The sequence below is a fragment of the Winogradskyella sp. SYSU M77433 genome (assembly GCF_029911945.1).
Lineage (GTDB): Bacteria > Bacteroidota > Bacteroidia > Flavobacteriales > Flavobacteriaceae > Winogradskyella.
The window spans coordinates 1-57,671 of the sequence record NZ_JARYTG010000004.1 but is presented as its reverse complement, the minus strand read 5'-3'; the positions used below and the strand labels follow the sequence as shown (position 1 = coordinate 57,671).

General features: G+C 32.1%; 57 protein-coding genes (1 of these 57 running past the window's edge). 19 read left to right on the top strand and 38 right to left on the bottom strand.

What is annotated here, in order from left to right; genetic code table 11:
* The 3 genes from QGM60_RS08990 to QGM60_RS08980 form a co-directional block, all read right to left on the bottom strand.
* A protein-coding gene (locus QGM60_RS08990; RefSeq protein ID WP_281139916.1) for a glycoside hydrolase family 3 protein crosses the window boundary here: on the bottom strand, window positions 1-877 show its beginning. Its footprint begins 1,754 nt before the window's first position; the window shows 877 of its 2,631 coding nt (coding positions 1-877); it begins with the start codon at window positions 875-877; its stop codon lies off the left edge, out of view.
* A 142-nt stretch (window positions 878-1,019) separates the two neighbouring features.
* A complete protein-coding gene (locus QGM60_RS08985; protein WP_281139915.1) occupies window positions 1,020-1,172 on the bottom strand; it encodes a hypothetical protein in 153 nt (50 codons plus the stop codon).
* 11 nt (window positions 1,173-1,183) lie between these two features.
* On the bottom strand, window positions 1,184-2,551 hold the full coding sequence (locus QGM60_RS08980; protein WP_281139914.1) for an NAD-dependent succinate-semialdehyde dehydrogenase: 1,368 nt from the start codon (window positions 2,549-2,551) through the stop codon (window positions 1,184-1,186).
* A 188-nt stretch (window positions 2,552-2,739) separates the two neighbouring features.
* Between QGM60_RS08980 and QGM60_RS08975 the strand changes: the two genes are divergently transcribed.
* Genes QGM60_RS08975 through QGM60_RS08965 form a run of 3 tightly spaced genes read left to right on the top strand, consistent with a single transcriptional unit; the run spans window position 2,740 to window position 3,629 of the window.
* Window positions 2,740-3,072: a YtxH domain-containing protein gene (locus QGM60_RS08975; RefSeq protein ID WP_281139913.1), complete on the top strand. Its 333-nt coding sequence runs from the start codon at window positions 2,740-2,742 to the stop codon at window positions 3,070-3,072.
* 3 nt (window positions 3,073-3,075) lie between these two features.
* Window positions 3,076-3,423 (top strand): hypothetical protein, encoded by a 348-nt coding sequence (locus QGM60_RS08970; RefSeq protein ID WP_281139912.1) that lies wholly within the window; start codon window positions 3,076-3,078, stop codon window positions 3,421-3,423.
* Window positions 3,424-3,425: 2 nt separating this feature from the next.
* A complete protein-coding gene (locus QGM60_RS08965; RefSeq protein ID WP_281139911.1) occupies window positions 3,426-3,629 on the top strand; it encodes a DUF6327 family protein in 204 nt (67 codons plus the stop codon).
* A 53-nt stretch (window positions 3,630-3,682) separates the two neighbouring features.
* On the opposite strand, the gene QGM60_RS08960 is transcribed toward QGM60_RS08965, so the two are convergent.
* Window positions 3,683-4,714, bottom strand: a complete 1,032-nt coding sequence (locus QGM60_RS08960; RefSeq protein WP_281139910.1) for an AraC family transcriptional regulator — start codon at window positions 4,712-4,714, stop codon at window positions 3,683-3,685.
* Window positions 4,715-5,209: 495 nt separating this feature from the next.
* On the opposite strand from QGM60_RS08960, the gene QGM60_RS08955 reads away from it, so the two are divergent.
* Window positions 5,210-5,659 (top strand): PA2169 family four-helix-bundle protein, encoded by a 450-nt coding sequence (locus QGM60_RS08955; RefSeq protein WP_281139909.1) that lies wholly within the window; start codon window positions 5,210-5,212, stop codon window positions 5,657-5,659.
* 54 nt (window positions 5,660-5,713) lie between these two features.
* Here QGM60_RS08955 and QGM60_RS08950 read toward each other — a convergent pair whose 3' ends face one another.
* A complete protein-coding gene (locus QGM60_RS08950; RefSeq protein WP_281139908.1) occupies window positions 5,714-6,733 on the bottom strand; it encodes an AraC family transcriptional regulator in 1,020 nt (339 codons plus the stop codon).
* Between the two features lie 216 nt (window positions 6,734-6,949).
* Here QGM60_RS08950 and QGM60_RS08945 point away from each other — a divergent pair, with 216 nt between their 5' ends.
* Window positions 6,950-7,654 carry an SOS response-associated peptidase family protein gene (locus QGM60_RS08945; RefSeq protein ID WP_281139907.1) on the top strand — a complete coding sequence of 235 codons (705 nt, stop codon included), beginning with the start codon at window positions 6,950-6,952 and terminating at the stop codon, window positions 7,652-7,654.
* Here the strand turns inward: QGM60_RS08945 and QGM60_RS08940 are convergent.
* The 3 genes from QGM60_RS08940 to QGM60_RS08930 all read right to left on the bottom strand — a co-directional run bounded on the left by QGM60_RS08940 (window position 7,635) and on the right by QGM60_RS08930 (window position 10,625).
* Window positions 7,635-8,684 carry an AraC family transcriptional regulator gene (locus QGM60_RS08940; protein WP_281139906.1) on the bottom strand — a complete coding sequence of 350 codons (1,050 nt, stop codon included), beginning with the start codon at window positions 8,682-8,684 and terminating at the stop codon, window positions 7,635-7,637. The genes QGM60_RS08945 and QGM60_RS08940 overlap by 20 nt on opposite strands.
* Before the next feature lie 186 nt (window positions 8,685-8,870).
* Window positions 8,871-9,902, bottom strand: a complete 1,032-nt coding sequence (locus tag QGM60_RS08935) for an AraC family transcriptional regulator (protein WP_281139905.1) — start codon at window positions 9,900-9,902, stop codon at window positions 8,871-8,873.
* A 252-nt stretch (window positions 9,903-10,154) separates the two neighbouring features.
* Entirely contained in the window at window positions 10,155-10,625 is a 471-nt protein-coding gene (locus QGM60_RS08930) for a hypothetical protein (protein WP_281139904.1), read from the bottom strand.
* A 163-nt stretch (window positions 10,626-10,788) separates the two neighbouring features.
* Here QGM60_RS08930 and trxB point away from each other — a divergent pair, with 163 nt between their 5' ends.
* From trxB to QGM60_RS08910, 4 genes are all read left to right on the top strand, one after another.
* Window positions 10,789-11,772, top strand: coding sequence for a thioredoxin-disulfide reductase (gene trxB, locus QGM60_RS08925; RefSeq protein WP_281139903.1), 984 nt, complete (start codon window positions 10,789-10,791; stop codon window positions 11,770-11,772).
* Window positions 11,773-11,919: 147 nt separating this feature from the next.
* A complete protein-coding gene (locus QGM60_RS08920; protein WP_281139902.1) occupies window positions 11,920-12,510 on the top strand; it encodes a YceI family protein in 591 nt (196 codons plus the stop codon).
* Between the two features lie 26 nt (window positions 12,511-12,536).
* A complete protein-coding gene (locus tag QGM60_RS08915; RefSeq protein WP_281139901.1) occupies window positions 12,537-13,814 on the top strand; it encodes a hypothetical protein in 1,278 nt (425 codons plus the stop codon).
* A gap of 65 nt (window positions 13,815-13,879) precedes the next feature.
* On the top strand, window positions 13,880-14,473 hold the full coding sequence (locus QGM60_RS08910) for a YceI family protein (protein WP_281139900.1): 594 nt from the start codon (window positions 13,880-13,882) through the stop codon (window positions 14,471-14,473).
* A gap of 5 nt (window positions 14,474-14,478) precedes the next feature.
* Here the strand turns inward: QGM60_RS08910 and QGM60_RS08905 are convergent, their stop codons facing one another.
* From QGM60_RS08905 to QGM60_RS08885, 5 genes are all read right to left on the bottom strand, one after another.
* Entirely contained in the window at window positions 14,479-15,315 is an 837-nt protein-coding gene (locus QGM60_RS08905) for a DUF2807 domain-containing protein (RefSeq protein WP_281139899.1), read from the bottom strand.
* A gap of 251 nt (window positions 15,316-15,566) precedes the next feature.
* Window positions 15,567-16,295, bottom strand: coding sequence for a head GIN domain-containing protein (locus tag QGM60_RS08900; protein ID WP_281139898.1), 729 nt, complete (start codon window positions 16,293-16,295; stop codon window positions 15,567-15,569).
* Window positions 16,296-16,382: 87 nt separating this feature from the next.
* A complete protein-coding gene (locus QGM60_RS08895; RefSeq protein ID WP_281139897.1) occupies window positions 16,383-18,149 on the bottom strand; it encodes a PspC domain-containing protein in 1,767 nt (588 codons plus the stop codon).
* Complete coding sequence (locus tag QGM60_RS08890) at window positions 18,146-18,487, bottom strand: PadR family transcriptional regulator (RefSeq protein ID WP_281139896.1); 342 nt, start codon at window positions 18,485-18,487, stop codon at window positions 18,146-18,148. The genes QGM60_RS08895 and QGM60_RS08890 overlap by 4 nt, the downstream gene beginning before the upstream one ends.
* A 112-nt stretch (window positions 18,488-18,599) precedes the next feature.
* Window positions 18,600-19,046, bottom strand: a complete 447-nt coding sequence (locus QGM60_RS08885) for a DUF4870 domain-containing protein (RefSeq protein ID WP_281139895.1) — start codon at window positions 19,044-19,046, stop codon at window positions 18,600-18,602.
* Window positions 19,047-19,192: 146 nt separating this feature from the next.
* Between QGM60_RS08885 and QGM60_RS08880 the strand changes: the two genes are divergently transcribed.
* From QGM60_RS08880 to QGM60_RS08870, 3 genes are all read left to right on the top strand, one after another.
* The gene (locus QGM60_RS08880) at window positions 19,193-19,648 is read left to right on the top strand and encodes a DUF4442 domain-containing protein (RefSeq protein WP_281139894.1); all 456 of its coding nucleotides are present in this window, start codon (window positions 19,193-19,195) and stop codon (window positions 19,646-19,648) included.
* A gap of 181 nt (window positions 19,649-19,829) precedes the next feature.
* On the top strand, window positions 19,830-20,657 hold the full coding sequence (locus QGM60_RS08875; protein ID WP_281139893.1) for a TIGR00266 family protein: 828 nt from the start codon (window positions 19,830-19,832) through the stop codon (window positions 20,655-20,657).
* 156 nt (window positions 20,658-20,813) lie between these two features.
* Window positions 20,814-21,011 carry a hypothetical protein gene (locus QGM60_RS08870; RefSeq protein ID WP_229719255.1) on the top strand — a complete coding sequence of 66 codons (198 nt, stop codon included), beginning with the start codon at window positions 20,814-20,816 and terminating at the stop codon, window positions 21,009-21,011.
* 27 nt (window positions 21,012-21,038) lie between these two features.
* On the opposite strand, the gene QGM60_RS08865 is transcribed toward QGM60_RS08870, so the two are convergent.
* Window positions 21,039-21,977, bottom strand: coding sequence for a LysR substrate-binding domain-containing protein (locus QGM60_RS08865; RefSeq protein WP_281139892.1), 939 nt, complete (start codon window positions 21,975-21,977; stop codon window positions 21,039-21,041).
* A 103-nt stretch (window positions 21,978-22,080) separates the two neighbouring features.
* Here QGM60_RS08865 and QGM60_RS08860 point away from each other — a divergent pair, with 103 nt between their 5' ends.
* Entirely contained in the window at window positions 22,081-22,560 is a 480-nt protein-coding gene (locus QGM60_RS08860) for a Dps family protein (RefSeq protein ID WP_281139891.1), read from the top strand.
* A gap of 78 nt (window positions 22,561-22,638) precedes the next feature.
* On the opposite strand, the gene QGM60_RS08855 is transcribed toward QGM60_RS08860, so the two are convergent.
* Window positions 22,639-23,976, bottom strand: coding sequence for a hypothetical protein (locus QGM60_RS08855; RefSeq protein WP_281139890.1), 1,338 nt, complete (start codon window positions 23,974-23,976; stop codon window positions 22,639-22,641).
* 131 nt (window positions 23,977-24,107) lie between these two features.
* On the opposite strand from QGM60_RS08855, the gene QGM60_RS08850 reads away from it, so the two are divergent.
* The 3 genes from QGM60_RS08850 to QGM60_RS08840 are packed head-to-tail and all read left to right on the top strand — an operon-like array spanning window position 24,108 to window position 27,902.
* The gene (locus QGM60_RS08850; protein ID WP_281139889.1) at window positions 24,108-24,620 is read left to right on the top strand and encodes an RNA polymerase sigma-70 factor; all 513 of its coding nucleotides are present in this window, start codon (window positions 24,108-24,110) and stop codon (window positions 24,618-24,620) included.
* Between the two features lie 49 nt (window positions 24,621-24,669).
* Complete coding sequence (locus QGM60_RS08845) at window positions 24,670-25,596, top strand: FecR domain-containing protein (protein ID WP_281139888.1); 927 nt, start codon at window positions 24,670-24,672, stop codon at window positions 25,594-25,596.
* Window positions 25,597-25,598: 2 nt separating this feature from the next.
* On the top strand, window positions 25,599-27,902 hold the full coding sequence (locus QGM60_RS08840; protein ID WP_281139887.1) for a FecR domain-containing protein: 2,304 nt from the start codon (window positions 25,599-25,601) through the stop codon (window positions 27,900-27,902).
* Window positions 27,903-27,957: 55 nt separating this feature from the next.
* Here the strand turns inward: QGM60_RS08840 and QGM60_RS08835 are convergent, their stop codons facing one another.
* The 7 genes from QGM60_RS08835 to QGM60_RS08805 form a co-directional block, all read right to left on the bottom strand.
* The gene (locus QGM60_RS08835) at window positions 27,958-28,380 is read right to left on the bottom strand and encodes a DUF2141 domain-containing protein (RefSeq protein WP_281139886.1); all 423 of its coding nucleotides are present in this window, start codon (window positions 28,378-28,380) and stop codon (window positions 27,958-27,960) included.
* Window positions 28,381-28,535: 155 nt separating this feature from the next.
* Window positions 28,536-29,867, bottom strand: coding sequence for a DUF58 domain-containing protein (locus QGM60_RS08830; RefSeq protein WP_281139885.1), 1,332 nt, complete (start codon window positions 29,865-29,867; stop codon window positions 28,536-28,538).
* Window positions 29,868-29,889: 22 nt separating this feature from the next.
* Window positions 29,890-30,885, bottom strand: coding sequence for a MoxR family ATPase (locus QGM60_RS08825; RefSeq protein ID WP_281139884.1), 996 nt, complete (start codon window positions 30,883-30,885; stop codon window positions 29,890-29,892).
* On the bottom strand, window positions 30,867-32,021 hold the full coding sequence (locus tag QGM60_RS08820) for a DUF4350 domain-containing protein (RefSeq protein ID WP_281139883.1): 1,155 nt from the start codon (window positions 32,019-32,021) through the stop codon (window positions 30,867-30,869). Before QGM60_RS08820 ends, QGM60_RS08825 begins: the two co-directional genes overlap by 19 nt.
* A 65-nt stretch (window positions 32,022-32,086) precedes the next feature.
* On the bottom strand, window positions 32,087-32,821 hold the full coding sequence (locus QGM60_RS08815; protein WP_281139882.1) for a DUF4129 domain-containing protein: 735 nt from the start codon (window positions 32,819-32,821) through the stop codon (window positions 32,087-32,089).
* On the bottom strand, window positions 32,822-33,706 hold the full coding sequence (locus QGM60_RS08810; protein ID WP_281139881.1) for a hypothetical protein: 885 nt from the start codon (window positions 33,704-33,706) through the stop codon (window positions 32,822-32,824). It abuts the gene before it with no gap.
* Window positions 33,707-33,737: 31 nt separating this feature from the next.
* Window positions 33,738-34,712, bottom strand: a complete 975-nt coding sequence (locus QGM60_RS08805; protein WP_281139880.1) for a stage II sporulation protein M — start codon at window positions 34,710-34,712, stop codon at window positions 33,738-33,740.
* 37 nt (window positions 34,713-34,749) lie between these two features.
* On the opposite strand from QGM60_RS08805, the gene QGM60_RS08800 reads away from it, so the two are divergent.
* A complete protein-coding gene (locus tag QGM60_RS08800) occupies window positions 34,750-35,466 on the top strand; it encodes an RDD family protein (RefSeq protein WP_281139879.1) in 717 nt (238 codons plus the stop codon).
* A 76-nt stretch (window positions 35,467-35,542) separates the two neighbouring features.
* Window positions 35,543-36,154, top strand: coding sequence for a trimeric intracellular cation channel family protein (locus tag QGM60_RS08795; protein WP_281139878.1), 612 nt, complete (start codon window positions 35,543-35,545; stop codon window positions 36,152-36,154).
* Between the two features lie 16 nt (window positions 36,155-36,170).
* Here the strand turns inward: QGM60_RS08795 and QGM60_RS08790 are convergent, their stop codons facing one another.
* The 7 genes from QGM60_RS08790 to QGM60_RS08760 all read right to left on the bottom strand — a co-directional run bounded on the left by QGM60_RS08790 (window position 36,171) and on the right by QGM60_RS08760 (window position 41,090).
* Window positions 36,171-36,740, bottom strand: coding sequence for a hypothetical protein (locus QGM60_RS08790; RefSeq protein WP_281139877.1), 570 nt, complete (start codon window positions 36,738-36,740; stop codon window positions 36,171-36,173).
* A 59-nt stretch (window positions 36,741-36,799) separates the two neighbouring features.
* Window positions 36,800-37,372, bottom strand: coding sequence for a hypothetical protein (locus tag QGM60_RS08785; RefSeq protein WP_281139876.1), 573 nt, complete (start codon window positions 37,370-37,372; stop codon window positions 36,800-36,802).
* A gap of 158 nt (window positions 37,373-37,530) precedes the next feature.
* The gene (locus QGM60_RS08780; RefSeq protein ID WP_281140287.1) at window positions 37,531-38,040 is read right to left on the bottom strand and encodes a hypothetical protein; all 510 of its coding nucleotides are present in this window, start codon (window positions 38,038-38,040) and stop codon (window positions 37,531-37,533) included.
* Window positions 38,041-38,221: 181 nt separating this feature from the next.
* Window positions 38,222-39,118: a hypothetical protein gene (locus QGM60_RS08775; protein ID WP_281139875.1), complete on the bottom strand. Its 897-nt coding sequence runs from the start codon at window positions 39,116-39,118 to the stop codon at window positions 38,222-38,224.
* 126 nt (window positions 39,119-39,244) lie between these two features.
* Window positions 39,245-39,673, bottom strand: coding sequence for a DUF4268 domain-containing protein (locus tag QGM60_RS08770; protein ID WP_281139874.1), 429 nt, complete (start codon window positions 39,671-39,673; stop codon window positions 39,245-39,247).
* A gap of 1 nt (window position 39,674) precedes the next feature.
* Complete coding sequence (locus QGM60_RS08765; RefSeq protein ID WP_281139873.1) at window positions 39,675-40,349, bottom strand: ZIP family metal transporter; 675 nt, start codon at window positions 40,347-40,349, stop codon at window positions 39,675-39,677.
* A gap of 9 nt (window positions 40,350-40,358) precedes the next feature.
* Window positions 40,359-41,090, bottom strand: a complete 732-nt coding sequence (locus QGM60_RS08760) for a class I SAM-dependent methyltransferase (RefSeq protein WP_281139872.1) — start codon at window positions 41,088-41,090, stop codon at window positions 40,359-40,361.
* 55 nt (window positions 41,091-41,145) lie between these two features.
* On the opposite strand from QGM60_RS08760, the gene QGM60_RS08755 reads away from it, so the two are divergent.
* Window positions 41,146-42,303 (top strand): THUMP domain-containing protein, encoded by a 1,158-nt coding sequence (locus QGM60_RS08755; RefSeq protein ID WP_281139871.1) that lies wholly within the window; start codon window positions 41,146-41,148, stop codon window positions 42,301-42,303.
* Window positions 42,304-42,325: 22 nt separating this feature from the next.
* Here QGM60_RS08755 and QGM60_RS08750 read toward each other — a convergent pair whose 3' ends face one another.
* From QGM60_RS08750 to uvrA, 9 genes are all read right to left on the bottom strand, one after another.
* Entirely contained in the window at window positions 42,326-42,802 is a 477-nt protein-coding gene (locus QGM60_RS08750) for a hypothetical protein (RefSeq protein ID WP_281139870.1), read from the bottom strand.
* Window positions 42,803-42,878: 76 nt separating this feature from the next.
* Window positions 42,879-44,309: a hypothetical protein gene (locus QGM60_RS08745; protein ID WP_281139869.1), complete on the bottom strand. Its 1,431-nt coding sequence runs from the start codon at window positions 44,307-44,309 to the stop codon at window positions 42,879-42,881.
* A 60-nt stretch (window positions 44,310-44,369) separates the two neighbouring features.
* Window positions 44,370-45,980 (bottom strand): class I SAM-dependent methyltransferase, encoded by a 1,611-nt coding sequence (locus tag QGM60_RS08740; RefSeq protein WP_281139868.1) that lies wholly within the window; start codon window positions 45,978-45,980, stop codon window positions 44,370-44,372.
* 78 nt (window positions 45,981-46,058) lie between these two features.
* A complete protein-coding gene (locus tag QGM60_RS08735; RefSeq protein WP_281139867.1) occupies window positions 46,059-48,470 on the bottom strand; it encodes an alpha-ketoacid dehydrogenase subunit alpha/beta in 2,412 nt (803 codons plus the stop codon).
* 154 nt (window positions 48,471-48,624) lie between these two features.
* A complete protein-coding gene (locus QGM60_RS08730; protein ID WP_281139866.1) occupies window positions 48,625-51,396 on the bottom strand; it encodes a metalloprotease in 2,772 nt (923 codons plus the stop codon).
* A gap of 65 nt (window positions 51,397-51,461) precedes the next feature.
* Window positions 51,462-52,655, bottom strand: a complete 1,194-nt coding sequence (locus QGM60_RS08725; RefSeq protein WP_281139865.1) for a T9SS type A sorting domain-containing protein — start codon at window positions 52,653-52,655, stop codon at window positions 51,462-51,464.
* A 105-nt stretch (window positions 52,656-52,760) separates the two neighbouring features.
* Complete coding sequence (locus QGM60_RS08720) at window positions 52,761-53,450, bottom strand: TIGR00730 family Rossman fold protein (RefSeq protein ID WP_281139864.1); 690 nt, start codon at window positions 53,448-53,450, stop codon at window positions 52,761-52,763.
* A 167-nt stretch (window positions 53,451-53,617) separates the two neighbouring features.
* Window positions 53,618-53,785 carry a lmo0937 family membrane protein gene (locus QGM60_RS08715; protein WP_281139863.1) on the bottom strand — a complete coding sequence of 56 codons (168 nt, stop codon included), beginning with the start codon at window positions 53,783-53,785 and terminating at the stop codon, window positions 53,618-53,620.
* 124 nt (window positions 53,786-53,909) lie between these two features.
* Complete coding sequence (gene uvrA / locus QGM60_RS08710) at window positions 53,910-56,738, bottom strand: excinuclease ABC subunit UvrA (RefSeq protein ID WP_281139862.1); 2,829 nt, start codon at window positions 56,736-56,738, stop codon at window positions 53,910-53,912.
* Window positions 56,739-57,671: the final 933 nt, after the last annotated feature.

The window sequence follows — 57,671 nt, the reverse complement described above, 5'->3', positions numbered from 1 at the left end:
CTTCAGATTTTGTTTTTGCAATGTGATGTCCTGTATGAATATCACCAATAGCACCGCAATCGGATACCACATATCCTTCAAAACCCCAATCGTCTCTTAAAATTTTATTTAGTAAGAAGTCGCTACCACTGCAAGATTCACCTCTAAAACGGTTATAAGCACCCATAATAGAATATACTTTAGCGTCTACAACGGTTTTTCTGAATGCTGGTAAATAGGTTTCATACAAATCGATATCACTAACATCAATATCAAAAGAATGTCTTAAGGCTTCAGGGCCAGAATGAACTGCAAAGTGCTTTGAGGTTGCTATTGTCTTAAAATATTTAGGATCGTCTCCTTGAAGACCAATAATAAATTGAGAAGCCAATTCTCCAGTTAAGTAAGGATCTTCACCGTAAGTTTCATGTCCTCGTCCCCAACGTGGATCGCGAAAAATATTGATGTTTGGTGACCAAAAGTCTAAGCCTGTATAAATACCTCTTTTGTTTTTCCTAACAAAGTTATGATGTTTAGCTCTGGCTTCGTCTGAAATGACATCTCCTATATCTTTAAGAAGTGATTTATTAAAAGAAGCAGCAACAGAAATTGATTGTGGAAACACTGTAGCATAACCAGCTCTAGCAACACCATGTAGGCTTTCGTTCCACCAATTATATTCAGGTACTTTTAGTCTTGGAATAGCTTCAGCATCATTTACTAGTTGGCTAATTTTTTCCTCATTAGTCATTTGGCTAACTAGGATATCTACCCGTTCGTCAAAAGGTAAATCTGTATTTAAATAAGAAAAATCAATTGCTGTGTTTTGAGCAATTCCGAAATAGTTAATAAGTAAAAAAAGAGTAATGGTACCTAATTTGGATAGATTTGATGTCATGCTTGTTTTTATTTATTCAATAATAATGAAATCGATTACATTGAACAAAATTTGGACATGAAATAGTTAAATCTATATAAGGGTTATACAGGAATTTATAATTAAAAAAAGGTAACCAATATTAGAGTTACCTTTTCTATTTTTAAAACCATTCAAAATGTATTCCTGATGCAACTACTGCTGCTACTAAAATAGCAAGAGTGATAATGATAAACTTTGCTCCAAATTTGGTTTTTGTGTCTTTTTGAAAAATATAATCTCGTCTATCTTCTTCGTCTTCTTTTACAAATTTCATAATTCTCGATTTTATTTATTAATGTATATAGTTTTCGTATTTACAAACTCTAAAATCCCTTCTTTAGAAAGTTCTCTACCATAACCAGAGGCTTTGGTACCACCGAATGGTAATCTAGGGTCAGATTTCACCATTTCATTAATGAAAAAAGCCCCATCTTCTATGTCTAAAATTCTTTCAGTAGCTTTTTCATAATCTTCAGTAAATACCATTGAACCTAATCCAAATCTTGAATCTAATGCTATCTGATAAGCCTCTTCTTCGTTACTGACCTTAATTATTGCAGCAATAGGGCCGAAGGTTTCTTCTCTAAAAACAGGCATTTCTCTTGTAATATTTGTAAGAATGGTTGGCTCATAATAAGCATTACTTCTAGAGTTACCATAATGAACTTTAGCACCTAAATCAATAGATTTTTTAACTTGATCTTCTAACGTATCAGCCAAATCTGGTCTTGCTAAGCACGAAATTGTGGTTTCCGTATTCTCAGGGTTATTGTACTTTAGGTTTTCAACTTTTTCAGTGAACTTTTCTAAAAATTCATCATATATCTCTTCTACGACTACAAAACGTTTTGCTGCAATGCAACTTTGTCCAGAATTCTGCATTCTAGCTTTTACGATAGTGTCAATATGTTTATCCAAGTCAGCATCTTTAAGAATAATACAGGCATTATTACCACCTAGTTCTAATACACATTTTTTTAGATGTTTTCCAGCGGTTTCGGCTATGCTTTTTCCAGCTTTTTCACTTCCTGTAAGTGATACCGCTTTTATAATATCATTTCCGATTAGTTCTTCTATATCTTCATGTTTAGCTAACAGTGTTTGAAAACAACCTTTAGGAAATCCTGCTTTTATAAAAAGTTCTTCAATTGCTAAAGCGCATCCTGTTACGTTTGAAGCATGTTTTAAAAGACCAACGTTACCAGCAGTTAGTGTTGGTATAGCAAATCTAAATACTTGCCAAAAAGGATAATTCCAAGGCATAACCGCTAGGATACAACCTAAAGGGTCGTAACTTATAAAACTCTCATGAGCATCCGTTTTAATTATGGAGTCAGCTAAGAAATCTTCAGCATTTTGGGCATAAAAATCAATTAAGAAAATACACTTCTCAATTTCAGCAATACTTTCTGAAATAGGTTTCCCCATTTCTTTAGTCATGAGTAAACTGAGGCTGGTTTTATCATTTTCTAATTCATCAGCTAAATTGGATAGTAACTCAACACGATCTGAGATTTCAGTTGTTTTCCAGGATTTAAATTCCTCGTTGGCTAAGTTCAATTTTTCTTTTAGTTCTTCTTTAGAATGAAGTGTGTAAGATTCTAATGTTTCACCATTATAAGGGTTAGTAGTTGTTATTTTATTGTTATTCATGATTTTTTTTTTAAGCTTTTTACCAAATTTAAGTTTAACTCATGGATATTATTAGTTGTTATAATAAAAGTTTTAACGCTAACAATAGATTGTATTTACGTCAATATTAATGTCTTTCGAGTCAAGTAAAACCGCATATAGTTGCGATATTTGAATAAACAAAATTATTAACATAAAAACATTATAAGATGAGTAATAACGGAAATACAGTTTTAGGAATTTTAGCAGGTACAGCAGTAGGTGCAGTTCTAGGAATATTATTTGCACCAGATAAAGGAAGTGAAACCCGTAGAAAAATAGCTGAGGAAGCAGCGGCAAAACGTGATGTTATGGCTACAAAAGCTTCTGAGTTAAGAGATACGGTTGGAAATTCTATTGCTTCACACAAACAGACTTTAGATCACCAAGTGGAGTCTATCGTATCTAATGCGAGTTATAAAGCAGAAGATGTTATAACTACATTAGAAGATAAATTAAAGGAATTAAAGTTAAAGAACAAGAAACTTCAAAAAAACGCCTAATCAATGAGTGTTTTTGAATCTTTAAATAATACAACTGATAAAGCTACAGGTATTGGTGAACGCTATATTAAAGCGTCTCACCAATATCTACGATTAAAAATTTTCCAACAGCTAACGTCTTCTGTTAGTTTAATGGCTAAAGTTTTAATTATTGGTGGTTTTTTATTTGTTGGATTTATCTTTTGTTCCATAGCATTAGCTATTGAAATAGGGAGAAGTCTTAATTCTTTAGCTTTAGGTTGCCTAATTGTAGGCTTAATGTTTATGGTAATAGGTTTTATTCTTTTTAAAACTAGAAAGAAGATCAATTCAATAATTATAAAGAAAATCGGTTTAAACTTTTTTAAATAGAAATGGATAATTATACTTCTTTTGAACAGATAGAGAAAGATCTTAAGCGCTATAAACTAGAGCGAGATATTGCATGGGAAGAGTTAAAACTTATGAAAAATGAGTATAAGGAAGATTTAAAACCTATGAATTGGGTGAGTACAGCAATAAAAATTACAAGTAAATATAGTTTTATTGCTTTACTCAGAAAATGGATCTTTAAATAGAAAAAGGCTAACTTTTAAGTTAGCCTTTTTTTTTGCTCTATGCATGGTATTTATTAAGCAACCATTACTTTGGGTATGATCTGTTTCTTAAACTGGTTGGGTGTTACACCGTACTTTTCCTTAAATATTTTAGAGAAATAACTTCTGCTTGTAAATCCAATAGTATATACTACCTGGGAAATGTTTAAATCTGTAGTTCTTAATAAGTGTCTAGCAGATTCCAATCTTATATGTCTTATATATTCAGTAACTGTTTTGGTATAAAGAAATTTAAAACCGTCTTGTAGCTTTGCTTGTGAAAGACCAGATTCTGCGGATAAATCTTCAAGATTGTAATCTACAGAAGGACTTGCTTTAATTTTTTCACCTAATTTTCTAACTTTTTTAAGTTCACTTTTTACCAATGATGTTGGTAAAGGCACACCTTTAGTCTGTTTACTGTATTCTTGAATATGCATTGAGATTATTTCATAAACCTTAGCTTCCATTTTTAGAATACGTGTCATATTCTTTGTTTTTGTTTCATGCAGCTCCTCAACAAAATCTGCCATTTTTAGATTAAGCATTCCATGATGAACAAATCTATTTTCATGGTTTGTGTCAGTAAAGATTTCTTTAAGTTGCTTATTAAGGGAAGATAGTTTTGCAGTTTTTTTCTGTAAAAACTCTTTTCTTTCTATTTGTATGATATTTGTTTCAACTTCAACATCTTTTTTATAGTGAAGATAGTTTACACCTTCAGACTTATTAGAAAAAATCAATGATTGAAACTGTTCAACCAATTTTTCTTCTTTATGAATACCGAATTTGTGTAAAAATTCACCTTTTAGACAGTAAATAAATCTTAATGGATTATAATCTGAAGGATCAACTTTGAAAATAACGTCTTCAAAGTAAGTCATTTTTTGGATTAATAAATGGATTCCAAAATCAAAATGGATGATTCTGATTGAACCTCTAGCAATATTATTATTTACAGTTAAAACTGTTTCTCCCCAATCTTCGCTTATTTCACCTCCAATCTTGTACTTAAATTGATCAATAACATTTTCGGAGCTATTCGCACTGATAAGTATTTCTTTCATAATTGATTGTTTTGGTGTTATACTTAATATACGCTTTAGCTGTAAGACGAGATGTTAACGTTTTCTTATTGTTTTGTATCATCAAAGCCTCAAATGCGCATACCTTGAATATAAAGTTAGGCTAAAGAGAAGTATCAATCAACTAAATATCTAATACCGCTATTTATTTTTTTAAATGAGCAAATCTTAGTGAAATAAGGGCAAAAATTTTGGGATGATGTTAACATTTGGCGCATTTTATTTTATTCAGAATAGAGAAAGCCCTTTTATAAACTTCAAAAAGAAAGGTTTTTTAAAATGTTTTGAGCTTGCTTATTTATATTGAATTTATTGGTATTGCGTCAACCTTTACGGCATTTGCATCAAACTAAAATTAGCTATCGGACTAATTTAGTGGTGTCAAAAAAAGTAAGTGTTATTATTTATTAGCACAAGATGATAAGTGGTATACATCTAAAAAAAAGATATCTATAACGCACAAAAAAATCTTAAATTATGAGTACTTACACAGAAGAAGTAGGAAAAAAGTTAAATGATTTATTGGAAAAAACGTATGACGCAGAAAAAGGTTTTAAGAAAGCAGCTGAGAATGTTGAAAATCCTTCTCTCAAGTCTTATTTTAGTGATAAGGCGCAAGAGCGTTATAATTTTGGACATGAATTGAAAAGTGAGCTAGTAAGCTTTAATCAAGAAATTGATAAAGGTGGAAGCGCTACAGGTACACTTCACAGAGCTTGGATGGATGTAAAAAGTCTATTTTCAAGTGAGGATGAAGAGTCTATGCTTGAAGAAGCCATAAAAGGTGAAAGAGCAGCTATCAATGAATACAAAGAAGTTATTAACGACACAAGTCTGCCATTGAGTACTAAATCTATTTTAGAATCTCAAAAGACTAAAATTGAAAATGGTCTTTCTAAAATTAAAACTTTAGAAAATTTTAGCTAAAAATAGCCTAATATTTTGGTAAAAAAAGAGCGTTGCATAGCGTTCTTTTTTTATTTATTTTTTTCTTTTTCTAAAGGTGCTAGGACTGCATCCAAATCTTAATTTAAAGATTTTACAAAAGTAGCTTCTACTCATTATTCCTATTTTGTAAACCACTTCAGAGACATTGAGATCAGTTGTTAAAAACAGTTGTTCTGCATAGTCTAAGCGTTTACTTCTTATATAATCAGCCACTGTAGTACCATGCATGTATTTAAAACCCTCCTGAAGTTTTACTGGAGATAAACCCGCTTTTTTGCAAAGTGACTTAATATCATGTTGTAAATCTAGATTTTCTGTAATAAACTCTGAAATTTTCCTAACACTTTGCAATTCGCTTGTTTTAAGGTTAGAATCTTTTTTCATGATGTAGATTTCTTTATGAAACTCATTCATGAACTGTGCTAATGTCTTTTGATAGTTTCCTTTCATATCCATTATATCCAATAACCCATCACTGATACCAAAAGGTTTTGTTTCATACAAACTTTCAGCAAGTTTTAAATTTTTAGTGCAACTGTAAGGGTATAAATCGAGTTCCTCAAGAGCACTTAAGACCTCTTCTGTTCTAGAGCGTTTTTGGTCATTAGAAGAAAGTGCTTCAAACTCTTTGAATACTATATTTTTATCAATACAAATTATACTTAATCTGAGAGAATTAGAAGGTTTTAATGATAAGTAACTCTTAGTTTCTGATTGACTACCAACAATTGAAGGACAGAGTTCTTCAATACGAAATAGGGTGTTTTTGTTATTGAATTTATGATAAACTATACCTTCAGTACAGTAAATGAAATATAGATAATCTTTGTGATTATTGAAAAGTTCAAGGGTTAGAGCTTGCCTCAACAATACATCAAATTCTAAAACCTTAAATCCGTTATCTAATTTTAAGAATCTAATAATGCCTTTTCCTGTGGTACTTTTTAAATGGTGATCATAGATGTGCCTATTAACCTCTAGATCGTGTAGATAATCTAACGCTAAAATTTGATGCGTATCGATTGAAGAAAATCCTATTTGAGTCATTGACATAAATTCGGTTTTTAATAGGTTATGGTCTGATTATCTGTTATTTGTAAATTTAGCATTGAAAGTGTAGAGTCTTGACATAATAAAATATTTGTTTAACTCTATTGGGAATTTAAATGAGATAATTTGTGATTCCAAATGATTTAATTGAGCCCTTATTTTATGCATATAAGGCAATGTGTTTAATGTTAATATTGGAACTTGCACAAAAAAGTAGGGATGTTTTACAAGTTGTCTAATACAGCTGATTTGCAATGTGTTGAAGAAGTATTTAATACTAAATTTAAATATCCATCACTTTATAAAAAAAACATGGTTATTAATGGTTTGGCTGAAGAGTCGTTGCCAATTATTACTTCAGAACAAAATAACATTATTAATTATGGTATTTGGGGCTTAATGCCAGAGCAGTATAAAGATGAATGGGAAAACTTTCAGAATTTAGATAATACCTTAGATATTTCTTTGTGTGATGTTAATGAATCTGACTGGATTAAGAATATTTTTCTTAACAACCATTGTCTTATAATTATTACAGGTTTCTTTACTTCCTATTTATATGATGGCGAAGTATATCCGTATTATGTTCATCTAAAAGATAACAAACCTTTTGCTGTAGCAGGTATTTTCTCAAAATTAAAAGATGGTTTTATTTCTGTAAGTCTATTAACATCAGCAATTAGTAGTAAGCTGGCAACAGTTCATAATCTTGGAAAGGAGTTCCCGATAATTTTAGAATCTAAAGATTATTATAATTGGTTAAATGATGATTTAGATATCGAAAACTTAGATAATAGAAAATATATAGAAGAATCCTTAGAAGCCTACACAATTTCTAAAGATTTTTTCAAAAATAATATCGTTTATGATACTGTTTTAGAGCCCGTAAACTATAAAAATTTACCTATCCCTCTTCTGAAATAGAACTTTTTGATCTTACCAATTCTTTATAGTCTGCAGGCAATATATTATAATTGTCGTAGAAAATTTTGGAAAAATAACTTCTGCTTTTATAACCTATTTGATATACAATTTCAGAAATAGAAAATTCGGTACTTTCTATAAGTTCTCTTGCTAGTTCTAATTTTTTTGTTCGTATATACTCATTAACAGATTTTCCATATAACAATTTAAAACCGGTTTGCATCTTTTTTGGACTAAAGGCGTGCATATCAGCTAAGTCTTTAACGGTAAAAGAATCGTGAAGATTTTCACATATATATTTGGTAACGGCTTTGGTTTTATTTAAATCTGTTTTTGAAATTGAATTAGGTAAGGAAAGCTTTGTCTCGTAACTTTTGTGCTCAAGGATTTGTAGGGCAAGAATAAGGTTTAACTGTCCTTCAATATTCATGGAGCGCACAATACCATAGTTGGCTTCGGCATTTAATGTTTCTATAATATCGGCTAGCTTTAAATTAAAATTTCCCAAGTGCTTATAGGGCAAAAATTCACTTTTTCCACTTAAAATTGACTTAAGTGACTTTTGTAAAGTATCAATGTAGTTATTGGACTTATTAGAATATTGATCTCCAATAATTTTAATAACATTCAATTTGATATCCTCACCACTTGGGAATATAAATGTATTATTAGAATTCGGTAGATTTGAGAGTATTGTATTCTGGTACCTTTGAAGCTTAACTAAATTTTGGTTTTTTCCTGTATGCTCTGAGGTGTATAATAGATTACCTTCAGACACAAACAAGAATTCTATTGGATTAGATTGTGCTATTTCAAACACTAACTTTATTTTTTCATTAAAGTGAACATCATAATCCAATAGGGAAATTCCCCAATCAAAAATGATATTTCTAATGACACCTTTGCCAATTTCATTATCAAAAGTTAGAATATGTTCATTATATGTGGCGTTGCTTTCGCCATTAATCACTTTATTTATTTGTTCTATTATAGGTTGGTTAAGTGATAAATCTACATGTATTTCTTTCATTTTCAGCTCACCTAATAAACTCATTTATATGAGTGTATGTTTATTCAATTTGGTGATACAAAAAAATAGTTTAACAAAAAATAGGTTAACAATATTGAAACAAAGAGTAACAGTATTGGGTAGTTTTGTTAAAATTTTATGTAATTTTAATGAACATTCATAAAAAATACTCTACTTAAAAAGATATTAAGCTGTCTTGTCTTTTCTTACCTGATCAAGGTATTCTTTTGGAGTAAGCTTATATTTTTCTTTAAAAAGCTTAGAAAAGTAACTTCTGGAATTTATTCCTATTGAATATGTAATTTCGGTAATATTTAAATCGGTATTTTCAATGAGCTCTTTGGCTTTGATAATACGTTTAGATTTTACATAATCATTAACACTACTATTAAACAAGTGTTGAAAACCAGACTGTAGAGTATTTTGATTTAACCCTACCTTTTTAGCTAATTGATTAACGCTGTAATTTGCAGCTAAATCTTCATTTACAATTTTGGCTGCTTTTTCTACTTTATCTATAGTAGAACGTCTTAAAATTTGCCTTTTTTTAGGATCGTTTAAATCATCTGTGTATTGTTGAAAATGTAAGGTTAAAATCTCATAAGTCTTAGATTCTATAAACATTGATTTTACCAGACCTTCAGATTCACAATTCTTAATAGCATCAATAGCCTCAGAAATTTCCATTGAATATTGACCTTTATAGCTAAAGAGGTTAACTCCATTAACATCTTTAAATATGGTTTCAAGATCAGAACCCATATTATCTTCAAAATGGTCTAGTTTTTTTTCAAATTCTTTTCTGTTGATATAGATTTTTATAAAGCTTGTAGCTTTGTTTTTATGAATTAAAAGAGTGTTGTAATCTTTCATGTCGTTTGAAAACATTAGGCTTTCAAAACGTTCTATTTTGTTTTCATTTTCATTGGAAGAGTTGGAGTGCGTCACCTTAGATTCTACATTAAATAATAGAATCAGCGGATTCAGTTCATCTTTTTTAAAACGAATTCTAAACGATTTATTCAATAAAACGTCAACTTCTATAAGCGAAATACCATTTTCAAAACTAATAGCTTTGATATGACCATCGCCAAGTTCTTTGGGAATATCAATACAATATTCATTGTTCTCCTTTTCAATCTTAACTTCGAGATTTTCAGAAAGAAGTTTTACAATATCTACGCTGTTATCAGCTTTTAAAGTTGCAGATTTATACATGATAGTCCGTTGGTTCAGCCTTTATGCTGAACATTCAGAACATAAATCTAAATCAAAAACTTTAAAAATAATAAACTAAAATTCAATTGAGTCAAATTATTTAGTATTCGAGCATACCTTGAAAGTATTATGAAGGTATCTTCGCCTTAGTTTAGTTAGTATATTAGTAAAGTAACTTTTATTAATTTAGTGGTGGGTTGGTTACCCAGTAGATAAAGCGAATTTCTTATGAAATTCGCTTTTTTATATCTATTATTCTACACGTTTATAGTTTTCTGAGTAGATTCTATTACCATCCTCATCGAGTTCTATTTGTTTAAAACGATTAGAGTCTAGCTCTAAATCAAATCTGAATTGTTTCTTTTCGGCTATGACTTCATCCATAATTTCTGAACCAAAATCTAAAACCTCAGTCAGTTGATTGCCATCATAATCGTAAGTGCCATAACCAAACCATTCCGAAGAATCAGCGGCTCTGTGTTTGCACCACATAACCTTGGTGTCTGTATACATTTTTAATTGCCTAAACTCAGGATTAGTTTTAAAAGAGTCAACTACTTTGTTGTCCTTATAGTTGTAAAATCCTATAAGTTCCCAAGTACCTTTGAGATGATTGGTTTGATCGTTACTGATGTCTGCAGTGGGAGTGTCTTTTTTTGGATTGTTGTTGCATGATAAAGTTAGTACCAAAAACAGACATAAAATTAAGTGCTTAGATTTCATGACGTGTTTATTTTGTTATTAGACCATAATAATTTACAAAATATTAAGCAGATTTTTAAACGTATTTACATTAATTATAATACTATAATTACTGTTGATAACTTAAGTGTAAGGATTTATGCAAAAATCCTACTTTTGTTAAGTATAAAAAAACACACAAAATATGTCAGATACAATTGAAAAAGTGAAGTGTTTAATCATTGGTTCTGGACCTGCAGGCTATACTGCGGCAATTTATGCTTCTAGAGCAAATATGAATCCGGTTTTATATCAAGGTGAACAACCAGGCGGACAGTTAACCACTACAAATGATGTTGAAAACTTTCCAGGTTACCCAGAAGGAATAACAGGGCCAGAGATGATGATGCAATTACAAAACCAAGCAGAGCGTTTCGGGACAGATATACGCCATGGATGGGTTACAAAAGTTGATTTTTCAGGTGAATTTCACAAAGTTTGGATTAATGATGAGAAAGAAATTCATGCATCTACTATTATTATTTCAACGGGTGCTTCTGCAAAATATTTAGGTTTACCATCAGAACAAAAATATTTAAAATTAGGTGGAGGTGTTTCTGCTTGTGCTGTTTGTGATGGCTTCTTTTATAGAAACCAAGAAGTAGTGATTGTTGGGGCAGGGGATTCGGCCTGTGAAGAAGCACACTACTTATCTAAACTTTGTAAAAAAGTAACAATGTTGGTAAGACGTGATGAATTCAGAGCTTCTAAAATTATGGCTGAGCGCGTTAAAAAAACAGAAAATATTGAAATTCTTTACAACACAGAAACCGAAGAAGTTTTAGGTGACGGACAGTTAGTTACCGGTGTTAAGGTTTTTAACAACCAAACTAACGAGAAACATGAAATCCCAGCAACTGGTTTCTTTGTGGCTATTGGACACAAACCCAACACAGATATATTTAAAGGACAGATTGATTTAGACGAAACAGGTTATATTATCAATGCTGTGCCAGGCACAAGTAAAACCAATGTAGAGGGGGTGTTTGTAAGCGGAGATGCTGCAGACCATGTTTACAGGCAAGCAATTACCGCCGCAGGTACAGGATGTATGGCTGCTTTGGATGCAGAACGCTATTTAGCTGCTAAAGATGCTGATTTTGAGGTAGCAACTTCTACCTACAATTAAGGGTAAAAATCATTATATAATAGAAAAGCCGAAGTTTAGACTTCGGCTTTTTTTTGCTTTTAGTTTAAATTTTCTGTGGTATGACTTTTATCATAAAATTTCTTCAATATTATTAGAATCTTTGTCAAACATTAAAAAACCAAAACTATGAGCAATACAATTAAATCAACAGTATTTTACATTACTACACTATTTGTAAGTCTGCTATATTTTCAAGTAGCAACAGCACAAACTTATGTGCTAAACAATACTTCCTCAGAGTTAGAGGTGCATGGCACATCTTCTTTACATGATTGGGAGTTAATAACCGAAGAGCAGTCAGGAAAAGCGGTTGTTGAGAACTCAGGTGATTTTGCAATCACATCTCTTAGCTTTTCTGTAAAAGCAGAAAGTCTAAAAAGTGGAAAGTCCGGTATGGATAAAAACACCTACAAGGCACTTAACACAGGAAAGTATAAGACTATAGATTTTAACCTTACATCTGTAAGTAGCATTGAGAAAATCTCTGAAAATTCATTTAAAGCTACAGTTAAAGGAGACTTAACCATCTCAGGATCTAAAAAGTCTATTTCACTTACATTAAATATAAAATTAGAAGGAGCTAAGTTATTAGTAGAAGGAGAAAAACCTCTGAAAATGACAGATTTTGGAATTGAACCACCAAAAGCACTATTAGGCACAATAAAAACAGGTGATGCTATAAAAATAATTTTTAAATCCGTTTACAACAAAAAATAATAACAATTAACTAAAAAGAATATACAATGAAATCAGTTTTAAAATTTGCAAGTTTTATTCTTGTACTAACATTTACAAGTACTCTATTTGCACAACAAAAAAGTAAAAGAGATCTGGATAACTTTAGGCAACCAGATAAAAGAGGTATAAATGTTTTTGAAGCACCAAAAGATACAGTTTCAACTTTTGAAGATGTTAAGGTAAGAATAGGTGGGTCGTTTGCGCTTCAATATCAAGCTTTAGACAATGATAATTCAGGCGCTGTTCCATTAGCGGAAGTAGGTAGTAACTTTAACTTAGCTACAGCCAATTTAGACTTAGATGTTGCACTTTATGATGGTGTTAATATGCACTTAAGAACTTATTTATCTTCTAGACACCACAATGAACCTTATGTAAAAGGTGGATATTTCCAAATTAATAAATTAGAGTTTATTAGTGAAGGATTTTTAGAAGACCTTATGAAGCATGTGACTATTAAAATAGGACATATGGAAAATAACTATGGTGATGCACACTTTAGAAGAAGTGATAACGCTCAAGCTATTTACAACCCGTTTGTTGGAAATTTAATCATGGATTCTTTTACAACTGAAGTAGGAGCAGAGGTGTACTACAGAACAGATAATGGCTTTTTTGGAATGCTAGGGTTTACCAATGGTAAACTAAACCAAAGCACAAAAGTTTCTAATGGTACAAGTGGTGGTGCAGCTTTCTTAGCTAAATTAGGTTATGATAAGCAAATCACTGAAGACTTTAGATTTAGATTAACAGGGTCTTTGTATAATACTGGTTATGCACCAAATGTATATTTATATTCAGCAGATAGAGCAGGTGCTAGATACTATGATGTAATGCAAGACGCTACAGCAACAAGTGATGACTTTAGAGCGTCTCGTTACAATCCTAATTTTACTAATCAAATTACAGCCGTAATGATTAACCCATTTGTAAAGTATGGCGGATTAGAATTTTTTGGAACAGTTGAGATGACCTCTGGTAGAGCTTTAAGCGAAGCAGATAGGAGAAATGCAGACCAATACGCTGGTGAATTATTGTACAGATTCGGTAAATCTGAAAACTTATTTGTAGGTGGACGTTATAATACTGTAAGCGCAGAGATAATGGGAGGAGATGATATTAATATCAATAGATTCCAGTTAGGTGGTGGTTGGTTTATGACTAAAAATGTACTTATGAAAGTTGAATATGTAAATCAACAGTATAAAGATTTCCCAGTTGGAACACTTCTAGAAGAAGGAGAATTCAACGGATTCATGGCAGAAGCTGTTATTAGTTTCTAAAAACAATTAACTTTAGGCCTTTAGCGTTATATATGCTAAAGGCCTTATTTTTAATTCCAAAGATGATGAGAACAATTTCAATAGTCGTTTTATTTTTTTTAAGCTCAATATTTAGTTTGTTTATTGATGGTAAAGAGGAAGTTAATGAAGCAACTATATATTTTTCTTCTGATAGTTGTTTGAAAATCAATGGAAAAACTAATGTAAATACATTTGACTGTGGTTTTAATATGGAATCCTTTTCAGATGAAATAAAGGTTAGCTATAAAGCGTATAATAGTTCTATTAAGTTTAGTGACGCTACGTTAAAGCTTCCGAATGTAGAATTTAATTGCGGTGGTAAAGCCATCAACAAAGACTTTAATAAACTACTTAATACAGAAAAACATCCTGAAATTATTTTGAGATTAAAAGAGATTTCAGAAATTGATGATAATGATAATTCTGTAACAGCAACTGTAGAAATTGTAATTTGCAAAATTTCAAAAACCTACACCGTTCCTATTTCTGTAACTGGCAAAGATGGTTTGTTTGTAAGCGGAATACTTCCTATAAATATTAATGATTATAGCTTAGAAGCACCTACAAAAATGTTAGGAATGGTTAAAGTTTCCCCTCAAATAGAAATAGATTTTTCTCTTAAAATCTTAAAATCTTAAAACGCTTATTTTTCTTTCTTTTGAAGCTTTGAAGTGCCTTCAAATTGTTTTATTGTAATAACAGAATTACCATATAGATAAGTTTCGCTATCACCAGAAGAAGTTAATGTAATAGTCTTATTTGCAGCAATTGTTAAATCACTATTGTCTTCTAAACTAGCATCAACATTATTAACCTCATAATTACTACCATTGAAATTAGAAGAATTAATTAATCTAATAACGGTACTGTTTGCAGAGCCTTCAATTGATATATCGGCACGTTGATAAAGATCAAAATTTGACGTTTTAGTATTTACCAAAGCATCAAGTTTACTGTTGTCGCTAAGTTCCATTTTAGTTGAGTCTGCAGTAAGGTTCAATCTAGTTTTAGATTTACCTAAGCTTTTATAATCAAATGTTTTTGCTCTAATATTTAAATAAGCTCTAGAGTTATCTGCAGTTATTAAAGAGACATCAGTTAGTTCCATAGAAGTAAGAGATCTTATTTCTCCATCACCTTTAACCTCTATGTTTTTTAGAGCGTCACCATAATTAACTTTTATGTTAAGTCTCTTTTTAGACGTAATTCTAACTGATTCAGTGAATTTTAGTACTCCATCATTAACATCAAACTGTATAACTTCATGTAGGTTGTCATCAGCTTCTACTTCAACAGAAGGTTTACTGTTATAAACCACTTCTAAAGAAAAATCACCATCAACAACAATTGTATGAAAATCGTCAATGTAGGTTTGTTTAATAGTTACGTTTCTGTCGCCTTTTATTTTATCGTCAGTTTGCGCTTGTATTAATGGCATTCCAACACCAATAAAAGCCAGAATGAGTAATATTTTTTTCATATTCCAAAGTTTATTGTCTTTGTAAAAACAAATAATGTGCCTAATTAAATGTTTAGAGTTATTTAGACTCAAGTAAATGCTTTGTTTATCGCTATTTGAAAAACATAAATATTTTCCAAATTAAAGACATTAAACAAATATATACAAAAACCATCCCAAAGTCTATATAGAATTTGAAATGGCTTGATTTTGATTGGCTTTAAAAATGATAGCTATATTACAACTATCGTTTTTTGATTGATTGATTGATGCTATTGCTGTTTCACACTTCCTGAACTACTATCGGAAGCATTAACTTTTTCTGGGTTTCCAGAATACTTTATATCTCCGCCACTTGTAGCTTTAGCAGTTAGTTCTTTTTTAGTGTTTACAGAAATATCTGCTCCGCTAGTAGCTTTTACATTTGATGTGTTGGCAATGAGATCTGTAGCTCTGATGTCACTACCACTGGTCGCTTCAGCTTTTAAAATATCAGTAGTACCACTAACAATTAGATCGCTACCGCTTGTGGCGTCGCAAGTTAAATTTTTGGTTTTTACTTCAATTTTCATATCGGCACCACTTGTAGTATTAAGCTCTAAATTTTCTGCAACTATAGTGTTGGTAGAATATACATCGCTACCGCTTGTAGCTTTTATACTAGAAACATTGGCAATACTGAGGTTTATTCTTCTTGAAGAAGCACTTCTAATATTTTCTGCAGTATGAATTCTTAAAATACCGTTTTCAACTTCGGTTAAAATAATATCTTGAAGATTTTCATCTGCTTCAACATTCACAGAAACTTCATTAGCTTGTGTAATATATACATCTAGCCCTTCGCTAACTTTTATTTGGTCAAAATCCGAAGAAATAGATCTTTCGGTAGTAACTACGTTGCCATTGCCATCAACTCCAGGTCCGATCTTCATGGAAAAGTTACAAGAAAATAGTGTTAAAGCTAAAATGTTTGTGACGATAATTTTGATTAGAGTATTCATAATGATTGTTTTTTTGATTGATAAATTCTGTTACAAATATGATTTGATTGTAATTGGTTTAAAACTTATAAATGATGAATTGTAGAATTAGTTGTCTGAATTGTCATTAACTTCTATATCTACACCATTTTCATTAACCTGAACGGTTATGTCGTGTTTTTGTTCTTTTTCATTCTCATCATCATCATCATCTTCTTCTTCGTTGTCATCGTCTTTATCATCATCTTCGCAATCTAAACACAATATATCATCACTAAGTATTTTGTAATAATGACCCTTTTTGATTTTAGATAAAATTCTTCCGTAGTAACCATTTAGATTTTTATCCGTTATTAAAGTTGAGCCCTCAGGTAAATCAATCATGACCAAAACATTTTGTTCACTGAATTTATTTGTGATATCTGTAGTGAGATAACGGTTCAGTTTTAAAGTTTTATTCGAAAAAGAATAGCTGTAATTAATATCATTAGCACGTTTCTTAGCTACCTCATAACTGCTTCCTGAAGCTTCTTTTTCAATGATTATTGACGCAACGGAATCTTTAGTTGATCTTACAAGAAATCTTACACTTGTATAAATTAAACTTTTGCCACTTTCATCTTCAATGATTCTAAAATTGCCATCGCTGTAGTAATAACTATTAAGGTCATCCGTAAAAACTGTCGTAAGGTTTAATGTGTCTTTTGCAGTAATATTTAACTCGTTTTTCACATTGATTTTGGTGTCAATAGCATGTTCAGATGCTTGTTTTGCTACCACTATAATGATACCTATTAGAGCCATTAGCCACAATCCAAGTAAAGTGAATTTTGCCACATTACCAATGGATTTTAAATTGTTTACTAAAATTTTAAGACCAAGGTAAAACACAAAGAAAAACGGAATACCAAAAGCGAAAAATAAAAGTAAAGACATTAACCAAATTGGTATATTGGCCGCATTTGCAACATTGAGTAAATCCATACCTGGAAAATGAATAGCATCTGTAATACCTACCGTAAAGAAAGCTACGATTAAACTAATCAATGCACTGATACCTGTAATGATGAGTATAACTCCAATAAACTTGGCAATGACTTTTAGGAAAAACATTAGAATGTTACCTATAGTATCAAAAAAAGTTTGAGAACTAGACTTTAGTTTACTGCCTTGTTTTTGAAAATCAACACTTCTTACAGTTTCAGAAATATTGTCTGAAACACTATCGAAAGTTTCTTTAATATGATCACCATGCTTTTTTAAATCAACTTTTTTTACGGTTTCTGAAACCGAATCAATGCTGTCTTTAATTTTTTTTTCAATGTTACTGATGTTCACAGGATCACCAGTCATGGTCAGCTTTTCTGCTGTAGTCTTAGCTTCTGGTACTAAAGCCCAAAAGATAAGATAGATAACAATAAATGTTCCGCCAGAACCTATAGCAAATAGTAGCCAAATTAACCTGATCCATATAGAATCTATACCAAAATAATGTCCTAAACCTGCAGCCACACCACCTATATAAGAGTTGTCAGTATCTCTATAAAGCTTTTTGTTAGGTTTAGAACTTTGTCTGTGTTTTGGTTGAGGTTCGTCTTCAAAAATTTCGTCATCGACTAAATAGTCTTCTGGCTGTCCCATTATTTCAATAACTTCATCAACTAATTTGATGCCAACAACCTGTTTTTCGTTCTGTATACGTTCAGAGAAAAGCTCAGCAATACGAGCTTCTATATCTGAAATAATTTCTGAGCGACCTTGAGAGTCAGTAAATGAACGTTTTATAGCCTCAAGATAGCGTGATAACTTAAGATATGCATCTTCGTCTATATGGAAGAATATACCTGCTAAATTTATATTGACTGTTTTATTCATTTTTTAGTTGATTTTGTTTGGGTTACTAGGTTAACTGCATTTTGTAATTCACTCCAAGTGGTGTTTAATTCGTTTAGAAACAACTTTCCTGTTTCCGTAAGGCCGTAATATTTTCTTGGCGGTCCAGATGTGGATTCTTCCCAACGATAGTTGAGCAATCCTGCATTTTTTAATCTTGTTAATAGTGGATATATAGTTCCTTCTACAACAAGCATTTTTGCGTCTTTTAGTGTTGAGAGAATTTCTGCAACATAAGCATCCTCATCTTTAAGGATGGATAAGATGCAGTATTCTAAAACACCTTTTCGCATTTGTGCTTTTGTGTTTTCTATCTTCATAGGATGAGGTTCTTAAATTTGATTAAACTGTTCATTTTTTGATTGATTGATTGATTGATTGATTGATTGATTGATTTTTACACCTATTATTTTTAGGTGTATTGATGAAATTTTATTTTAAAAAGTTAATGGTCAAAGGATAATTATAAACACTACCATCTCTAGCGGCTAAACTGGCTCTAACTATTAATGCCAATTCAATTATAAAAGCAATAACAGCTAACACACCTAAACCACCACCAATGTATAATAGAGGTGAAGGTTCACCCATGTTAATATGAAATTCATGAAAACCGTGAAAATCTATAACATCTAGTTCTCTAAATAATTTAAAGATGAAATATGGTACACTAATCGTTCCGATAATTATAGCGTAAAGCAATACACTAATCTGAAAATTAATAGCTTGTTTACCGTGTTTATCTACAAATTCAGATTTATCCTTGTTGGCAGCCCACAACACTATAGGACCAATAAAGTTTCCAAATGGAATAATAAATCTCGAAAACGTTGAAAGATGTATAAACGTTGCTAGGTTTTTATGGTGATTATCTATCATTTTAAAAAGTATATAATAGTTTCTTATACAAATATATGTCTAAAAGAAGGTATTATGTTACGCATAGTACTTAAAATTAACATTTTTTTAACATTGGTTTAGGTTGTATTTTTGAGTTATTTTAGTGGAAAATCTAAATACAATCTATGGCTATTTCACCATCAAAGCTCAATACTTTCTTACTATTTAAATTACCCGCAGCATACTTTACAGGTGTAAGAACGAAGTCTTTAGACGATACCACCTGTGTAGTTTCTGTAAAGCATCGTTGGATTAATCAAAACCCGTTTAATTCTATGTTTTGGGCAGTACAGGGTATGGCAGCAGAACTAACCACGGGTGCTTTAGTAATGACTAAGATTAGACAAAGCGGAAAGAAAATATCGATGTTAGTTGCTAATAATAATGCGACGTTTACTAAAAAAGCAACAGGAAGAATTATATTTAAATGTAACGAAGGTTCTAAAATAGATGAGGCCATTACCCAAGCTATTGAAACAGGTGAAGGACAAACTGTTTGGCTTAGTGCCAATGGTGTAAATGCAGAAGGAGTAGAGGTGTCTTCTTTTAATTTTGAATGGACTTTGAAAGTGAAAAGTTAGAAGTTTAAAGTAAAAAGGAAATGTTATTTAGAGCTGTCAGACTTAGCTTACCTGTACTGAGCGTAGCCGAAGAGTTGAAGTCAAAGCATGTTAATCTCATTAATTAAAAGAATAACATGTTGTAACAAATGTCTCTTTTACTCAACATATAAACAAATCAACTTAAAACGAAAAACAGATTATGGAAAGATTACCAGATTTTAGTGAGAGAAATGCTCACGAAATAGATTACCGTATTTACGGTGAAGAAATGCAATATGTAGAAATAGAACTCGATCCTCAAGAAGCCGTAATTGCTGAATCAGGAAGTTTTATGATGATGGATGATGGTATTAAAATGGATACTATTTTTGGTGATGGTTCAGAAAAGGATAAAGGATTTCTTGGTAAAATCTTAGGAGCAGGAAAACGTATTCTTACAGGAGAAAGCCTTTTTATGACGGCTTTTTATAATGATCTTACAGGAAAGCGAAATGTATCTTTTGCATCTCCGTACCCAGGAAAAATTATACCAATAGACTTAACGGAATTTAGAGGAAAGTTTATCTGTCAGAAAGATGCTTTTCTTTGTGCAGCTAAAGGTGTAAGTGTTGGTATAGAATTCTCTAAGAAATTAGGTAGAGGTATTTTTGGTGGTGAAGGTTTTATTATGCAAAAGTTAGAAGGTGATGGTATGGCATTTGTACATGCAGGAGGAACCATGGCAGAAAAAACTTTACAACCAGGTGAAACGTTACGTGTAGATACAGGTTGTATTGTTGGTTTTACCCAAGATGTAGATTATGATATCGAATTTGTAGGAGGTATTAAAAACTCAATTTTTGGAGGTGAAGGTCTGTTTTTTGCTAAGTTAAGAGGTCCAGGAAAAGTTTATATACAATCCTTACCTTTTAGTAGATTAGCCAACAGAATTATTGCTTCGGCGCCTAAAGCTGGTGGAAAAGATAGAGGTGAAGGTAGTATTTTAGGTGGTTTGGGCGATTTGTTAGATGGTGATAATAGATTCTAAAGTCAATGTGTTTTTTCTGATTTTTAACATAATAGGCTGTTAAACTTTTTAAGTTTTAAATTTGGGTTTCAATTTTTTTTCTAACTTAGAGACTGAATTGAAAATAACAGCTTATAGAAAAAATCTACTTACTAATTTAAAAACTTGAACAAACCTATGGCGAGAGCAATGTATGAGTACACTAAAACTGTACTTAGCAAAGTTAGTTTTGATGCCACATTATTTTGCAAGGAAGTGCAAAAAGCAGTCAGAAGATTACTACCGCACGAACTTGAGGAATTAAGGATTTTCATTCAGTCCCTAATCAATCAAAACCCAGAATTAAATCAATGTCTAATTTATTTAAAAGCATAAAAAAAAGCGACTCACGAGTCGCTTTTTTTATTTAGCCAAAGGACTAATGATTTCTACATTACTAAAGGCAATAGCACCACGAATAACACCAGAGATTACATTGTGCAAAGCATCAATGATCTGCATTTTTAGCTCGCTTTTATGGTAGATTAAGCTTACTTCTCTAGCAGGTGAAGGTTCTTTAAAATGTTTTAGGTTAGCACTAAACCCTTCATTGATATCTAGGGTATGTAAATAAGGCAGTAAGGTCATTCCCATACCTTCATTAGATAGTTTTATTAAGGTTTCTATACTACCACTTTCAAGTTGAAAATGATCTTCTTCATGTGCTTTGTAAGTTTTACAAAGGTTAATAACTCCTTCTCTAAAACAGTGACCATCTTCTAGTAGTAACATGTCTTCAATATCCAAATCTGAAACTTCCAAAGTTTTTAGCTCTCTCAACCTATGGTTATTTGGTACATAAGCAACAAAAGGTTCATAATATAAAGGACGTTCTTTAATATTATCACTTTCTAGAGGAGTTGCAGCAATGGCAGCATCTAAATGACCGTCGTTAATACGTGTCATGATTTCCTCAGTAGTTAACTCTTCAATTTTCAGTTTTATTTTTGGATATTTTTTAATGAAATTATTCAAAAACATAGGTAAAAGTGTAGGCATTATTGTTGGTATAATACCTAGTTTAAATTCACCACCAATAAATCCTTTTTGTTGATCGACTATATCCTGAATACGATCTGCTTCATTTACTATATTTCTGGCCTGATAAACAATTTTTCTACCGACCTCAGTCAGTTCTATTGGCTTTTTTCCTCTATCAAAAATCACAACGTCTAATTCGTCTTCAAGTTTCTGAATCTGAGTACTTAATGTTGGTTGGGTTACAAAGCATTTTTCAGCAGCTTTGGTGAAGTTTTTGTGCTCAGCAATAGCTAATGCGTATTTAAGTTGAGTAATTGTCATGCTTATTCATTTAGGCTATAAAATTATGCAAAGTATTTATAAAAACTATCATGATAAGGGGTCAAAATATCGTAAATTTATATAACGAAAAATTATATCAAAAATGACACTAAATAGTATTGGTTTAGACACCAAAAAAACACAGGATTTAGCTAATGAATTGAATCAGCTTTTAGCAAATTTTCAATTGTATTATCAAAACTTAAGAGGTATTCACTGGAACATTAAAGGACGTATGTTTTTTGATTTGCATGCAAAATTTGAAGAACTCTATACAGACGCCAATTTAAAGGTTGATGAAATTGCAGAACGTATATTGACATTAGGAGCAACACCATTGCATACTTTTGAAGATTATACAAAAGCTGCGAAAGTTCCAGTAGGAAAGAATGTTTCTAAAGACGAAAAAGCAGTAGAGCTTATTGTGGATTCACTTTCAGAATTATTAAAAATTGAAAGAAGCATTCTTAATGCCTCTGATGAAGCTAATGATGAAGGTACTAACTCAATGATGAGTGATTTTATTACCGAACAAGAAAAAACTGTTTGGATGATGAAAGCTTGGTTGGGCGAAACCGTTTAAAATTTTATACATTTTTAGATTAATAAAAAAAGCCTTCATACAAACCTGAAGGCTTTTTACATTACTAACTTAAATTAATTAATCGCATGAACGACTAAGTATCATTGAATCTCCGTTACTTATAGATTGCAAAGTAATAGAGCAAGGTAGGTCACAATCCGTAATCATCCAATCTCCACTTGCTATCTGTAAGTTTGGACCAGAAAAACTTAAAAACAACATGTTTCCGTTAACAGGATTTTCACTAGCAGACCAATTACCATTAAAAGTTGTTCCACTATCTGTCCATTGCAGACTTCCGCTTGCATCAAAAGAAATTTCAAGACTGCTATAATCAGTAGAACCATTATAATCTGTCACAGCCCAACCACTATTGTTTATAAGAGCATCTGAAATGGCACTTGGCAGACAAAGGTCGTTACCAGAATTACAAGCTACAAAATCAGCTTCTGTATAACCGTCACATAATGCATAACAAGCATTGTCGTAAGCATAAGTAATAGTATTTCCTGTAGTATCTACAATTTCTACACAAACAGGATCTATTGGTTGATCTGCACATTCATCACAAGGGTTTTCAACAGTGTAACAATCTTCTAAAACAGCTTCAATATCTCCATGAGAATTTATGGTAACAACAGTTCCATCTTCTAAAGTAATATCAAAAGGATAAGCAAAATTGAAAGCATACATTCCGTATGTTGTATTGTAAAAATCTTCTTCTGAATTGATGACGATTGTGTTATTATTGTCTCCATAGATAGAAACAGGATAGTTTAAAGAAAAACAATCATATTGACTGGTGTAATCAGTTTCACAACTATCAATAAAATTAGTTTGAGTGAATCCATCACATTCAGCATAGCAAGCATTAGGATAGGTTATGGTAAATATAGTTCCGGCTGGATCAGTTATTTCAACACAAACAGGATCATAAACTGTAGAACACTCGCAAGAATTTGTGTTGTCTAGATCCAAGTTTGTAATTAAGTTCGAGAAATCCGTTTCATTTGTTATCGTAATGACTTCAATACTGTTTGTAGTAGTATTGTATGTTTCTATATCAAAAGAAAATTCAATACTATTTATATAAAGATTTTCGCTTGAGTTTAGTAATACATATACCAAATCGTCTAAACTTTCTACAACTACAGTAGCATCATTATTATATGAAAGGTCTAAAGGATAAACGAAGTTAAATCCAAAATCGAAAACAATATTTCCTGCAGGATTACTTTCTCTATTAAAGTTGCCATTGGCATCAAACCTTTGCTGTAAGACATCTAAAGCAGTAACAAGCGATGCACTTTCTTCTGTGTTTTGAGGATCTTCAATAACAGACTCATTATTAGTACAGGAAGAAAACATAATCAATGCTGTAACCATACTAAAAATTGTAAGTTTTAAATTTTTCATTTGTGTTTGTTTTTTTGTGTTGTACAATTTTTTTTGAGGTTAATCAATACTAATACAACTACATAACTTAATACCCTACTTTTTTATCAAATTATTTTTTTTATAGTTTTAGCACATGAATTAAATACTATATGCCTAAAGATAATCGTAACGTTTGTAAGCCTAAAACCTTTGAACATATATATAATACATATGTCAAAGACATTAGACGTTTCTTGTTTTTTAAAACTCAAGATGTTGATATAGCTGAGGATCTTTTGCAAGATACCTTTGTAAAACTTTGGGATAACTGTAGTAGAGTAAACTATGACACAGTAAAAAGTTACATCTATAAAATTGCTAATAATTCATTTTTGAATCTTAAAAAGCATGAAAAGGTAGTAGATAAATACCAAAAAGACTATAAGCCAGTAAATTCTAATGAGTCACCCGAATTTATAATGTTGGAAAAAGAGTTTTTAGAAAAACTAGAAGCAACTATTGCGTCATTACCAGATAGGCAAAGAGAGGTGTTTATAATGAGTAGGATAGAGAAGAAGAAGTATAAAGAAATAGCAGAAGAGTTACGCATTTCCGTTAAAGCTGTTGAAAAACGCATGCATCAAGCTTTATTGACTATGAGAAGCGAAATAGGAAATATTTAAAAATGAAGTAGGGTTTTTATTCAGTTAACTGTATTAAAGGTAGAAGCTAATGGAAAATAAAGATATAAATAGCATTGAAGATACATTTTTAGCCAAATGGCTAGAAGGGAAATTGTCCGATTCTGAGTTAAAACAAAGAGTTGGTGAAGAAGCATATTTGTCTTATTTAAAGCTCCGAAAAGGTATAGAAGTATCAGAAAAATTAAATGCTTCAACAGACGCAACATTTAGAAAAATACAGTCGAGAATAGAACATAAAAGGACTTCTAAAGTTCGTAAGCTAAAAACCAAGATGAGCCTTATTGGTGTGGCAGCTACTATCTTAATATGTTTTGGATTGTTCACCGTACTTAAGGATAGCCATACCATCGTAGAAACTGGTTTTGGTGAAACAAAAACAGTAACTTTAATAGATGGTTCTGAAGTTGTGCTTAACTCGAAGTCGAAACTTACCTATGATAAAAATTCTTGGGATGAAGAAAGACTCATAAACCTAGAAGGTGAAGCATATTTTAAAGTTGCAAAAGGAAAAACTTTTACAGTCGAAACAGACAATGGATTTGTTACTGTGTTAGGAACACAATTCAACGTTATTTCTATGAATAATCTTTTTGATGTTGTTTGTTATGAAGGTAAAGTTGGAGTAAAAACATCAGACTCTCAACATGTTTTAATGCCTTCTCTTAGTATTAGAAAAATAGACACAAAGCCTACGCAAACGTTGTCTACACAATTATCTTCACCAACTTGGATTTCTGGTGAAAGTACTTATAAAAGTTTACCAGTAAGATTTGTCATTAAAGCCTTAGAAAATCAGTATAATATTAAAATTGATGCTGAGTCTATTGACGATTCTGTCTTGTTTACCGGAAGTTTTCCAAACAATGATCTTAAGGTGGCTTTGCAAACAGTTTTTGACCCACTAGACATAAAATTTGATGAAAAAGAAAACCGTAACATTAAACTGAGATATTAAAGATGAGGTTAATCTATGTCTTTGTTTTAATGTTACAACCTATATTGGCCTTTTCGCAAGAAGAGGCCTTTTATCTTGAATTTAAGGACGAAAGTTTAGTCAAAGTTTTTTCTGAGATAGAAAACACATACGATGTTCTATTTTCTTATAAAGATATTGATGTAGATAAAAAACAAATATCCATTGTTGGTAAGAAAAGAACTTTAAAAGAAATTTTAGAACTAATAAAACAAAAGACTAATCTAAATTTTAATGTGCTGAGCAATCGCTATGTTGTGGTTTTAAAAAGTTCAGAAGAAATTATGACTTCGGTCAGGGAATTGGATATGGTAGTCATTAAAAGCTATCTTACCAGTGGTATAGAAAAAAATAAAGATGGTTCATTTAAATTAGTACCATCAGAGTTGGGAATTTTACCAGGACTTACAGAACCTGATGTGCTAGAAAGTATTCAACTATTACCAGGTGTTTTAAGTCCAAACGAAACAGCTTCAGGATTTTTTGTAAGAGGTGGTTCATCAGATCAAAATCGACTGATTTGGGATGGCATCAATATTTACCATAAAGGGCATTTATTCGGAATGATTTCACCATTAGATCCTAATGTGGCATCAAAAATCAATTTTATAAACAAAGGTTCTCATTCCAGATATGGAGAGCGTTTATCTTCAGTCATAGAAATATTTTCAAATGAAAGTATAGATAATACTCTTAATGTTGAATTAGGAGCAAACGGTACCAATGTAGATGCGTTATTAGAATTGCCAATACTTAAAGATAAGTTGAGTTTGCAAGCATCAGTTAGGAGAAGTTATATGGAACTTTTTGAAACTCCAACGTATAACCAACTAGCTGAAAAAGTATTTGAAAGCACTAAAATCAGTGAGGGTGACAGTGGTGAAAACGACTTTTCTTTCATGGATTATACATTGCGATTAAACTATAAACCCAATAGGTCTAATTCATTTTATGTGAGTTTAATAAATATCGATAATCAGTTAGACTACAATTCAGAAGAAACAACTTCCAATAGAATGTTTAATGATAATTTGGTGATTACCAATTCAGGCTATAGTGCAGGTTGGGATATAAAATGGAACGATAAATTGTCTCAAAAAAGTCAAGCCTTTTTTTCGGATTATAGTCTTAATTATAACTTCATTACAAAAGAAAATAATGAGCAGGTTTCGGATTTCGAAAAGCGAAATACAATTTACGATTCAGGTATTTCTACAGAGCTAAATTATCGAAAATCGGATGTGCTGATCTATAATTTTGGTTACCAATATAACTTGAAAGATGTCGCTTATGCATTTATTAATACTGCCGATTTAAGTTTTGTTTTAGATACAGAAGAACGTATCATACAAACACATAGTTTGTATGGAAATGTAGATTATAAAAGTAAAACCAGTTTCAATTTCTCACTTGGATTAAGAGGTTCATATTATAAAGAAATTGATGCTGTAAGATTAGAACCTCGATTGATAATTCATAAAGATATAAGTGATTATTTAAAGCTTCAGGCCACTACAGAAATTAAAAATCAGATTATAAATGAAGTTGATGAAACAGTTTTTAGTGATTTATCTCTAGAAAATAAAGTCTGGCGATTAATTGATGGAAATGATTTTCCAATACTTAATAGTCATCATACGTCATTAGGTTTTATTTATACGAAAGGAAGTTTTAGTGTAGATACAGATGTTTATTACAAGACATTAAAAAATGTTTCTGCGTTATCCTTAGGGTTTTTGAATCCTGAAAACAGTGAGTTTAATGTAGGAAATCAGAATGTATTGGGTTTAGATGTATTTCTAAAAAAACGATTTAATGGTTTTAATACTTGGGTGAGCTACTCTTTTAATAGAGCGAGAAGTAAATTTAAAAATTTGAATGAAAACAAATCCTTCAATTCAAAATCTAATGTTACACATGCTATATCTACAGCAGTTAGTTATAAGAAAGACGGATTTCAGGCATCACTAGGTTGGAAATGGCAAACAGGAAGACCTTATACTATCGCAGAAGAAAGCGATGATGGTTTAGATTTTAATAACGGAATTAATACAGGTAAGCTTCCTGTATATCATAGGTTAGACTTGTCATCTACATATAGTTTTAATTTTTCGAAAAAGAGCAATTTAAAAGGGAAAGTAGGTGTTTCACTTCGCAATATTTACAATAGACATAATTTAATTACAAAAGAATACAGAGGTAATAACAGCTTAAGTGATTCAGTAGAACTTATAGAGTGTTATTCAATAGGTATTACGCCAAACATTATGTTTAGATTGTACTGGTAAATAAAAAAGCAGCTTTTAAAAGCTGCCTTTTTCGTTTTTTGATTGATTATGTTATTTAGAATCTGATGTTAAGGTCTATATCTTCATTTTCAACCTTAAATTTTGCATCATCATATTGAGGTGGACCAAAAGACATTACATTATTGGACATTCCGTAATCTTCTTTTGGCATGCCGTTGGTTTCGTAGTCCATATTCTTGTTGTTGTTTTCATCATGAAGCGCTAAAATGGCATATTCGCCAGGTTTTACATTGTCAAAAGTGATGACAACTTTATTGTTTTCAATTTTAGATTCACCACTCATTACTCCTTTTCCTTTCATAAAAGTTTCCGAAGTATGAAGTGATAATAGAACAGTACCTTCATTATTTTTCACGTTATCTATAGTTACTGTAATTGTAATACCTTTTTCAGAATCTTGAGCAAACGAAAATAGCGTTGTAAAAACTAGAGCGATGGTAAATAGTAAATTTTTCATAATTGTTGTGTTTTATCGGTTAATGACAGTTCAAATATCCGAAGGAACTTCAACTAAAAATAAAAGAAACTACCGAGTTGTAGTTTTGGTAGGATGAATTGTTTTTTTAAGTAGGAAGTAAAAAGTGACAAGTGTATTTAGTAGTTTACTAACAACTATATTAATCCTCTAGCTTTTATCTCTAGATACTTGTTTATAGTATTTATAGTGAGGTTTTCTGGCTTTGTTAGAATAGATTGAATACCATGTTTTTGGAGTTCTTTAACCATCAATTTCTTTTCAAAAGAAAATTTTTCAGCTATGGTTTTGTGATAAATATCTTGTAACTCGGTAGAGTTTTGATTTATAAGCGTTTCTAGCTCTGTGTTTTCAAAAAAGATAACAACAAGCATATGTTTCTTTGATATCGCTTGTAGATAAGGCATTTGTCTTTTGAGAGCACTTAGGTGTTCAAAATTAGTATATAGTAATAATAAGCTTCTATGTGTTACTTTTCGTTTTAACTGAGCATACAATAAGCCAAAATCGCTATCAGTGAATTTTGTTTCAATATTGTATAGAACTTCTAAAATTTTATTTAAATAAGTTAGTTTACTGACTGCAGGTAAAAAGTTTTCGATTTTTTTAGAAAACGATAGCATACCAACTTTATCTTGTTTTTTTAGTGCTATATTACTGAACGCAAGTGCTGAGTTTATTGCATAATCTAAGAGTTTTAATTCATTAAAGGGCATTTTCATTACCCTTCCAGTATCTATAATGGAATATATAGGTTGAGATTTTTCATCTTGAAATTGATTTACCATCAGCTGAGCTCGTTTAGCGGTGGCTTTCCAATTTACTGTTCTAAAATCATCACCAGAGACATATTCTTTTATCTGCTCAAATTCGGATGTATGTCCAATACGTCTTATCTTTTTTAGGCCAAATTCATTTAATGAATTACTAATAGCTAGGAAATCATATTTCTGCATTTGAATGATAGAAGGATAAACCATCACCATTTGCTCGTTTTGAAATTGGTATCTTCTTTTGACTATTTTTAAAACAGAAGATACAAATATGTTGAGGTGACCAAAAAAGTATTCACCACGGTCAACCGGTCTTACCAAATATTCAAAGTTATGATTCTCATTAGATTCTAAAGAGGTCTCATATAAAAAGTCTCTTTTTTGGAATTGAATAGGCAACTCATCAATAACCTTTAGAAAAACTTTAAAGCTATATAGGTTAGAAATAGTTATGGGCACAATATTGTTATCACTATTACTAAATTTATCGGGTAGAATTCTTCTAGCAGTTATTGCGCTCTTAGGTTTGTATAATATAATTAGGTCAAATGTAAGTAGAACAATTATTAGGGTTACCAAAATCCAACCTAATGAGTACAAAAAGTGAATCCAATATGACATAAGAAAACACACCGAGATAATAGCCAAATAAATATATAGCTGTTTATGGATGTATAAAGACTTAAAAAATTTCATATAGGAACTTTTGATTTCTCTATTATCTAGGTACTTCAACAGATTGTACAATCATCTCAATTACATTTTCTGTGGTCATGCCTTCCATCTCTCTTTCAGGCGTTAATATAATTCTGTGATTTAATACGGGTTTTAAAGCTTTCTTAATGTCTTCTGGTGTAACAAAATCTCTACCACTTATAGCAGCAAAAGCTTTTGAAGTATTTAAAATAGCAATAGATGCTCTTGGCGAGCCACCTAAGTATAAATGAGGATGATTACGGGTTTTAGATACAATTTCCGCAATATATTTTATGATTTTTTCCTCTACCACTACGGCTTGAGTTTTAGATTTATAGTCCTCTAAAGAAGTTGTATCTAAAATGGCATTAATAAGGCTTTGTGGCTTTTCACCTTTACGATTATGGTGAGATGCTATAATTTTAATTTCTTCTTCTAATGAAGGGTAATCTACTTTAATTTTGAATATAAATCGATCTAATTGAGCTTCGGGAAGCGCATAGGTTCCTTCTTGTTCAATTGGATTTTGAGTTGCCAGAACCATAAACGGATTATCGAACTTATAAGTTTTTCCATCAATTGTTGCTTGGCGCTCTTCCATAGTTTCAAATAAAGCGGCTTGAGTTTTTGCAGGTGCTCTGTTAATCTCATCTATTAAAACAATATTTGAAAAAATGGGACCTTCCTGAAATTCAAATTCTGAAGTTTTCATATTTAAGACAGAAGTTCCTAAAACATCACTAGGCATTAAGTCTGGTGTAAATTGTATACGGCTAAAATCTGTTTTCAATACTTTAGCAAATAATTTTGCAGTCACTGTTTTTGCTATTCCAGGAACGCCTTCAATAAGTACATGTCCATCTGCAAGTAGAGCAACTATAAGTAGCTCCACAAAACTGTCTTGACCAATAATGACTTTTTGCAGTTCAGATTTGATATTATCTATAGCATTTTTGAGTTCCTCTAATGGAATTCTACTATCAAAATTTAATTCTTCGTTTATGCCTTCGTTTTCCATTGGTTATTGGATTTAAATTGTTCTATTAATGTATTTAACCGCTCTAGTTGAGTTTGGTTAATATTAGTAGAATTGTTTATGTTCTTAATTAATTCAAAAAGACTTCTTGTTTCTTCAATGCTATTATTGCTTCTTGCTGCAAGATTTTTAATAAAAGTGTCATTTATTTCAGCTGTACTCAAATGCATGTTATCTCTAATATATTCTAGGAAATACTGAATTTTATGCTGAGCTATATCCAAATGTTTTCCTTTTTCATAATACATGTTAGAGATAGTTCTAGTGAAATCTAATGTTTGGTTTCTGTGTGGCCTTACAATAGGTATGGCACGTTGTTTTCGTTTTCCTTCAAAAATTATATAGATTAAAACACCTATTAATACAATGTAGTAAGCCCATTTTAGAGATTTTGTATTCAAAAATAAATACATAGGTGAGGTGTAAATCTTTTTACCACTTTTATAATGTGCGTCAATATAAATAGGCTTATCTAAATCTATATATGAAAGCAATGCTGCAGTATAGTCTTGGTTTGGAGATTGAAGAATGAAATAATTAGTGAATGATTGAGGAAAAGTACTTAGGATAATGTTGCCTTTGCCAAAAGGTTGACTAACGACATTTATAAGCGAATCGTTAATTTTTGTATTTTCCTCATCGTACTTATCTATAAAGCCTAAAACTTTTGTATTTAAAGTATCTATTTTGTTGAAATGATAGAATGTAGTAGGACGATCAAACTTATAAGTTATACCATTATTCAAATTAGGGTTAGCTAATTGTACTTGGTATGTATCTGTAAAATGATCAAAATTACTGATTGATCTAGTTTTTAGGTTTAGTGTATCTAACAGTTTTTGCTCAAAAACCATAGAAGAAACAACTAGTGTATTTCCTTTTGATGTCCATTCTAGAAGACGTTCTAATTCTGGTTTTCCAAATTGTACTTCTCCATTGTAAAAAAGGTATGTGCCACTAATATCATTATCATTTAGGTATTCAAATGGTGGGCGTTCTGCTCTAACAAGTTCATTAGATAATCTTTCTAATTGTTCATTGAAAACAAAAGAACCAAAAGGTATTTTGTGATGCGTAGCAAATGACGGAAACCAATTTATTTCTTTCGGTTTTGTCATTTCCAGCACAACTAAAGTCAAAATAGAGAAGACTAATAACCCTATGTATATTTTTCCTTTTTTGCTCAAGAGTTTAAAATAGATTGATTAAGGTTTTCAAAAGGCTTACGTAAGCTTTCAAATTTTAGGTCATTAACACTAAATTCTCCATACCAAACATAATCGTAGATTTTGGTAATGTTTTGGAAACTTATTTTTATTTCATTGATTTCAATTTCATTGATATAGTCGGTATTGGTTTTTTGAGGTTGCCAATTAATGCTTTTATTATCAATGAGATATTTTAGGCTTAGAAGATAATAATAGCGTATTGCTAATCGGTAGTTTTTTTGTTCTATAGCACTCTTGATCAATTCAGGAATATCTTCGTTTTTTATAATCTGTTCTTCTTCAGTGAAATTTACTTTTCCTTTTGATTTAGAATTAGTAAGAACATTTTTAGAGTTAACCTTTACAAAGAATCTTATGAGTAAGAATATCAAAAAGGCAAGTAATAAATAGGGTAGCACACGAAAAACAAAATACAAAAAACCAGACGCGGTCCCAACACCAAAAATAGCTTCCCAGAACTCTCTTAAAAGATTGTTGAGCCATCTGTAAATTTTATCTAAAAAATTTTCGTCTGCTTCTTTCTCAACATAATTAAAAGCTTCATTTTCTTTATAGGTTTTTAGGTCATCCTCAGAAATAGATTGTTTTTTTATTTCAGTATCATCATATTTTACAGGTCTATTTTCAACCTGAGAAAAACACAATTGAGAAATAAAAAGAAAACCAATAAAGAATTTTAAAGCTTGCATTTATTCTTCTGTATTGCCTATTTGGTTAATACGGTCATATGTACCTGTGAAATTGCGCTTTTCATTTAAGTGAAAGTACATAAAAGCACTTGCAACCACGAGGATAAGGTTTAATAAAAACTGAAATAAAGTGCTCAATATATTTAAGATAATATAAATGGGATCTACGAAGCTGTTCATATTCACAGGGTCAAATTCACCAGAAAAAACACCCATTTTTATATACGTATAGATAATAGCAGGTACAGCGAATATTAAGCTTAATATGTATAAAATTATTCCAAAAATTATAATGGCACCAAAAATTGTCCAGAAGTCTTCCTTTACTAAACTAAAGCTTTGCCCAAAAGAATCCATTACATCACTTCTTGAATTAAATACATATATGCAAAGTACAATTGTCATAGGCACCATTGCATATAGAACAGGAAAAACACACATCACCAATGATATGACAATGATTAAGCCTTTTAAAAAACTAACTCCAAGAAACCCCCAAAATGTATTGTAAGTGTTTCGTTTTACTTCCGCCAAGCTTACTTCACCTTTATTCTCTATGTACGATTTAATATAGTGGAGTACCGCAGAGCCTGCAAAAACATAGGCTAAAACAGCAGTTATTAAATAAAACATAGCAGAGATGATTATTAAAAAAGGATTTTTAAAACCAGTAGGGTTAGGTGATGTAACATCAAAATTAAATACATCTCCTGCGGTGTAAGTGTAAAAGGCCATTGCTATTATAAATGCGACAAATGAAGGGCCTGCCACAGTAAAAACTATTTTGATAAATGATTTAAATTCATTTCGAACAAAAGTAAATGTGTCTGATAGCAAAGAACTGAACTCACGCTGTTTTCTAAATTCTATATATTTTTCTGTCATATATTTATGTGTGTGTTTTATTTTTTGATGACTAACTGTAGCTGTCTTTCTCTAAATTTATTCTGTTTAATTTAATAGGATAATATACATAGTAGAATATTATAAGCCCTAAAGAAGAAGAAATTATTAAAATAGCCAACCAATCAGGCATTTCGGTATGTCTGGTTACAAACCCTTCTAAAAACCCAGCTATTATAAAAAAAGGAATGGTACTTATTAGTATTTTTAAGCCATTTATAACACCTCTTTTAAAAGATTCTAATCTTGGTAATGTTCCAGTAAACAATAAGCCATTACCCATAACTAAACCGGCACAACCAGCAATAACTATTACAGATATTTCAATTGTTCCATGAATCCATATAGTTCTTGCAGACTCCCATAAAAGTCCTTGATCATAAAAAAAGTATTGAAAACTACCTAGCATTATACCGTTTTGCATCATTATGTAGAGTGTGCCTACACCAAACATAATTCCATAAGCAAAAGCCATTAAAGCAACTTTTATATTGTTTATAGTGATTCCCAAAAACATATTAAATTCACCTTGTTGTTTGTACACGGCCATAGGGTCTCCTTTTTCAATATTGTTGAGTGTCATGTTAACATAACCATCTCCTAAAAAAGAACGAACAAAATCCCCTTCATTAGCTGCTGAAAAAGCACCAACAATAGTAAAAAGGGTAAATACCAAAAAGGCAACAAGTAATTCCCTATGATGTTGGTAAAACATGGTTGGGAATTCCGTTTTAAAAAAAGAAATCAGTCTGTTCTTGGGCTCTTTTTTTGTTTTGTAAATATTTTGATGAGCTTTTGAAGCAAGTTGATTAAGATATCGCTCGGTGTTGCTGCCCTTGTAAAATGTTTTAGCGTAGCTAAGATGGTCTGTTACTTCAATATAAAGATCAGAAAGCTCACTTGGACTTATCTGGGTTTTATTTGTAAGAACACTTTCAAATTCTAACCATTTATCTTTATTTTGCTTTACAAAAGCTGCTTCTCGCATGCATTAACTTATTTAAGGCTTTCAAAGAAAAGAAAATATGAATGAATATCAAATAGAAACTGCTCAAAATGTAGGCATTCAGCAAAATGTGGCAAGTATTGTAGATCGCATGTTGGGCTACCTTATAGATAGTCTTATTATTTTGTTTTATGTAATTTGTTCGATATTATTATTAGTAGCTCTTGATTTGGATTTTGGGGATATGTGGGCTGTTTATCTTATAGTTTCTCTACCAGCTTTTTTATACTACGTTTTACTCGAAACTATTTTTGATGGAAAAACAGTAGGGAAATTTGCAATGGGTACTCGTGTTGTAAAATTAGATGGTTCTAAGCCAGGCTTTGCAAATTATTTTATACGATGGCTTCTAAGAATTATTGATGTGTCAATTACAAGTGGAGCGGGTGCAGCGATTACGATTTTAATAAAGGGAAATGGACAACGCATAGGAGATATTGCTGCTGGTACTACAGTAATTAGTGAGCGAGAGCGTATTTCCATACAAGATACTCTTCTACGAGAAATTCCTAATGATTATGTTCCAACTTATAGTCAGGTAATGGTGCTTAATGATAAGGACATGCAATTAATAAAGAATCTATATGATGAAGCTGTAAAAAATGGAAACCATAATATTATATTGAATTTACATAATCGACTTATTAAAGTTATGGATATTGAGCCTAAAGAAAAACCTGTCGATTTTGTTTCAAAAGTTATTAAAGACTACAACTACTACACGCAAAGTATGTAAACAAGATCTCAAAGTAGTTCGGGATTTCAGAGTATAAAAACTCTTTTAGGAAGTTTAAGTAGAAATAGCCAATAAAATGTTTTTTCAAACACTAGATATTTTAGGAACCATAGCATTTGCCATTTCTGGTGTGCTAGTCGCTATGCATAAACGTATGGATGCCTTTGGTGTGTTGATTATTGCTTTTGTAACAGCTGTAGGCGGCGGAACATTGCGTGATGTTTTAATCGGTATAGCTCCAGTTTCTTGGATGCGAAATATGACTTTTGTTTATGTTATTCTTGGTTCTGCAATTTTTGCTGTAGTATTTAGAAATCAACTGAAGCATCTTAGGAAATCCCTCTTTTTGTTTGATACTCTAGGTATAGGTTTATACACGGTTGTAGGTATAGAAACCGCTTTAGTAGCAGGTTTACATCCTATAATTTGTATTGCGTTGGGTACTATGACAGCTTGTTTTGGAGGTGTAATCCGTGATATTTTGTGTAATGAAATCCCTGTGATTTTTAGAAAGGAAATTTACGCTACAGCTTGTATTCTTGGTGGAGCTACTTATTTTTTGTTAAGGGTATTTCTTAAAGACGAAAACTACCTTTTTATCATTGCCGGACTTGTGGTAATTGTCGTGAGGTTAGTTGCTGTACGTTTTAAGGTTAGTTTGCCGAGTATTTATAGAGAAGAAAAGTAGTAGTGACTGCTGTATTTTATTTATCTATTAACGCCACAGCTTTAGAATAACTTTCAAGTAATTGCTCTTCTTTAATAATAACATCGGTCATTGAGATAGATAAAAATATCGCTATTTTTCTAAAAGCTTCTTTGTTCTCGTCAAAATCCATCGTTATAAGACCAGACATTAGCAAGTTGGCAAAATCTTCATAAGCCCTTTGCTTAGTATAGATGTCATTGATAGCTTGAACATTCTTTAGTTTCATTTTATTGAATAAACCTGTTTGAATTCCGGTTTGATAAGCGCTATTAGAAAATGTAAGTGTGTTTACACCTTTGAAAAAGGTAGGCTTAAAATTTACTAAATCTTTTTTGTTTAGATAATAGCCTGTACTGTCTTTAATCATACGATGGTAGTCTATAACTTGGCTGACCTTTGTTTGGTTGTCATGTATTTCGGCTTTTATATTCTCAACAAGTGATTTTAGTTTTTCACTTTCCTTACTATTAGCAGACCAATTTGAAATTATATACCCAAGAAATACACCGATTGTCACTGAAATTATCTGAATGAATAAGTCCGAAGTTTTATTTTTCATTTTCATTGAACTATTATTTAGGATGAATAAATATAATGCATTTATTCATAGGTTTTTATGGTGCTTTAGTATGTGTACTTTTTTTTATAAAGTTCAATAGCTTTTAGATATTTTATGCCTCCAGACTTGGTTTGGTCATGTAAAAAACCATTTAATTCTGGGTGATTATCATTTATCCAATTGACGAGGTCTTCAACATTTTTAGAAAATTTCTCAACATTGAAAATATCATAAGTACTCTCAATTTTTGTTGGTTTTCCATTTAGAAAAGTTATTTCTTCAATAGTAATGATTGGCTGTTGATGAAGAAATAATATTCTTTCATCAACTTTTGAGACTTTAACCTTTACATTTTCATTGTCTTCTACAATGTCTAGAATTTTATAAGTCGGATTAAAAACTGAATCCCATTTTAGCCAATCTTCAACATATCTTTTTTTAGAGAACACTTCTGTATAATTGTATTCTGTTATATGAGTTGTAAGACTATCTGCTATTAGCTTGTTCATAAGTGAACTATCAGAATGATCTAATGCTTTGTAATATTGTTTAGCGATGTTGAGGTTTTCATTTTCACTAAATGTATTCTTACAGTTTAGTGTTATGATTGCTAATATTATTAGGATGATCTTTTTCATTCAATGTTAATATACACCTAACGGTTTGTGTATAGTTCCGTTGCGTGAAAATCCGCAGGATTCTTTCCTGCTTAAGCCGAAAGATAGAAAATTACAATGAAATTCCTATCGGAATTTCAGCCGCAATGGATTATAGCCAGTGTTGTGCACAGTTTTTTTTATTCATTTCGTTTATAATTCAGTCCGGTTTTAAATCCGCAATAAGCCAAGAAAATCAGCAGTAATATTTGTGTGTAAAAAAGAACACTTGATAAAATTCCGAAATTATTTTCTTTCGGTTCAATTTCTTGTTCAAATTGTTCTATTCCGTTGCCAGTACTCAAAGGTGGATAAATAGTCCAACCAGAAGTTTGTTGAATAAAATTCTCCACAATTGTGCTAATTCCGTTTAGGATTATTATAAACAAAATTGTTGAAATCATTAAAATCAGATTTGCAGTCAGGTTTTTAAAATTCCTGCGTAATGTTCGGATAAGGTAAATTCCAAAAAACACCAATACTCCGAGTAATAGTATAAAATGAAAATTGGCAATCACAAAATAAGTGTCGTGAACATTTATGTCAAGAGTTGAGTCAGATTTCAGTGCGTCAATTCCGAAAATCAAGGTGTTAAAAATCAATACGAGGATTGTCGTTCCAATCAGCCAAAATATTTCTTTTTTTCTCAAATTTTAATTCAGATTACGCGGGTTTTGGGACATTATGCACAACGGTTTTGGCTATGGTTTCGTTACGGAATGGTACGCGAGTATCATTCCGCCGTAACCATAAATTTAGCAAAAAGGCTTGAAATTCCGATTAGGAATTTCAGCCGTAATAAACTATAGCCGTTGTTGTACGTAGTTTTTTTTATTCATACTCATAAATGTGAGTCATAATCGGTTTGTCCTTTTCAAGATATTTAGTCGTTTTAGCAATTCGATTTTTTCTGTCGTATTCGGTTATTAATTTGCTAATAAATTCTCCTGTTTCTGTCGTTGCTAATTCTTCTAATTCTTGTCCATTATCGTTAAGCTTATACTCACAGATTTTTAGAGGTCTATATTCCCAGCTTTTGCTTTTATCTTTTAGATGTCTTGGATTTCCCTCATAATCGTACCAAGTCATAGTATATTTATAACTGTTTTTTTGATATTCATAGAATTTAGTCCAAATAAGTCTCTCTTGGTCAAAAGATTTCTCTTCTTTGATTCTATTTTGATTGTCATAAGTCCAAACATATCTGTTTTGACTGCTCCAATGTTTTTCAGGTGCATTATATTCTATTTTTCGACCAAGACTATCGTATGAGTAAAAAGTTTCCGAGCTCAATTTCCATTGACGTTCCTTTTCAAAGTCGTCAGAGGTTAAGTTGTCCTTAAATGGCATACCTTTTTTTAATACTCGTCTGTAATCGTAAGCAATTCTTTTTTCCAATAAGTTTTTGTTATTGTAGAAAAATTCCATTTTTGAACTGTCGCAACAAACACCTTTAAGATTAGGGCGATACTTTATAGTTTTTGTCAGCAAAGTATCTTTGTAAATATAGGTTGTATTCACATCGGATATACTATTTGCATTATCAGATTTATAACCTCTATATTCCTCGTAAATGACCAAGCTATCTGAATTAAACTTAACCTTTTTCACAACTTTAGTATTCAAGCTGTCAGTTCCCTCGTATTGAAGTATTTTGTAATTGAAAGATTTTTCTTGACACGAATAGAATAGAGAAAATAGAAATAATAAAATTAGAGGTTTATTCATTAAGTTCTGGGTTTGGTCAAAATTACGTACAACAACCGGATATAAGTATTAACTATATCCATACTATGTATTTATTACAAATCTAACGATTAATTTTCTATAAGTCTAATACAGAGTAATTTGCTTCTAAGGTTGTATCATGTCTCTATATTCCTCAAAAAAAGCTTCAAATAAGCTCATGTTTTCATTAAAGAATTCCATGACCTCTCGCCACGTATTTTTGTTGTGAATAGATGCTTTTTGCTCTAAAGTCAAATAGATACGCGAGATTTCCTTACCGTTTTCTAAAAAATATTCTTCTTCATAAATCACATCTGGTAAATATTCGCTTTTTAAAATACCTTTTAAAGCAACAAGCTTTTCCCAACAATTAATGCGATTTTCCAGATCATCTTCAAGATCTAAAGCCACCAAAGCAGATTTGGTATCAAAATGAAATTTAAAAGAAAAGCCCTTTATTTTAGTATCATAAAGTAACCACTTTCTTGGAAAGGATTTGCCAAAGCTGGTCCAGAATTCTTGTCGTAATAATCGTGATTCTTCTTTAGAAAACATACTAAATAAAATAGGCGATTAAAATACCTAAACAAATCGCAACGAGTTTAGAAAGGTTAAACTTATGGCCTTCACCAGTTTCAAACAAAATTGTGGTAGATATATGGAAAAATATACCAATAACTACAGCATTTACAACGTCTATATATGCGGTTGCTAAGCTAGTGTTATTAGAAATAAAAGTTCCTAAAGGTGTCATTAATGCAAATACAGCTAAAAAACTTATGATTTGTAATTTACTAAAACTCGATTGAAATAAAAATGTAGCAACCAGTATAGCAATTGGTATTTTGTGAATAAGTACACCATAAACCATATCGTTATGCTGGTGAATAGGAAAACCCTCTAAAAAGCTGTGAATGCATAAACTGATGAATAGCAACCAAGGAAATTTAGTATCATCCTTATGAATGTGAATATGGCCATGCTCAGCTCCTTTGGATAAAAATTCTAAAATAATCTGAAGCAAAATACCACACATTATGTACAAGCCTGTAAGTTTAGCTTCAACATGATGGTAGACTTCTGGTAATAGATCAAAAAGGGTTAAGGCTAGTAAAAAGGCACCACTAAACGATAGGAGTAATTTTGTAAATAGGGCATTTTGCTTTTTTGAAAACTGAGCAATTAAAATACCTATTATTACGGCATATAAGGGAAACAAATACTTGTTCATGCTTGCAAGTTACTTAAAAATCATAATCATTCGCTCGGAAGTTTCAGGGTGATATTTTCGTAATTTATAATCACCAAAAACATCCAATAAATAAACACCAGCTTGTTCAAAAAGTTCTTGAAAGTCTTCTAGTTTAAATGCTTTTACGCGTTCTTGAAATTCAAAGGTTTCACCATTAATTTCAAAATTGATGTTCTTAACAATATAACCGTTCTCATAACTGCGTTTTTGATGAAAGTCTATACCTTCAACTGTTTTTATATCTTCTGCCACTAAATGTTCAAGAACGTGGTTAACATTCATAAAATCAATAACACCCAAGCCAAAGTCATTAAGTTCGGTCTTTATAGCTTTAATGGTTTTGAGATTGCAAGTATCATCTTCAAAATATCCAAAACTTGTGAAAAGGTTGAAAACGGCATCAAAAGTTTCAGGGTAAGGCTTGGTCATATCGTGCACATCAAACTTTAATGAGTTGTTTTCATATTGTTTGGCATGCGCAATGCTACGCTCAGATAAATCAATTCCAGTAACATCAAACCCAAGCGAGTTAAGGTAAATAGAATGTCTGCCTTTACCACAAGCAAGGTCTAATATTTTTCCGTTTTCAGGAATATTAAGGTAGTTAGTGAGATTATCCATAAACATTTTAGCTTCGGAATGATCTCTATCTTTATACAATATATGGTAATAAGGTGTGTCAAACCACGAAGCATACCATTGTTGAGTAGATTTTGTCATAATAAAAAATGTCCTGCAAAAATACTGTATTTTTGCATTTCATTAGACGAAGAAGATGGACAATAATTTCAAAATGGTAGCCAAAACATTATTTGGCTTTGAAGATATACTAGCAAAAGAATTAACGCAACTAGGTGCTATGGATGTTGAGAAAGGTGTGCGAAATGTGAGTTTTGTTGGTGATAAAGGTTTTATGTATAAAGCCAATATGGGTATTAGAACAGCTATTAAGATTCTAAAACCTATAAAATCCTTTAGAGTTGCTAAGGAAGACGACCTTTATAAGAACGTAAAAAACATAAAGTGGGAAGACTATTTAAAACCAACAGGTTCTTTGGCTGTAGACGCTACGGTACACCATAGTGTTTTTACGCATTCACAATACACAGCTCTAAAAACAAAAGATGCAGTTGTAGATCGTTTTAGGGAAAATGGAGGTACACGACCAGATGTAGATTTACGCTTTCCAGATTTAAAAATAAATGTGCATATAGACCGTCAGCGTTGTACCATTTCTTTAGATACTTCTGGGGAATCTTTGCATAGAAGAGGTTATAAAATGGCGACTAATATAGCACCTATAAATGAAGTTTTAGCTGCAGGATTAATTATGATGAGCGGTTGGGACGGTCAATCAGGTTTTATGGACCCAATGTGTGGTAGTGGTACTATTTTGGCAGAAGCAGCTATGATAGCCTGTAATATTCCGCCAAACCTAATGCGTAAGGAATTTGCCTTTGAACGCTGGGAAGATTGGGATGTGGATTTGTTTGAAAAAATTGAAGAATCGTTATTGAACAAAACACGAGATTTTCATCATAAAATTATAGGTTACGATAAATCTCCATCGGCTGTAAAAAAGGCTAAGGACAATATTAAGAATGCACATTTAGATGAATTTGTGCATATTCAGCATGAGGATTTCTTTAAAACCCAAAAAGCTGGAAGCGAGAAATTGCATATGGTTTTTAATCCACCTTATGGCGAACGTTTAGAAAATTTGAATGTTGAAGAGTTTTATGGCAATATTGGTACAACGCTAAAACACGGTTACCCAAATACCAATGCTTGGTTGGTAACTTCTAATCTTGAAGCTTTAAAATCGGTTGGATTGCGTCCCTCTAGAAAAATAAAAGTATTTAATGCTAAGCTAGAATCTCGTTTTGTAAAATACGAAATGTATGAAGGCAGCCGAAAGGCTAAAAAACAATAATATTTTATAATAAAAGTTGAAGTTATTTCTTCAAAGCTTCTAATTGCAGATTGTAATCGTATTGTAAATCTTCATGTAAAGCACCAATCTTTTTTTGGATAGAAATCACTTGTCGCTCATACAAATTACTTAGTGTTCGGTTTCTGTGAATGGATGGTCTTAGTTCATTTAAGCGCTCACAAAAATAGAGTAGGAGCTCAACTTCGGTAGATTTTTTTAAGGAATAACGACTGTACACTCTAATTTCTCTTAATATTTTCCGGATGGTCTTTTTCATGTAGAAATAGCTGTTGGTATTCATACCGTTAAAGAGTTCATCTAAGGTAGATTTTACACTTGAGATATAACTGTCTTCATCATTAGCTTCAAACAATAAATATGTTAGTAGTGCTTTATTTTCCTTTTTGAATTTGCCTAAACGTAAACAAAACTCTAATAGATCTTCCTTTGGTAAATGTTGAAGTTCTTTCTTTATGGTGGATATAGATTCTATTTGCATGCTCTAATGTATTATTAAAAAAAGAAAGAAGGTAATTTCACCTTCTTTCTTTATATTTTTCGTTAAGCCTTATATGTTAACTTTTGCAATATTCGTTTATAATTTGCTTTAAGTTTTCTAAGTTACTTAAGTCAAATTCTTCTTCTTCAATATCTTTAGAAAGTGCATCACACTCAGAAATGTATTTAGCAAGTTTCTCAGAAACTTTATCGTTAGATCTGGTATCAATCATAAAACCTTCATCTTTAGTTGAGAATTTTAAGACGTATGTACCTTCTTCACCAGGTTTAGATAATACCATATGATTTCCGTTTTGATAAACAATCTCATAAAAGTAAGAGTTGTCAAAACCAAAGCTAGCAGCATTAGATAATTTTTTTAGAGCGTTACCTTTAGTTTTTAAACCCATAAAACACTTTTCTTCACCATTATCCATAGCACAAAACATTATGTTTTGTTTTGCTGCGAATTTTTTTGTGCGCTCTCTGTTTTTTTCATTGAGGTATTTTATGCTCACAAACTTCCCGAACTTATCTATGGAGTTCATTTCTGCATAATCACTTTGTTGTTTGGTAGGATCTATTTCAAGTTTTTCAAAAATAGCATATACAGTTCCAGAATATTTGGTACCGTCTTCTTCTTGAACGTATCCATCTGCACCATATAAATTAACACTGTTTTCTTTAGCGATTTTTACACGTTCATTATGCAATCGCGCTTTGTAAGCTTTAGCTTCGTGCTGTAATTCATAACCTCTACCCAATAGTTCTTCAACAAATATTTGAGCAAAAGATCTTGAGAATCTACCAGTCATCATTGTACGAGAACCATAATCGAATTTAAACTCTTCGTCAGTATAAGTTTTGGCATCTACATCAGTACAAGTAGAACAGCCTTTAGCTGTACCAATAGTTATTCCATCTAAATCTTTAACAGTGTAAGTATTATCAGAATAGTAAGCTCTACCAGCAATTTTAGTACCTGTAGAACCACCAAAAAGAATAGTACCGTCATCTTTTACAAAAGGATTGTAACGACCAACAGTAGCCTGACGTTCTGCTTCATCAGCTTTTGCAGATACAACAGCTTTAGCATATTTATCACTTAAAACTTCGCGTTCAACCGCAAAGAACTCATCAACTTTAGCCATATCAATACCATTCATTGTTATGAGTTCGTATTTTTCGCTTAGCAATTTAATAACGAGTTTAGTGACGCTGAAAGAAGTCATTAAAACCTCATAAGGTATTTCTGTAACTTTTCCATCAGCAGAAGTAAGCTCTAACCATTGAAAACCTTCAAGGTTATTGGCAGACATACCTTTAAAAACAACATCAAAAGCTTTTTCTCCTTTTAAGGTTGAGAATTTGTAGTTGTTTCTAACATCGTCATCAACTTTTGCAACATCAGTACCATCAAAAGAAACGATACCTTTTTTTACTTTGATTTTTTGAGCAACACCTAATAGTGGAAGGGTTACTAACAGGGCAAGAATTATTTTTTTCATTTTAATTATAAAAATTTGAGTGCAAAGTACAACAAATTAGCTTTAAAGTATCAGAAATGATTATTGTCTACCTTTCAAAAGATTTATACTTACGGTAGCTAATTCGCTATCTGGAAATTTCGCAAAATGATGCTCACCTGGATATAAACCAGCTTCTTTAGCTACAGCTTTAAAAACATCTACTTCTAGAATGTATTGATCGCTATAGCCATGTGTAGCATCATAAGCTGTTGCTGCAGTTTTTCCTAGATTATTAGCCGTGAGTTTGGGGTCTATAGTATGTAATTCTATAATGAGTAAACCAAATTTTTCTACATAAGGTTTCCATTTTTGTAAGTGTTCAAAAAGTGAGGCTTCTACATTATTGTTTGGCAATCGTTTTCCTTTTGAAGCAAAAGCACCAGAAGATTCACTGTTGAAGTTGTAGGCTTTTTTAGGAGCTTCCCAAATACGGTTATGGTCTAAAAATGTTCTTACATTTAAAAGGTCGTGTAGTTCAATATTATAATCTTCTTTTAGATCTGAAGCCAATAAGTCTGGTCTACCAATATCTCCCCAAATGACTTTAGCCCAAATATCTGCTTTAATTAAATTGGCTCTAGTAACCTTTAGTGCAGCTTTGTTGAAATCTGCACCAACCAAAAGTAAGGGATGTTCGTCTAGTAATTTTCCGCGTAGGGTTTGTTGATCTATGATATTAAATATATGCTCTATAAAAGCTCCGTTACCACAACCCATATCAAGAATACCTTTAGGTTGCTCATCAATTGGTCGGTTGAATAAATCTATAATAACTTCATCAATAACCTTAAAATATGTGGTATGAGCGCCACCACTTCCCCAAACATTCATTTCTCTATGAACATGCTTTTCGGTATCATTTGCTGATGAAGTTTGAAGTACTAAAGGATTTCCAAAAATAAGTTCATCGAGTTGTAAAAATGTTGGAATATAAGATACGGTAACACCATAAGCACTGGCGCGCTTGGCAAAAAACAGTCCTTTATCAGTAAACTGATAAGTATTTTTCTTTTTTTTGAACCAACCTAAATGTGCGAGAAAATCCAAAACTTTTTTGAAGCTTTCAGGGTTTTTATGATACTCTTCAGCCGTAAAAGAGGCTTCCATAAAATACTTATGAAATAACCCATTTACACCAAGTAAAACGATAATAGGACCAGCAATAACACCTTCGAGATGTTTTAAAACTTGAAATTCAATTGATGATGAATCTGAAATATCTAAACCATAATTGGTTTCAAACATTTTGAAAACGCGCTCTAAAGCAATAAAAGCGTCAGTACTTATCATTTTTTCTTCAGCAAACTTATCGGAATACTTTAAAAGCTTCACAGCATCTTCATAAATTGGAACCAATTTAAATGCGTCATTAGACCTACTGTTGGTCTCATAGAAAATATGGTCAGTCTCGTTGTCTAAAACTTGCTCTAGCCAACCTTGTGAGCACAATACGCGTAAGGCAACATTAAGGTAACCGTCATTGGCATTGAATTTTCCAACAACTTCATCTAGGGTTACTTTTTTTTGCGCTAAGATGTATTCCAAGACTCCTTTTTTATGGAGTGCATAAGCTGTAGTAGCAGTTGCAATACCATCTAAATGTCTAAAAATGGTGCTTCTTAATTCTGATTTCTCGTTTTTGGTTAGCATAATATGTTGGTTGAGATATAAATATAAAAAAACCATCAGCGATGTGATGGTTCTATATATAACTTTATGATAATATTATTATCTCAATTTAGGAAAGTCAGCCGGACTTAATTCATGCATCACAGCATAGACAGCTTCAAAAATATCTTCAACTGATGGTTTTGAAAAGTAATCACCGTCTGTACCATAGGCTGGTCTGTGTGGCTTGGCAGCTAATGTTTTTGGTTGACTATCTAAATATTGAAAAGCATTCTGTGTGTTTAAAACTTCATTTAATATGTAAGATGAAGCTCCTCCTTCAATATCTTCATCAATGACCATGAATCTATTAGTTTTGGCAATGCTTTTTACAATATCATGATTAATATCGAAAGGTAATAAGGATTGCACATCAATAACTTCAGCATCAATACCAACTTCTAATAATTCTTTAGCAGCTTGTTCAACTAAACGTAGTGTAGAGCCATAAGAAATAAGCGTAATATCTTCACCTTCTCTAACGGTTTCTACAACACCAATAGGAGTTTTAAATTCACCTATATTATTAGGTAGTTTTTCTTTTAATCTATAACCGTTAAGACATTCTACAACAAGTGCAGGCTCATCGGATTCTAACAATGTGTTATAAAATCCTGCAGCTTTAGTCATGTTACGAGGCACAAGGACGTGAATTCCTCTAATTAGATTTAGAATACCTCCCATTTGGGACCCACTGTGCCAAATACCTTCTAAACGATGACCACGAGTTCTAACAATAAGTGGTGCTTTTTGGCGACCTTTAGTTCTGTACTGAACCGTAGCCAAATCATCACTCATTATCTGAAGCGCATACATTATGTAATCTAAATACTGAATTTCGGCTATTGGTCGTAAGCCACGCATAGCCATACCAATACCTTGCCCAACGATTGTCGCTTCTCTAATTCCTGTATCTGAAACTCTGAGTTCACCATGTTTTTCTTGTAAACCTTCTAGACCTTGGTTTACATCACCAATATAACCTGCATCTTCACCAAAAATAAGCGACTCAGGATATTTGCTAAAGATAGCATCAAAGTTTTCTCTTAGCACAATACGACCATCTACTTCTTTAGCATGAGTATCGTAAGTAGGTTCAACTTCAGCTTGATTAAAAACACTTAGATCAGACTCACTATATAAGTGAGAGCTATATTTTGGTTGAACTTGACTTAGGTAGTTATCAATCCATTGCTGTAATGAGCTTCTTTCTACAGAATTTTCAGCAACCACATAGCGAAGTGCTTTTCTGGTAGCAGAAACGATGTCTCGTCGTAATGGCTCATCTATAGCAGATAAATCGTTTTTCAGTTTTGTAATAAAGACACCATTAGGACTAGAAGCCGCTAATTTTTCAAGCAATTGAATAGCTTGTTTGCGTTCTGCAAGAATTGGATTTATAAAAGCGCTCCAAGCGGCTTTCTTACCATCTCTTACCTCTTTTTTGATTTGTCTTTCTAAGGCTGTTAAATCTTCGTCTGTAGCAATGTTATTGCTAATCATCCATTCTCTAAGCTGTGTATTACAGTCATACTCTTCTTCCCAAGCTAAGCGTTCACTATTCTTGTAGCGCTCATGAGAACCTGAAGTTGAATGCCCTTGTGGTTGCGTTAATTCCTGAACATGAATCATTACTGGTACATGTTCCTTTCTAGCAATTTTCGCAGCACGCTGATAAGTGTCTATCAATTCAGGATAGTTCCAACCGTCAACTCTTAAGATTTCGTAACCTTTATTATTTTCATCACGTTGAAATCCTTTTAAGATTTCAGATATATTTTCTTTTGTAGTTTGGTGTCTGGCATGTACCGAAATTCCGTATTCATCGTCCCAAATACTTATAACCATAGGTACTTGTAAAACACCAGCGGCATTTATGGTTTCAAAGAATAAACCTTCACTAGTACTGGCATTTCCAATAGTTCCCCAAGCAATTTCATTACCTTCTTTCGAGAATTTTGTAGTATCAATGCCTTTAACATTCCTATAGATTTTAGAAGCTTGTGCTAAACCTAATAATCTTGGCATTTGACCTGCAGTTGGCGAGATATCTGAACTAGAATTCTTTTGTTCGGTTAAGTTTCTCCAATGCCCATTTTCATCTAAGCTAAACGTAGAAAAGTGGCCACCCATTTGTCGACCAGCAGACATTGGTTCTTCTTTTATATCAGTGTTGGCGTATAACCCAGCAAAGAATTGCTCTATGGTTAATTCACCAATAGCCATCATAAATGTTTGGTCTCTATAGTAGCCAGAACGGAAGTCGCCATTTTCAAAGGCTTTTGCCCAAGCTATCTGAGGGATTTCTTTTCCATCTCCAAAAATTCCAAACTTGGCTTTACCTGTTAGAACCTCTCTACGACCGAGTAAACTACATTCTCTGCTAGTGACTGCAACTTTGTAGTCATTTAAAACTTCTGTTTTAAAATCTTCAAATGTAATTTCGGTTTTGGTATTAGGGTTCATCTTCATAGAGCGTACTTTTAAGATGCACAAAATTACTAAATTCCATTATCTTTTGCAACTAGTAAAAACGTTATAATATTGAGTAATTCTCAAAAAAGATTAATTTTTTTAAACTTTTATTTAAAAAAACTCATAATATTAACTTTTTGATAAGAATATGTTAATACCATTTGCGTCTAAATAGACCTAAAAGTACCTGAGGATCAACGGTAAACATAAAGCGTATTTTTTGATCATAATTAGGTTGACCAACTTCCCAACCAAGGTTAGAATACATAGGGAAGTATATTTCAAAATAATCTTCTACTAAATTAAGTCTTATACCAGAATCATAAACAAATTTTGTAGAATCGTACTTGTTTTTTACCAAACCAACATCGCTATAAAATTGAATATAGCGCCATATAGATGTGCTAAAATTAGCCGTGGTCATCCATTGATTGGCAAATTGCGTTTCTAATTTAGATTTAAAGCCACCTTCGGCAATAATAATCTGTTGACTGAATAAACCAGTATCTTCAGAACGGCCTAAGTAATTAAGGTCGAATAAATAATCCTTTGGTCTATCTAAGGCAAAACTGAAATAGTCAGAACCTGGGTCTGAATTGTTCTCTAGAAAAAAACCAGCAAAAATCCTTAGATTGATATTTCTATTACTTCTAGTCAACTTTCTAAATTCATAATTAAAAGAGAGTTTACTGAATTTGTTTGCTAATTGAAAATCGGTATTAAATCTAGAGTAACTGATTATGCCAGGATTGGAATGTGTATAGCGTAAATTGAAAACACCATAATCGGGTTCATCAACTTCAACGGTAGCTAGTTCTCCAACATCTCTTGTAATGCTAACATATCTTGAAGAAATCTGATCGATTTGATCTGATCTAAAGTCATCATTATCTCTAAATGAAAATGAAATAGAAGGTCTTATTCTGGTAAAAAAGGCATCTTCAGCAAACGACTGGTAACCTGCAGACAAACCATAAGTAATGTCGAATAGATTTTGGCCTTCTAAGTTGTGAGTATAAAAGATAGAGGTAGAGCCTGTTAATGATTTGGATTTTGTAGCGTACTGAGGAGAAACCCTATAGTTGAGGCGTTTTCTCAATATTGTCTTGTTATAAACCTTTGTTCCTAAAGTTAAACCATCATAAATATTATTAAACTCTACTAAGGGCATAAAAAATACTTGGTTGTAATCAGGATCTTCAACATCTTTAAAGAGTCTAAATTGTAATGGCTTGTTGTTAAAAAAAGAGCTCTTTACTGCTTTATGATTATCGCGCTGATTGTATTCTGGAATCACGTTATCATAATCTAAAACAAACTTGTCAGTGCTATCTTTTGGAAGCATAACAGTTTTGGACTTGTTGATGTTTTCAATCCAAAGCTTACCAATAACGGTATCATTTTTAAGTTTAAATAATGATACTGGCATTGTGTTTTTTCGTTTGTTTTTTATAACCAGTTTTATGGAGTCTTCAGTAGTTTCAATAGACTTAATTTTGAAATCAATCTTCTTTCGAGTGTTCACGTAATCGTTAAAGAACCAGCTAACATCTTTATCGGTTTTTGATGAGACGTAGTTTTCAAAGTCTTTTATATTGATATGCTTTAGTTTGTTATCTTTTAGAAATTCAGTAAAGGTTGCTGTTAAGTCAGTGTCTGTGGTGAATTCATTCAGGTAATTTAAGCCAACACCAGCTTTGTATTTTCCTGCAATATTTGCATTGAACTTGGTTAAAGAATCTCTAGAAGTTGTTAATGATTGATCTAAGTTTTTCCTAGCAATCTCCATCGAATAAAGAAAATATTGAAAGTTAAAATCTAAATCAGAAGCATGAAAAGATCTAATACCCCAAATATTAGCTAGCGTTCCTAACAGTTTGGTGTCGCTATAGTATCGGTCAACATATTTTATTAAAAAATAGATTTGTAAACCTTCGCTTAGCCAATGTTCTTTTCGTGGGTTTAATAATAATGTATTGTCTAAATAATTCTTTAAAGATGTTTTTAAGAGTTTCAATTCATACTGAAAATCATCTGGAAATGGACGAAGAAAATCTGGTAACTGATTGATGCCATATAATGGATTTTTATTGTAATCAATTTTAGAAACCAATAATTTTCTATGAGGATAAGGGCCGAGATGTTCGGTTAAAAATCGCGTAATTCTATCTGTAATTAAAGCTTTATTTCTCGGATCTAAATTCTTTTCGGAGATATTAGATATTACTGTAAAATCATCGGTTTGTACATAACTAAATCTTGGAAGTTTTTTTAAAGACAAATACGTGTTTGTTCTGTCTTTACCAGTAAATACAGTGGTTTGTAATTTGGTGAGATTATTTGGGCTTAAAGAAACAAGATCTAATTCTGATGTAGCTTGGTAGTTTAAAGGATGTTTCAAACTTATGGTAACATCTGATTTTGGAACAAATAAATCATCGAGATTTTTATTGCTGTAGTAGTTCCATTTGCCATCATAAACTGTTGGTGTAATGTACCAATACTTCAGTTCAAAATCCTTTTCTTTTGTAAAACCGTAATCAGTAAAAGTCGCATCAGGAATCATTAGAATATAATTCAAATCTATATGATAAGATTCCTCTGGCAATAAAGGTGTTTTTAAAGTAACTTTTATGACATCAGGATGCTCTTTTAAGCTGTAGTAATCTAAAGTTATGTGCTGACCGTCCCTAATTGATGTTACTACCGTAAAACCTCGCTGTTCGTTTTTTGCCAAATGAAATTTTGTGCTGTACTCTTCTTCAAAACGTTTTGCTAATGGTGTGTTTTTGGTAGAATAACTATCGTTCCAATCGTTAAGATATATTTCAGAAAGCGTGTCTTTAGATTCGTTTTTGTAAATTATGGTTTGAGAAATTGCAATTGATTTGGCTTCTACATCTACTACAGCATTAATATCCATTTTGTTCTGTGCACAAATTTTTGGACAAAAGGAAACAAAAAGTACAAGTATGAGTAAAGCTCTTATCAATTAGCAATTATAAATTTAAGAGGTTCTAAATTCAATTTTGGTACTGCTAAAAGATAAATACCACCTTGGAGATCAGAAATATCAAAACGTTGAACACTTTCAGTATTTGTTTTTAACGTTTTAATTTTTTGACCAAGACTATTGTAAATCTCCAGCGTTTCGTTAAAAAGCTCTTCTGAACTCAAACGAACCGTTAAGACATCATCAAAAAGTGTTTTTTCTAGTAGCAATTTTTTAGAATTCTCAACATTACTTACGTAAAGTAAGGTAGCATTGGTTTCCAATAACACTGTAACGGGTAAATGGTCACTAAAATTGTGCAGAGCATCTCTAATATTAGACGAAAATTCTGAATTTGAATCACCACAATAAACAGAGTTTATTGAACTGTTGTGGCACGATGCTAAACCATTGTTACCATAAACTTGATAAGAATCATCAACGTAAGAGATATCCGGATTTGCAATCATAGATTCTGATCCTAAGATAAAATCAAACCGATCATCAAAACCTCCAGTTGTGCCACCCATTCCTGTTTGTGTTCTTGTAGATTGAGAAAATACATCAACATAATTAACATTATTATGCCAACTACCAATACGATCAGCTAAATCTAAAAAGGTAATATTGTTATTAGTGCTCAACAATTCTTGAAATGCTGGTTCGCTCGAAGTATACAAATTTAAATCTCCACCTAAAATTACGTTAGCATCGCTTGGTAGCGTATCTAAATAATCTTCTAGATCTTCTACCATGTCAAATCTACTTTGAGCATTTGTAGTACCACTTGAAGCTTTTAAATGTCCTATGATAACATAAAACTCTACTGGATTTGTAGCCTGGTCTGTTGAGTTTAATTTCAACCTATAGACATTAAAATCCCTTAGATAAGTAGGGACAATAATTTCTTCTTCAAGTATAAACTTTGAACTGTTGTAGTAAAGTAAATTCTGTAAATCATTCTGATCTCCATAGTTATCATCTGAAGTATTGGAAACGTATGTTGCCATCTCAAAATCAGTACTTATGGCATTTCTGGTAATATTTAAAATATTATTTGCGCCAGTACTATTGTTTAGTTCACAAACTAAAAACAAATCAGGTTGATAGTCTGAAAGTATGAATTGCAAATCTTGTTCTCTATTTGGTACAGCCGTTTCAAGAGGGTAGTTGAGTAAGTTATAAAACATAACTTTAAACATCTCTTGAGCAGAAATATAAAAACTGTTACAAAAACAGAGAACTAAGAAAATGACAACGTTTTTCCTCATAAAACCAAAGTGGTCAGAAAATCATTAGAAATTAGGGCTTAGGTTGTACTCTTTGTAGAAATCATTTAGGACATCTAAAACCTCATCAGCAGAATCTACCAAATGAATTAAGTCTAAATCTTTTGGACTAATATTATTATTTGCTTCTAATAGCGTTGTTTTTATCCAATCCATTAATCCGCCCCAAAACTCAGTACCAACTAAAATGATAGGAAACGTCTCTATTTTGTGGGTTTGTATAAGAGTCATGGCCTCAAATAGTTCATCCAAAGTACCAAACCCTCCAGGCATTACTACAAATCCTTGAGAATACTTTACAAACATAACTTTGCGTACAAAGAAATAATCAAAGTCTAGACTCTTATCACTATCTATATATGGGTTGTCGTGTTGTTCAAAAGGGAGTTCAATATTAAGACCTACGGAAGTTCCGCCTGCAATGTGTGCTCCTTTATTTCCGGCTTCCATAATACCAGGTCCACCACCAGTAATAACACCGTAACCATGTTCTACAATCTTTTCTGCAACTTCTTCGGCTAGTTTGTAGTATTTATGATCTGGCTTTGTTCTTGCTGAACCAAAGATGGATACACACGGTCCTATTTTACTTAGTTTTTCATAACCATTTACAAACTCTCCCATAATCTTGAATATGGCCCAAGAGTCATTTGTTTTTATTTCATTCCAGCCTTTATGCTTACTTTCTTTTCTCATAATTAGTATAACTTATTGTTTCATTATAAAAGCCATATGAAAAATATGGCTTTTATAATTTGATGCGACCAAATTTAAGTTAAATTGAGATAAATAGATAATTATGGCAAAAAAATAAGCATATAGATAAAATCCATATGCTTAAATTTATTTATTGATGTTGAGATCTATAAAGGTTTTCTTCCTGAAATTATATTGTATAGTATTACAATTACTGCAATAACTAATAAAATATGGATAAGACTATTGCTGCTCATTCCTGGTACTACACCTAATAATCCTAGAAGCCAAACAACTATACAAATCACGGCTACAAGCCAAAGTATACTTTTCATAATGTCTAAGTTTTTGTGTTAATACCAACAAGTTAAGTAATCTGTTTGAGATTCAATTACTCTAAAATTAATAGCGTTAACAATAATTGCATTTAAGCTATTTTTCGATATTTATTGTAAGAAATTACAACAATTCTTTCTTCAGGAACCTAGCAGTATGACTCTTTTTGTCTTTAATAATATCTTCTGGTGTACCTGTAGCCACAACTTGTCCACCACCTTTACCGCCTTCGTATCCAATGTCTATAATATAGTCTACAGTTTTGATAACATCAAGATTATGCTCAATAATGAGGACGGTATTACCTTTGTCAACCAGCTTGTTCAAAACTTTCATTAACACTCTTATGTCTTCAAAATGAAGTCCGGTTGTAGGTTCGTCAAGAATATAGAAAGTGTTTCCTGTATCGCGTTTGCTTAACTCTGTAGCTAGTTTTATACGTTGTGCTTCGCCACCAGAAAGGGTAGTGCTTTGTTGCCCAAGCGTGATGTAGCCTAAACCAACATCTGCTATAGTTTTAAGCTTTCGATGTATTTTAGGGATATGCTCAAAGAAATTTACAGCTTCTTCAATGGTCATATCTAAAACATCACTAATAGATTTACCCTTATAGCGAATTTCTAAAGTTTCCCTGTTGAAACGTTTTCCTTGACAAGTTTCACATTCTACATAAACGTCTGGTAAAAAATTCATCTCAATAACACGAAGACCAGCACCTTGACAAGTTTCGCAACGACCACCTGCAACGTTAAAACTAAAACGACCAGGTTTGTAGCCTCGGATCATAGCTTCAGGAATCTGAGCAAACAGCTTTCTTATTTCATCGAAAGTTTTGGTATAAGTTGCTGGATTGCTTCGAGGTGTTCTACCTATCGGAGATTGGTTAATGTCTATTACTTTATCAATATGTTCTAAACCTTTGATGCTTTTATAAGGCATAGGTTTTTTTACACCATTGAAATAATGTGCATTTAGAATTGGATAAAGTGTTTCATTAATTAGAGTCGATTTTCCACTTCCTGAAACACCAGTAACACCAATCATTTTTCCAAGAGGAAATTCAACACTAATATTTTTAAGATTGTTACCTGTACAACCTTTTAAACTTATGATTTTACCGTTACCCTTTCTTCGTTCTTTAGGAACTTCAATTTCCTTTTTACCATTAAGGTATTCAGCAGTTAAGGTGCGTTCTTTTAAAAGTGCTTTAGGTGTACCTTCACTAATAATTTCACCTCCATGCTTTCCTGCGAAAGGGCCAATATCTATAACATGGTCGGCACGTTCTATCATATCTTTGTCGTGCTCTACAACAATAACGGAATTTCCTACATCACGAAGCGATTCTAAGGAATTAATCAGCTTTTCATTATCGCGTTGGTGTAAACCTATACTAGGTTCATCCAGAATATATAAAACGCCTACCAGTTGTGATCCTATTTGAGTAGCCAATCGAATACGTTGCGCTTCTCCACCAGAAAGCGATTTTGAGCTTCGGTTTAGGGTTAAGTAAGTTAAGCCGACATCCAATAAGAATTGTACACGACTACTAATTTCCTTTATAATTTCAGATGAAATCTGTTGTTGTTTGTTTGATAATCGTTTTGTGAGACCGTTTAACCATTGGTCTAACTCAACAATATCCATCTTTATAATATCAGCAATACTTTTCCCATCAACTTTAAAGTAAAGTGACTCTTTGCGTAATCTAGAACCTTCGCAAACATCACATTCTACTTTATCCATATATTCCTTAGCCCAACGTACTAATGATGTAGAATCTGAATTGTATTGGCTCTCAATAAAACTGGCAACACCTTCAAAATCTATTTTATAGTCTCTGGTTACTCCAAGAAGCTTGCTTTCTACAGTAAAGCTATCTTTGCCACCGTATAAAATAATTTGTTTTGCCTCATCTGGAATGTCTTTCCAAGCATCAGTTAATGCAAAGTTGAAGCGTTGTGCAATGGTTTCAAATTGCTTGAAAATCCAGCTTTTCTTTTGAGGTCCATGAGGTGCAAGGGCGCCGTTTTTTATGGATAAGGTTTCGTCTGGTACTAACTTTCTTTCATTAACAACATAAAGCTCTCCAATACCATTACAGTTTGGACAGGCACCTTTTGGCGAATTAAACGAGAAATTGTTAGGCTCAGGGTTGGGGTAAGATATACCTGAGGACGGACACATTAAGTTACGACTAAAGTAACGTGGTTCGTTAGTGTCTTGGTCTATAACCATTAGTACATCGTCACCATGATACATAGCCGTGTTGATGGACTCCATCAAACGCTTTTCATTGTCTTGTGTGTCGTCTATTTTTAAACGATCAATGACGATTTCAATATCATGGGTTTTGTAGCGGTCTAGCTTCATGCCTTTTTCAAGGTCTACAATCTCGCCATCTGTACGTACTTTAACGAAGCCTTGTTTGGCGATTTGCTCAAATAACTCACGGTAATGGCCTTTACGTGATCGGATAACAGGCGACAGAATATTGATGCGCTTACCATTGTATGATTCTAGAATAAGGTCTTTAATCTGTTCATCGCTGTAGCTCACCATCTTTTCACCAGTTTCATAACTGTAGGCATCAGCGGCTCTAGCATAAAGCAAACGAAAGAAATCATAGATCTCAGTAATGGTTCCTACGGTAGAGCGTGGTGATTTACTGGTGGTTTTTTGCTCTATAGCAATAACAGGAGATAGGCCATCAATCTTATCAACATCTGGGCGTTCTAAACTACCAAGGAACTGACGTGCGTAGGCAGAGAAGGTTTCGATGTAGCGACGTTGCCCTTCTGCATAAATAGTGTCGAAAGCTAAGGACGATTTACCACTACCAGACAACCCTGTGATGACTACAAGTTTTTCCCTTGGAATGGTAACATCAATGTTTTTTAGGTTGTGTACGCGTGCACCTTTTACTTCAATAGAATCGTCGAAATGGCTCATATATGGTTATAGTCCTCCTGTTGTTTTTTGCAAAGTTGCAAAGGTACAAATTATACTTATCAAAATGAACTATGCTTATGTATAGTAGAAGTTGTGTGTTTAGTTCTTTTTTGAGTTTGTGTTTTGCTGAGGACTCTGCTTTATAGTTCTGAATTTTTTGTAGGAAAAAACTATATGGAAGCCGCTTATGATCCGCTTATGACCCGAGTTTAATCCGATTATGACCTGCTTGTGGTTGTTGGTTGTTGGTGTTTGGTGTTTAGTTTATGGTGTTTTGTTGCTTAGGGAGATTTGTTAGGGGTGCGTAAATTGTATTTAGAGGTTGTTCTGTGTTATTCTGAACTTGAGTCAGTATCTAAGTTTAGTTTGTTTCTTTCTTATGTTCATTTTGTATTCGTCCATATTCATTGTTTAGGAACTCATGATGTGCTTCGCAGTTCTTGATACAAAACGAACCAAAAAATCAAAACGATTTATAGGAAGTTGCAAAGCACCATTCGCTAATAACTGCTTATGTTGTAGTAAAATTGGTGATTGTACTTCAATCCTAGATTTTAACTCTTAAAATTGATTTGTGCTCATTACTTCTGAAAATCGTTGGTTCCGACGCTGTCGGAATTGGGTTTGAGCTGCTTTCTCTTTTTGATTTGTAGTGTCATTCTGAATTTATTTTAGAATCTATTGTTTGTGTGAAAATGAGATGCTGAAACGAGTTTAGCATAACATTAATTGTTTTGGGATTGCTTTGCTTTGTTCACAATGATGGTAGCAACTTAAAGATTGTTTCGTTTGTTTCTTCTTGTTCATTTTTATTCGTCGATATTCATTGTTTAAGAACTCATGATGTGCTACGCAATTGAAAGACCAAAAACGAACCAAAAAGTCTATTACTGTCGATAGGTATTTTCAATAGCACTGTCGTGCTTTTGAAAC

Excerpts from the sequence above, each read along its gene's own strand:
- QGM60_RS08910 (WP_281139900.1), top strand. The coding sequence starts at position 13,880 with ATGAGAACAATTTCAATAGTCGTTTTATTTTTTTTAAGCTCAATATTT.
- QGM60_RS08880 (WP_281139894.1), top strand. The coding sequence starts at position 19,193 with ATGGCTATTTCACCATCAAAGCTCAATACTTTCTTACTATTTAAATTA.
- QGM60_RS08900 (WP_281139898.1), bottom strand. The coding sequence starts at position 16,295 with ATGAATACTCTAATCAAAATTATCGTCACAAACATTTTAGCTTTAACA.
- QGM60_RS08755 (WP_281139871.1), top strand. The coding sequence starts at position 41,146 with ATGGACAATAATTTCAAAATGGTAGCCAAAACATTATTTGGCTTTGAA.
- QGM60_RS08720 (WP_281139864.1), bottom strand. The coding sequence starts at position 53,450 with ATGAGAAAAGAAAGTAAGCATAAAGGCTGGAATGAAATAAAAACAAAT.
- uvrA (WP_281139862.1), bottom strand. The coding sequence starts at position 56,738 with ATGAGCCATTTCGACGATTCTATTGAAGTAAAAGGTGCACGCGTACAC.
- QGM60_RS08930 (WP_281139904.1), bottom strand. The coding sequence starts at position 10,625 with ATGAAATCTAAGCACTTAATTTTATGTCTGTTTTTGGTACTAACTTTA.
- QGM60_RS08935 (WP_281139905.1), bottom strand. The coding sequence starts at position 9,902 with ATGTATAAATCTGCAACTTTAAAAGCTGATAACAGCGTAGATATTGTA.
- QGM60_RS08730 (WP_281139866.1), bottom strand. The coding sequence starts at position 51,396 with ATGGATATTAATGCTGTAGTAGATGTAGAAGCCAAATCAATTGCAATT.
- QGM60_RS08920 (WP_281139902.1), top strand. The coding sequence starts at position 11,920 with ATGAGCAATACAATTAAATCAACAGTATTTTACATTACTACACTATTT.
- QGM60_RS08745 (WP_281139869.1), bottom strand. The coding sequence starts at position 44,309 with ATGAAAAAAATAATTCTTGCCCTGTTAGTAACCCTTCCACTATTAGGT.
- QGM60_RS08860 (WP_281139891.1), top strand. The coding sequence starts at position 22,081 with ATGACACTAAATAGTATTGGTTTAGACACCAAAAAAACACAGGATTTA.
- QGM60_RS08985 (WP_281139915.1), bottom strand. The coding sequence starts at position 1,172 with ATGAAATTTGTAAAAGAAGACGAAGAAGATAGACGAGATTATATTTTT.
- QGM60_RS08775 (WP_281139875.1), bottom strand. The coding sequence starts at position 39,118 with ATGAATAAACCTCTAATTTTATTATTTCTATTTTCTCTATTCTATTCG.
- QGM60_RS08975 (WP_281139913.1), top strand. The coding sequence starts at position 2,740 with ATGAGTAATAACGGAAATACAGTTTTAGGAATTTTAGCAGGTACAGCA.
- QGM60_RS08950 (WP_281139908.1), bottom strand. The coding sequence starts at position 6,733 with ATGTCAATGACTCAAATAGGATTTTCTTCAATCGATACGCATCAAATT.
- QGM60_RS08960 (WP_281139910.1), bottom strand. The coding sequence starts at position 4,714 with ATGAAAGAAATACTTATCAGTGCGAATAGCTCCGAAAATGTTATTGAT.
- QGM60_RS08785 (WP_281139876.1), bottom strand. The coding sequence starts at position 37,372 with ATGAAAAAGATCATCCTAATAATATTAGCAATCATAACACTAAACTGT.
- QGM60_RS08865 (WP_281139892.1), bottom strand. The coding sequence starts at position 21,977 with ATGACAATTACTCAACTTAAATACGCATTAGCTATTGCTGAGCACAAA.
- QGM60_RS08875 (WP_281139893.1), top strand. The coding sequence starts at position 19,830 with ATGGAAAGATTACCAGATTTTAGTGAGAGAAATGCTCACGAAATAGAT.
- trxB (WP_281139903.1), top strand. The coding sequence starts at position 10,789 with ATGTCAGATACAATTGAAAAAGTGAAGTGTTTAATCATTGGTTCTGGA.
- QGM60_RS08840 (WP_281139887.1), top strand. The coding sequence starts at position 25,599 with ATGAGGTTAATCTATGTCTTTGTTTTAATGTTACAACCTATATTGGCC.
- QGM60_RS08760 (WP_281139872.1), bottom strand. The coding sequence starts at position 41,090 with ATGACAAAATCTACTCAACAATGGTATGCTTCGTGGTTTGACACACCT.
- QGM60_RS08740 (WP_281139868.1), bottom strand. The coding sequence starts at position 45,980 with ATGCTAACCAAAAACGAGAAATCAGAATTAAGAAGCACCATTTTTAGA.
- QGM60_RS08955 (WP_281139909.1), top strand. The coding sequence starts at position 5,210 with ATGAGTACTTACACAGAAGAAGTAGGAAAAAAGTTAAATGATTTATTG.
- QGM60_RS08765 (WP_281139873.1), bottom strand. The coding sequence starts at position 40,349 with ATGAACAAGTATTTGTTTCCCTTATATGCCGTAATAATAGGTATTTTA.
- QGM60_RS08890 (WP_281139896.1), bottom strand. The coding sequence starts at position 18,487 with ATGAAGATAGAAAACACAAAAGCACAAATGCGAAAAGGTGTTTTAGAA.
- QGM60_RS08725 (WP_281139865.1), bottom strand. The coding sequence starts at position 52,655 with ATGTTTTATAACTTACTCAACTACCCTCTTGAAACGGCTGTACCAAAT.
- QGM60_RS08820 (WP_281139883.1), bottom strand. The coding sequence starts at position 32,021 with ATGACAAAACCGAAAGAAATAAATTGGTTTCCGTCATTTGCTACGCAT.
- QGM60_RS08795 (WP_281139878.1), top strand. The coding sequence starts at position 35,543 with ATGTTTTTTCAAACACTAGATATTTTAGGAACCATAGCATTTGCCATT.
- QGM60_RS08970 (WP_281139912.1), top strand. The coding sequence starts at position 3,076 with ATGAGTGTTTTTGAATCTTTAAATAATACAACTGATAAAGCTACAGGT.
- QGM60_RS08845 (WP_281139888.1), top strand. The coding sequence starts at position 24,670 with ATGGAAAATAAAGATATAAATAGCATTGAAGATACATTTTTAGCCAAA.
- QGM60_RS08945 (WP_281139907.1), top strand. The coding sequence starts at position 6,950 with ATGTTTTACAAGTTGTCTAATACAGCTGATTTGCAATGTGTTGAAGAA.
- QGM60_RS08835 (WP_281139886.1), bottom strand. The coding sequence starts at position 28,380 with ATGAAAAATTTACTATTTACCATCGCTCTAGTTTTTACAACGCTATTT.
- QGM60_RS08735 (WP_281139867.1), bottom strand. The coding sequence starts at position 48,470 with ATGAAGATGAACCCTAATACCAAAACCGAAATTACATTTGAAGATTTT.
- QGM60_RS08885 (WP_281139895.1), bottom strand. The coding sequence starts at position 19,046 with ATGATAGATAATCACCATAAAAACCTAGCAACGTTTATACATCTTTCA.
- QGM60_RS08895 (WP_281139897.1), bottom strand. The coding sequence starts at position 18,149 with ATGAATAAAACAGTCAATATAAATTTAGCAGGTATATTCTTCCATATA.
- QGM60_RS08830 (WP_281139885.1), bottom strand. The coding sequence starts at position 29,867 with ATGAAATTTTTTAAGTCTTTATACATCCATAAACAGCTATATATTTAT.
- QGM60_RS08715 (WP_281139863.1), bottom strand. The coding sequence starts at position 53,785 with ATGAAAAGTATACTTTGGCTTGTAGCCGTGATTTGTATAGTTGTTTGG.
- QGM60_RS08850 (WP_281139889.1), top strand. The coding sequence starts at position 24,108 with ATGCCTAAAGATAATCGTAACGTTTGTAAGCCTAAAACCTTTGAACAT.
- QGM60_RS08805 (WP_281139880.1), bottom strand. The coding sequence starts at position 34,712 with ATGCGAGAAGCAGCTTTTGTAAAGCAAAATAAAGATAAATGGTTAGAA.
- QGM60_RS08940 (WP_281139906.1), bottom strand. The coding sequence starts at position 8,684 with ATGAAAGAAATACATGTAGATTTATCACTTAACCAACCTATAATAGAA.
- QGM60_RS08800 (WP_281139879.1), top strand. The coding sequence starts at position 34,750 with ATGAATGAATATCAAATAGAAACTGCTCAAAATGTAGGCATTCAGCAA.
- QGM60_RS08810 (WP_281139881.1), bottom strand. The coding sequence starts at position 33,706 with ATGACAGAAAAATATATAGAATTTAGAAAACAGCGTGAGTTCAGTTCT.
- QGM60_RS08965 (WP_281139911.1), top strand. The coding sequence starts at position 3,426 with ATGGATAATTATACTTCTTTTGAACAGATAGAGAAAGATCTTAAGCGC.
- QGM60_RS08855 (WP_281139890.1), bottom strand. The coding sequence starts at position 23,976 with ATGAAAAATTTAAAACTTACAATTTTTAGTATGGTTACAGCATTGATT.
- QGM60_RS08750 (WP_281139870.1), bottom strand. The coding sequence starts at position 42,802 with ATGCAAATAGAATCTATATCCACCATAAAGAAAGAACTTCAACATTTA.
- QGM60_RS08905 (WP_281139899.1), bottom strand. The coding sequence starts at position 15,315 with ATGAAAAAAATATTACTCATTCTGGCTTTTATTGGTGTTGGAATGCCA.
- QGM60_RS08915 (WP_281139901.1), top strand. The coding sequence starts at position 12,537 with ATGAAATCAGTTTTAAAATTTGCAAGTTTTATTCTTGTACTAACATTT.
- QGM60_RS08825 (WP_281139884.1), bottom strand. The coding sequence starts at position 30,885 with ATGGAAAACGAAGGCATAAACGAAGAATTAAATTTTGATAGTAGAATT.
- QGM60_RS08790 (WP_281139877.1), bottom strand. The coding sequence starts at position 36,740 with ATGAAAATGAAAAATAAAACTTCGGACTTATTCATTCAGATAATTTCA.
- QGM60_RS08870 (WP_229719255.1), top strand. The coding sequence starts at position 20,814 with ATGGCGAGAGCAATGTATGAGTACACTAAAACTGTACTTAGCAAAGTT.
- QGM60_RS08815 (WP_281139882.1), bottom strand. The coding sequence starts at position 32,821 with ATGCAAGCTTTAAAATTCTTTATTGGTTTTCTTTTTATTTCTCAATTG.
- QGM60_RS08980 (WP_281139914.1), bottom strand. The coding sequence starts at position 2,551 with ATGAATAACAATAAAATAACAACTACTAACCCTTATAATGGTGAAACA.
- QGM60_RS08770 (WP_281139874.1), bottom strand. The coding sequence starts at position 39,673 with ATGTTTTCTAAAGAAGAATCACGATTATTACGACAAGAATTCTGGACC.